At 64.1% G+C, this 43,263-nt stretch carries 39 protein-coding genes and 1 other RNA gene; 18 read left to right on the forward strand and 22 right to left on the reverse strand.

Annotated elements, in window-relative coordinates; all coding sequences use genetic code 11:
• Positions 1-342: 342 nt before the first annotated feature.
• The 5 genes from ACZIRK_RS38230 to ACZIRK_RS38250 form a co-directional block, all read right to left on the reverse strand.
• Entirely contained in the window at positions 343-669 is a 327-nt protein-coding gene (locus ACZIRK_RS38230; RefSeq protein ID WP_130228554.1) for an HPr family phosphocarrier protein, read from the reverse strand.
• Entirely contained in the window at positions 666-1,067 is a 402-nt protein-coding gene (locus ACZIRK_RS38235) for a PTS sugar transporter subunit IIA (protein ID WP_027579987.1), read from the reverse strand. The genes ACZIRK_RS38230 and ACZIRK_RS38235 overlap by 4 nt, the downstream gene beginning before the upstream one ends.
• A gap of 133 nt (positions 1,068-1,200) precedes the next feature.
• Entirely contained in the window at positions 1,201-1,716 is a 516-nt protein-coding gene (locus tag ACZIRK_RS38240; protein ID WP_130228553.1) for an HPr kinase/phosphorylase, read from the reverse strand.
• Complete coding sequence (locus tag ACZIRK_RS38245) at positions 1,713-3,518, reverse strand: stimulus-sensing domain-containing protein (protein WP_474419283.1); 1,806 nt, start codon at positions 3,516-3,518, stop codon at positions 1,713-1,715. The genes ACZIRK_RS38240 and ACZIRK_RS38245 overlap by 4 nt, the downstream gene beginning before the upstream one ends.
• Positions 3,519-3,632: 114 nt before the next feature.
• Positions 3,633-4,334, reverse strand: a complete 702-nt coding sequence (locus ACZIRK_RS38250; protein ID WP_027579989.1) for a response regulator transcription factor — start codon at positions 4,332-4,334, stop codon at positions 3,633-3,635.
• Positions 4,335-4,563: 229 nt separating this feature from the next.
• On the opposite strand from ACZIRK_RS38250, the gene ACZIRK_RS38255 reads away from it, so the two are divergent.
• Positions 4,564-5,298 (forward strand): HugZ family pyridoxamine 5'-phosphate oxidase, encoded by a 735-nt coding sequence (locus ACZIRK_RS38255; protein ID WP_474419276.1) that lies wholly within the window; start codon positions 4,564-4,566, stop codon positions 5,296-5,298.
• Positions 5,299-5,884: 586 nt separating this feature from the next.
• Positions 5,885-7,501, forward strand: coding sequence for a phosphoenolpyruvate carboxykinase (locus tag ACZIRK_RS38260; RefSeq protein ID WP_028168028.1), 1,617 nt, complete (start codon positions 5,885-5,887; stop codon positions 7,499-7,501).
• A 96-nt stretch (positions 7,502-7,597) separates the two neighbouring features.
• On the opposite strand, the gene rocF is transcribed toward ACZIRK_RS38260, so the two are convergent.
• From rocF to ACZIRK_RS38275, 3 genes are all read right to left on the reverse strand, one after another.
• Positions 7,598-8,566, reverse strand: coding sequence for an arginase (gene rocF / locus ACZIRK_RS38265; RefSeq protein ID WP_130228550.1), 969 nt, complete (start codon positions 8,564-8,566; stop codon positions 7,598-7,600).
• Positions 8,567-8,631: 65 nt separating this feature from the next.
• On the reverse strand, positions 8,632-9,447 hold the full coding sequence (locus tag ACZIRK_RS38270) for an acyl-CoA thioesterase (protein WP_130228549.1): 816 nt from the start codon (positions 9,445-9,447) through the stop codon (positions 8,632-8,634).
• Between the two features lie 228 nt (positions 9,448-9,675).
• Entirely contained in the window at positions 9,676-12,201 is a 2,526-nt protein-coding gene (locus ACZIRK_RS38275; protein WP_474419277.1) for a glycogen/starch/alpha-glucan phosphorylase, read from the reverse strand.
• A 281-nt stretch (positions 12,202-12,482) separates the two neighbouring features.
• On the opposite strand from ACZIRK_RS38275, the gene ACZIRK_RS38280 reads away from it, so the two are divergent.
• Positions 12,483-12,713, forward strand: coding sequence for a hypothetical protein (locus ACZIRK_RS38280; protein WP_028168032.1), 231 nt, complete (start codon positions 12,483-12,485; stop codon positions 12,711-12,713).
• 48 nt (positions 12,714-12,761) lie between these two features.
• On the opposite strand, the gene ACZIRK_RS38285 is transcribed toward ACZIRK_RS38280, so the two are convergent.
• The gene (locus ACZIRK_RS38285; protein ID WP_130228556.1) at positions 12,762-13,040 is read right to left on the reverse strand and encodes a GIY-YIG nuclease family protein; all 279 of its coding nucleotides are present in this window, start codon (positions 13,038-13,040) and stop codon (positions 12,762-12,764) included.
• 194 nt (positions 13,041-13,234) lie between these two features.
• On the opposite strand from ACZIRK_RS38285, the gene ACZIRK_RS38290 reads away from it, so the two are divergent.
• Entirely contained in the window at positions 13,235-13,666 is a 432-nt protein-coding gene (locus ACZIRK_RS38290) for a hypothetical protein (protein WP_028168034.1), read from the forward strand.
• Positions 13,667-13,747: 81 nt separating this feature from the next.
• On the opposite strand, the gene ACZIRK_RS38295 is transcribed toward ACZIRK_RS38290, so the two are convergent.
• Together ACZIRK_RS38295 and pyrE are read right to left on the reverse strand one after the other, a co-directional pair.
• On the reverse strand, positions 13,748-14,551 hold the full coding sequence (locus tag ACZIRK_RS38295) for a DUF2865 domain-containing protein (protein ID WP_474419278.1): 804 nt from the start codon (positions 14,549-14,551) through the stop codon (positions 13,748-13,750).
• 263 nt (positions 14,552-14,814) lie between these two features.
• Positions 14,815-15,378 carry an orotate phosphoribosyltransferase gene (gene pyrE / locus ACZIRK_RS38300; protein WP_028168036.1) on the reverse strand — a complete coding sequence of 188 codons (564 nt, stop codon included), beginning with the start codon at positions 15,376-15,378 and terminating at the stop codon, positions 14,815-14,817.
• 189 nt (positions 15,379-15,567) lie between these two features.
• Here pyrE and ACZIRK_RS38305 point away from each other — a divergent pair, with 189 nt between their 5' ends.
• The gene (locus tag ACZIRK_RS38305) at positions 15,568-16,194 is read left to right on the forward strand and encodes a glutathione S-transferase family protein (RefSeq protein ID WP_130228548.1); all 627 of its coding nucleotides are present in this window, start codon (positions 15,568-15,570) and stop codon (positions 16,192-16,194) included.
• A gap of 166 nt (positions 16,195-16,360) precedes the next feature.
• On the opposite strand, the gene ACZIRK_RS38310 is transcribed toward ACZIRK_RS38305, so the two are convergent.
• The 3 genes from ACZIRK_RS38310 to ACZIRK_RS38320 all read right to left on the reverse strand — a co-directional run bounded on the left by ACZIRK_RS38310 (position 16,361) and on the right by ACZIRK_RS38320 (position 21,323).
• Positions 16,361-16,993 carry a LysE family translocator gene (locus tag ACZIRK_RS38310; RefSeq protein WP_130228547.1) on the reverse strand — a complete coding sequence of 211 codons (633 nt, stop codon included), beginning with the start codon at positions 16,991-16,993 and terminating at the stop codon, positions 16,361-16,363.
• Positions 16,994-17,109: 116 nt separating this feature from the next.
• Entirely contained in the window at positions 17,110-20,151 is a 3,042-nt protein-coding gene (gene polA, locus ACZIRK_RS38315) for a DNA polymerase I (RefSeq protein WP_130228546.1), read from the reverse strand.
• 107 nt (positions 20,152-20,258) lie between these two features.
• A complete protein-coding gene (locus tag ACZIRK_RS38320) occupies positions 20,259-21,323 on the reverse strand; it encodes an acyltransferase family protein (protein WP_130228545.1) in 1,065 nt (354 codons plus the stop codon).
• Between the two features lie 180 nt (positions 21,324-21,503).
• Here ACZIRK_RS38320 and ACZIRK_RS38325 point away from each other — a divergent pair, with 180 nt between their 5' ends.
• The 4 genes from ACZIRK_RS38325 to ACZIRK_RS38340 all read left to right on the forward strand — a co-directional run bounded on the left by ACZIRK_RS38325 (position 21,504) and on the right by ACZIRK_RS38340 (position 27,844).
• The gene (locus tag ACZIRK_RS38325) at positions 21,504-22,820 is read left to right on the forward strand and encodes a UDP-glucose dehydrogenase family protein (RefSeq protein ID WP_130228544.1); all 1,317 of its coding nucleotides are present in this window, start codon (positions 21,504-21,506) and stop codon (positions 22,818-22,820) included.
• A gap of 120 nt (positions 22,821-22,940) precedes the next feature.
• Positions 22,941-25,415: an ATP-dependent helicase HrpB gene (hrpB, locus tag ACZIRK_RS38330; protein ID WP_130228543.1), complete on the forward strand. Its 2,475-nt coding sequence runs from the start codon at positions 22,941-22,943 to the stop codon at positions 25,413-25,415.
• A gap of 218 nt (positions 25,416-25,633) precedes the next feature.
• Complete coding sequence (locus tag ACZIRK_RS38335; protein WP_474419279.1) at positions 25,634-26,149, forward strand: TIGR02281 family clan AA aspartic protease; 516 nt, start codon at positions 25,634-25,636, stop codon at positions 26,147-26,149.
• Between the two features lie 195 nt (positions 26,150-26,344).
• Positions 26,345-27,844, forward strand: a complete 1,500-nt coding sequence (locus ACZIRK_RS38340; RefSeq protein ID WP_474419284.1) for a phosphomannomutase/phosphoglucomutase — start codon at positions 26,345-26,347, stop codon at positions 27,842-27,844.
• A 134-nt stretch (positions 27,845-27,978) separates the two neighbouring features.
• Here the strand turns inward: ACZIRK_RS38340 and ACZIRK_RS38345 are convergent, their stop codons facing one another.
• The 3 genes from ACZIRK_RS38345 to ACZIRK_RS38355 all read right to left on the reverse strand — a co-directional run bounded on the left by ACZIRK_RS38345 (position 27,979) and on the right by ACZIRK_RS38355 (position 30,001).
• Positions 27,979-28,482: an Lrp/AsnC family transcriptional regulator gene (locus tag ACZIRK_RS38345; RefSeq protein WP_028169306.1), complete on the reverse strand. Its 504-nt coding sequence runs from the start codon at positions 28,480-28,482 to the stop codon at positions 27,979-27,981.
• A 141-nt stretch (positions 28,483-28,623) separates the two neighbouring features.
• A complete protein-coding gene (gene nudC / locus ACZIRK_RS38350) occupies positions 28,624-29,574 on the reverse strand; it encodes an NAD(+) diphosphatase (protein ID WP_130229709.1) in 951 nt (316 codons plus the stop codon).
• 7 nt (positions 29,575-29,581) lie between these two features.
• Positions 29,582-30,001, reverse strand: coding sequence for an HIT domain-containing protein (locus tag ACZIRK_RS38355; protein WP_474419280.1), 420 nt, complete (start codon positions 29,999-30,001; stop codon positions 29,582-29,584).
• Positions 30,002-30,193: 192 nt separating this feature from the next.
• On the opposite strand from ACZIRK_RS38355, the gene ffs reads away from it, so the two are divergent.
• The 5 genes from ffs to ACZIRK_RS38380 all read left to right on the forward strand — a co-directional run bounded on the left by ffs (position 30,194) and on the right by ACZIRK_RS38380 (position 33,695).
• Positions 30,194-30,290: signal recognition particle sRNA small type (ffs, locus tag ACZIRK_RS38360), an RNA gene on the forward strand.
• A gap of 109 nt (positions 30,291-30,399) precedes the next feature.
• Positions 30,400-32,217: a DNA polymerase III subunit gamma/tau gene (locus ACZIRK_RS38365; protein ID WP_130229711.1), complete on the forward strand. Its 1,818-nt coding sequence runs from the start codon at positions 30,400-30,402 to the stop codon at positions 32,215-32,217.
• Between the two features lie 92 nt (positions 32,218-32,309).
• Positions 32,310-32,630 (forward strand): YbaB/EbfC family nucleoid-associated protein, encoded by a 321-nt coding sequence (locus tag ACZIRK_RS38370; protein ID WP_028169302.1) that lies wholly within the window; start codon positions 32,310-32,312, stop codon positions 32,628-32,630.
• Complete coding sequence (recR, locus tag ACZIRK_RS38375; RefSeq protein WP_474419281.1) at positions 32,631-33,236, forward strand: recombination mediator RecR; 606 nt, start codon at positions 32,631-32,633, stop codon at positions 33,234-33,236. It abuts the gene before it with no gap.
• 24 nt (positions 33,237-33,260) lie between these two features.
• Positions 33,261-33,695, forward strand: a complete 435-nt coding sequence (locus ACZIRK_RS38380) for a hypothetical protein (protein WP_130229713.1) — start codon at positions 33,261-33,263, stop codon at positions 33,693-33,695.
• Positions 33,696-33,766: 71 nt separating this feature from the next.
• On the opposite strand, the gene ACZIRK_RS38385 is transcribed toward ACZIRK_RS38380, so the two are convergent.
• Positions 33,767-35,137 carry an AmpG family muropeptide MFS transporter gene (locus ACZIRK_RS38385; RefSeq protein WP_130229714.1) on the reverse strand — a complete coding sequence of 457 codons (1,371 nt, stop codon included), beginning with the start codon at positions 35,135-35,137 and terminating at the stop codon, positions 33,767-33,769.
• Between the two features lie 143 nt (positions 35,138-35,280).
• Complete coding sequence (locus ACZIRK_RS38390) at positions 35,281-36,489, reverse strand: DNA recombination protein RmuC (RefSeq protein WP_130229715.1); 1,209 nt, start codon at positions 36,487-36,489, stop codon at positions 35,281-35,283.
• A 170-nt stretch (positions 36,490-36,659) separates the two neighbouring features.
• Here ACZIRK_RS38390 and def point away from each other — a divergent pair, with 170 nt between their 5' ends.
• The 4 genes from def (at position 36,660) to ACZIRK_RS38410 (ending at position 39,357) form a co-directional block, all read left to right on the forward strand.
• Entirely contained in the window at positions 36,660-37,187 is a 528-nt protein-coding gene (def, locus tag ACZIRK_RS38395) for a peptide deformylase (RefSeq protein ID WP_130229716.1), read from the forward strand.
• Positions 37,188-37,320: 133 nt separating this feature from the next.
• Positions 37,321-38,256 (forward strand): methionyl-tRNA formyltransferase, encoded by a 936-nt coding sequence (gene fmt, locus ACZIRK_RS38400; RefSeq protein ID WP_130229717.1) that lies wholly within the window; start codon positions 37,321-37,323, stop codon positions 38,254-38,256.
• A 6-nt stretch (positions 38,257-38,262) separates the two neighbouring features.
• On the forward strand, positions 38,263-39,000 hold the full coding sequence (gene truA / locus ACZIRK_RS38405; protein ID WP_130229718.1) for a tRNA pseudouridine(38-40) synthase TruA: 738 nt from the start codon (positions 38,263-38,265) through the stop codon (positions 38,998-39,000).
• A 21-nt stretch (positions 39,001-39,021) separates the two neighbouring features.
• Positions 39,022-39,357: a GIY-YIG nuclease family protein gene (locus ACZIRK_RS38410; protein ID WP_130229719.1), complete on the forward strand. Its 336-nt coding sequence runs from the start codon at positions 39,022-39,024 to the stop codon at positions 39,355-39,357.
• A 229-nt stretch (positions 39,358-39,586) separates the two neighbouring features.
• On the opposite strand, the gene dapE is transcribed toward ACZIRK_RS38410, so the two are convergent.
• The 3 genes from dapE to dapD all read right to left on the reverse strand — a co-directional run bounded on the left by dapE (position 39,587) and on the right by dapD (position 42,936).
• Entirely contained in the window at positions 39,587-40,741 is a 1,155-nt protein-coding gene (dapE, locus tag ACZIRK_RS38415) for a succinyl-diaminopimelate desuccinylase (protein WP_130229720.1), read from the reverse strand.
• A gap of 89 nt (positions 40,742-40,830) precedes the next feature.
• Complete coding sequence (locus ACZIRK_RS38420; RefSeq protein WP_474419282.1) at positions 40,831-42,039, reverse strand: MFS transporter; 1,209 nt, start codon at positions 42,037-42,039, stop codon at positions 40,831-40,833.
• A gap of 51 nt (positions 42,040-42,090) precedes the next feature.
• Positions 42,091-42,936 carry a 2,3,4,5-tetrahydropyridine-2,6-dicarboxylate N-succinyltransferase gene (gene dapD / locus ACZIRK_RS38425; protein WP_130229722.1) on the reverse strand — a complete coding sequence of 282 codons (846 nt, stop codon included), beginning with the start codon at positions 42,934-42,936 and terminating at the stop codon, positions 42,091-42,093.
• Positions 42,937-43,263 lie beyond the last annotated feature (327 nt).

Below are 43,263 nucleotides of genomic sequence, written 5' to 3' on the forward strand. Positions count from 1 at the left end.
ATCGCGCAGGGAAAGCCGGAATGCTTCGGTTGAACCTGTGGTCCTACCCCCGTGCTTTTTGTTGCACGGGACCCATGGGTGCAACCAGCACCCGGCTTTCCCTGCGCCCTCTGATGATTGAGAGGGTAACGAGATGCAAAGCTCGGGCAACGCATGCCGCGAGAACGCGGACTCACATCCCTCACGCTATTTGAAATTTGAATCAGAGCCATCCCCGCGTCATTGCGAGCGCAGCGAAGCAATCCATCGCGCCACTCGCGGAGGCATGGATTGCTTCGCTGCGCTCGCAATGACGGCATCGTCCTGGCCTTCGCAGGACGACAGCGGCGCGCGCAACCGCGCCTACACGCCTTCTTCGTTGAACTTGCTGGCGACGAGCTCGGCAATCGCATCGAGGGCGGCTTCGGCTTCGGGGCCGGTGGCGGAGACGATGACTGAGGTGCCGGGGCCGGCGGCGAGCATCATCAGGCCCATGATCGAGGTGCCGCCGACGGTCTCGCTGCCGCGCGTCACCCAGACCTCGGCCTCGAAGCGCTCGACCATCTGCACGAACTTGGCGGAAGCGCGCGCGTGCAGGCCGCGCTTGTTGACGATCAGAAGTTCACGGGAGATCGCGCCCGCAGGAACCGTCGGGCCGACTTCGTTTTCGCCCGAGCCCTCGGCGCTCATTTGCCGGCAAGGACGCGGCTGGCGATGGTGACGTATTTGCGGCCCGCTTCCTGGGCCATCGCGATCGCGTCCGGCAGCGACCGTTCCTCGCGAACCTTCGCGAGCTTCACCAGCATCGGAAGGTTGATGCCTGCGAGCACTTCGACCTTGGGCCGGCTCATGCAGGAGATCGCGAGGTTCGACGGCGTGCCGCCGAACATGTCGGTGAGGATCGCAACGCCGTCGCCACTATCGACGCGGTTGACCGCCTCGATGATGTCGCTGCGACATAGATCGGCGTCGTCTTCGGCTCCGATCGTAATTGCTTCAATTTGTTTCTGTGGGCCCATTACGTGTTCGAGCGCTGCCTTGAACTCGTCGGCAAGGCGCCCGTGGGTCACAAGCACTAGACCAATCATCGGAAACTCCTCGCGGGTGCTTCTTGGTGCACCGCACGAACGCGCCACTTTGACCATCCAGAGGCCCCGCGCAAGAGGGCATCTTGGCAATCTCCCGGAATTTGGGGGCGGAGAAATACGGGTCTGCACCGGTCTATTCAGTGGCCATATTGCGGCTGATATGGTTACCAATCCGCCCCAAGCAATCATCCGCTAGATTACGGGAACATGAACTTTCAGTTGTCGTCAACGCTGCGACAACCAGTAGCAGGGGTGAAATGCCCTCACCGACGGGGATTCGCGGTAAAAAAACACCATTTATCTCGGTCTGCAGCGCTTCCGGCGGCGGCAGGCGCTCGGCATCGCCGGCGGCGAGATCGACCACCAGCCCCACGATCGCCTCATGTGTGTACTCAAGGCGGCGGATGCCGAGCCCGCGAATCTCGATCAGCCCGGCCAATTCGAGGGCTGGCCGGACCAGCAATTCTTTGCCGGCTGTGTCGAGATGGACACGGTCATCGCCCACCAGAACGGCCGGCGGGAGCTGTCCAGAACGGCCGGCGAGGATCAGATCGAAGGCGAGGCGCGACTTGCCGGAGCCGGACGGGCCGCGGATCAGCACCGCGCGTTCTCCCACCAGCACCGCGGATGCATGCACGCTGGCGCTCATGGCGCCGGCAGCCTGACCACGAAGCGCGCGCCAGCGACCGTCGGCTTGCCGTCGGCATCGGCGGGACCGGATCGGTTCTCGGCCCAGATGCGTCCGTTATGCGCCTCGATGATCTGCTTGGAGATCGACAGCCCCAGTCCGGAATTCTGGCCGAAGCCCTGGTGCGGACGGTCGGTGTAGAAGCGCTCGAAGATGCGCTCCAGCGCGTCCTCGCCGATGCCGGGGCCGTCGTCGTCGACCACGATCTCGATCTCCGAGCGCACGCGGCGGCAGACGATGCGCACCTTGTCGCCCGGTTGCGAGAACGACTGTGCGTTGGAGAGCAGGTTGGAGATCACCTGTCCGAGCCGCGAATCGTGGCCGGGCACCGCGAAGGCGTCCGTCGGCCCGCGGCCCTCGAAGCGGGCTTCGACCGCGACGTCGTGGCCGAGCTTGGTCTCGTTGGCGACCGAGGTCAGCGTCGTCAGCAGGCGGCGCAGATCGACCGGCGCCATGTCCTGGCGCTGCAGCTCGGCATCGAGCCGGCTCGCATCCGAGATGTCGGAGATCAGCCGGTCGAGCCGCTTGACGTCGTGCTCGATCACGGCGAGCAGGCGGCCGCGGCTGCTTTCGGTGCGCGCCAGGGGCAGCGTCTCCACCGCCGAACGCAGCGACGTCAGCGGGTTCTTCAGCTCATGGGCGACGTCGGCGGCGAACATCTCGATCGCCTCGATCCGGCTGTAGAGCGCGTTGGTCATGTCGCGCAGCGCGCCGGAGAGATGGCCGATCTCGTCGCGGCGGCGGCTGAAATCGGGAATCTGGACGCGGGTCTGGATGCGGCGGCGGACGCTTTCAGCGCCGTCGGCAAGCCGCCGCACCGGGCCGGCAATGGTGCTCGCAAGCAGGAGCGACAGCACGATCATCACGGCAGCGGCAACGCCGCCGACCTTGAGGATCGCGAGCCGCTCGGCGGTCACCATCTGGTCGATGTCGTCGCCCTGGGTGGAGAGCATCAACGCGCCATGCACGGCGCGGAAGCGCTGCACGGGGACGGCGACCGAGACGATCACCTCGCCGCGATCGTTGACGCGCACCATGCTGCTCTTCTGACCGTTCAGGGATTGCGCGACCTCCTGGTAGCCGGTGCCGTTCTCCGGGCCGAGTTCGCGATAGAGCGGCAGATCGCCGCGGTTCAGCCAGGTGCGGATCGCGATCGTGGTCCGTTCGGCGAACCCCGGCTTCTCCGCGTTCGGCGGCGGCAGCTCGATCCTGAACACGTCGCCCTTGCCGTAGAGGCTGCGGCTGTCGAGGATCAATCCGCCCTCGCGATCGAAAATGCGGGCGCGCGTCTTGGTCGGCGAGATCAGCCGCCGCAGCACGGGCGCGACGCGTTCGGGATTGATCGGGAAGTCGGAATATTCGTCCGGCACGCCGTAGCTTTCGCCGGGCTTGAGGTCGAGCAGCCGCTCCGGATCGATAGTGATGGTGTTGGTCTCGACGGTAGCGGAAGCCGCGATGGCGCCGGCGATGATCTCGGCCTGCACCAGAAGGCTCTGGGCGCGCGCATCGATCAGGCCGGCGCGGAATTGCGACAGGTACAGGATGCTGGCGACGAGGGCGACCAGGCCCGCGAGATTCAGCGAGACGATGCGGCGGGTCAGGCTCGAGAAGGACAGCGCGAAGAAGAACTGTCCGGCGCGGCTCAGCCAGTCCAGCGGCCGCCAACGCTTCGTCGTCGCCTTGTCGGCAAACTGCTCCTGCTCGAGGAGCGCCTGGGCGTCCTCGACGGTTTGGGCCGGGTCGGGCTGCGTTCGATCAAGCACAGGCAGAACTGCCGGTTCGTTGACGAGGGGTGTTACCATGCACGCTATTGGGCCCGCACCCTACCCCATAGGTGCGGACCGTGTCAGTTAACAAAGCGGAGCTTTCGCCGCGGATCAGGCTTCCTTGAAGCGATACCCCACGCCGTACAAGGTTTCGATCATCTCGAAATCCTCGTCGACCACCTTGAACTTCTTGCGCAGCCGCTTGATGTGGCTGTCGATGGTACGATCGTCGACATAGACCTGGTCGTCATAGGCGGCGTCCATCAGCGCATTACGGCTCTTCACCACGCCGGGCCGCGTCGCCAGTGCCTGAAGGATCAAGAATTCGGTGACCGTCAGCGTCACCGGCTCGTTCTTCCAGGTGCAGGTGTGGCGCTCCGGATCCATCCTGAGCAGGCCGCGATCGAGCGCGCGCGTATCCGGCTCCTTCGGGGCTGCGGTCGGATCCTTGGGCTGGCCGCGGCGGAGCACGGCTTTCACGCGCTCGACCAAAAGGCGCTGCGAGAACGGCTTGCGGATGAAATCGTCGGCGCCCATTTTGAGGCCGAACAATTCGTCGATCTCTTCATCCTTGGAGGTCAGGAAGATCACCGGCAGATCGGATTTTTGTCTGAGCCGCCGCAGCGTTTCCATGCCGTCCATGCGCGGCATCTTGATATCGAGGATCGCCAGATCCGGTGGCGAGGTGCGGAAGCCATCGAGCGCCGACGCACCATCCGTGTATGTCATGATGCGGTAGCCTTCGGCTTCCAACGCTATCGAGACAGAGGTGAGAATGTTGCGGTCGTCGTCGACCAGGGCGATTGTGGGCATGAGCCTGCTTTCAGTTTTCCAGTTGGCTGAAACGGCGAGCATTCCGGTGATGCGCCGCATAATTGGGCTTCGGACTCGGTCAGCGAGCAACGCAAGGTGGGCTGAAGTGTGACCGAGTTCCGCCAAACGCCTCGCCCCCCGCGAACGCGTCCGACCCGTCTAGTGCCCGTTTACCCGAAAAAAGCCCCGAAGTGCAACCACATGGCTAGGCAATTACTAGGTAATTTCGATGCAACCGACCGCTGATTTTGACCCCGCCAGGCTGGCCCGTTCCCTGCTCCGGAGGAGCCGGCAAGGGGCTTTGGCGACGCTGATGCCGGGAACCGGCGATCCCTATTGTTCCCTGGTCAATGTCGCCAGCCACCCTGACGGTTCCCCGATACTGCTGCTCTCCCATCTGGCGGTCCATACCAGGAACCTGCTCGCCGACGTCAGGGTATCGCTGATGCTGGACGAGCGGGCCGAAGGCGACCCGCTGGAAGGGTCCCGGATCATGCTGGCCGGTCGGGCGGAACAGGCGGAAGGCGACGCCGCGAGCCTCCTGCGCCGCCGCTACCTCGCCGCCCAACCGTCCGCGGAAGCCTTTGTGGAATTTAAGGATTTCTCCTTCTTCCGGATCATCCCCTCCGCCACCCACCTCGTCGCCGGCTTCGGCCGGATCGTCGATCTGAGGCCAGAACAGTTCCTGACCGACCTGGCTGGGACGGACGGGTGGCTGGAGGCTGAAGCGGAGGCCGTCGAGCACATGAACGAGGCTCACCGCGACGCCATGGACCTTTATGCGACCCGGCTGCTCGGAGCCGAAAGCGCCGATTGGCGCTGCATTGGCTGCGACCCCGAGGGCATGGACATGCAGGCGGGCAAGCGGACGCTGCGGCTGGAATTTCCAGAGCGCGTGCGCAACGCTGCGGAGCTGCGCAAGATGTTGGTTCGACTCGCCAGTGAGGCGCGCGCAACGGGATAGGTGCGAACGGTGCGGTGTCGCATATCGTATGCATATTGGGGAGAATGCGGCCGTCAACGCGCTTCGCATCATGCATCTTATGCGCAACGGTGCGGAACGTTTACGCGCGCTGCGCATTCTTAACGGCCCTCGAATTCGATGGTGGCTTGCTGACGTCGAGCGAGGCTGTGCAATCAACTCTCATTGCCGATTGGATCGTGCAATCCAAGTGCAACGGCATTGCCGGCGACAAAGCCGATGTCTCCTCGCCCAAACTGCATATCGGGTAGTCTGTGCGTTGATTGAGAACGACGCCGCGCGTCCGATGGCACCAATTGTGCATCGCAAAGACGTCGGCCCCGGCATTGATCGCGCGATCCACGGGCAGAAAAGCCGCCTTGCGCTGCAGCAAGTGCTTGAACCACGTGGAAGGGATGCCTTGGAATAAACCAAAATTCGGGGACTAGCTTGGCAAGCTCGGATTGCCCCATTATGAGGTCGCTGGACGGGGGCCTTCGGGCTATATTTGTTGTTGGAAAGGTCACCGCGACTGAGCGCGTTTAGCGACATTCGCGCAATGGGAAACGCGGGTTCGAGGAGGTTCTTCGTGCAAAACACGGGCGTGTACAACGGTGCCTTTGGCGCCGACAAATTCGGCTTAAAAAATCTCAAACGCGTGCATTGGAATCTCCACGCGCCGCAGCTCTATCAATATTCGCTTGCGGCAGGCGAGGCCGTGCTCTCAGCCGATGGTGCGCTTTGCGCGGACACCGGCGAATTCACCGGCCGCAGCCCGAAGGACAAGTTCACAGTTCGCGACGCGACCACCGACAAGAGCATGTGGTGGGCGGGCAACCAGTCGATCACATCAGAGCAGTTCGAAGCGCTCTATCAGGATTTCCTCAAGCATGCCGAAGGCAAGGCACTGTTCGCGCAGGATCTCTATGGCGGCGCCGATCCGACCTATCGGATCAAGACGCGCGTGTTCACCGAGCTCGCCTGGCATTCGCTGTTCATCCGCACGCTGCTGATCCGGCCCGAGGCGATCGAGCTTTCGAGCTTCGTGCCCGAACTCACCATCATCGACATGCCGAGCTTCCGCGCCGATCCCAAACGTCACGGCGTGCGCTCGGAGAATGTCGTCGCGATCGATTTCGCCCGCAAGATCGTCCTGATCGGCGGGTCTTATTATGCCGGCGAGATGAAGAAGTCGGTCTTCACCACGCTCAACTATTATCTGCCCGCGCGCGACGTGATGCCGATGCACTGCTCGGCCAATGTCGGGTCGAAGGGCGACAGCGCGATTTTCTTCGGCCTCTCCGGCACCGGCAAGACGACGCTGTCGGCCGATCCCAACCGCACGCTGATCGGCGACGACGAGCACGGCTGGGGCCCGAACGGCATCTTCAATTTCGAAGGCGGGTGCTACGCCAAGTGCATCAAGCTCTCGCAGGAAGCCGAGCCTCAGATCTATGCTGCGAGCACACGTTTTGGCGCCGTGCTCGAGAACTGCGTGCTTGACGAGGATACCCGCGTCGTCGACTTCGACGATGGCTCCAAGACCGAGAACACCCGTTCCGCCTATCCGCTCGACTTCATTCCCAACGCCTCGCGCAGTGGCCGCGCGCCGCATCCGAAGAATGTGGTGATGCTGGCGGCCGATGCCTTCGGCGTGCTGCCGCCGATCGCGAAGCTTTCGCCGGCGCAGGCGATGTATCACTTCCTGTCCGGCTACACCGCGAAGGTCGCCGGCACCGAGCGCGGCCTCGGCTCCGAGCCGCAGCCGGAATTCTCCACCTGCTTCGGCTCGCCGTTCCTGCCGCTCGATCCTTCGGTCTATGGCAACATGCTGCGCGACCTGATCGCCCAGCACAATGTCGATTGCTGGCTGGTCAACACCGGCTGGACCGGCGGCAAGTATGGCGTCGGCTCGCGCATGCCGATCAAGGTCACGCGCGCGCTGCTCACCGCGGCGCTCGATGGCAGCTTGCGCAATGTCGAATTCCGCACCGACGAATATTTCGGCTTTGCGGTGCCGACCGCGCTGCCCGGCGTGCCGAGCGAGATCCTTAATCCGGTGAACACCTGGAAGGACAAGGCCGAGTTCGACAAGACCGCCCGCGCATTGGTCGGCATGTTCCAGAAGAACTTCGCCAAGTTCGAGAGCAAGGTCGACGCCGAAGTCCGCGCCGCCGCGCCGGACGTGAAGCTCGCGGCCGAATAGCCTCGCATATTTCCGCGAATGAAAAGGGCGACCCCGCGGTCGCCCTTTTCTACTCCGGAACATGTCTGCGGCGCAGCCTATTCGCTATTCGCCATGTCAATCCGGCAGCACCGCATTGGTCGGTGTCGGGCGGTCGGTGATCTGCAGGCCGAACAGGCTGCCGATCAGTTCGACCACGACCCGTGCGGTACGGCCGCGCTCGTCGAGGAAGGGGTTGAGCTCGACGATGTCGACCGAGCGCACCAGTCCGGAATCGTGCAACAGCTCCATGATCAGGTGCGCTTCGCGGTAGGTCGCGCCGCCCGGCACCGTGGTGCCGACGCCGGGCGCAACCGAAGGATCGAGGAAGTCGACGTCGAACGAGACATGCAGCACGCCGTTCCTCGCCTTGACGCGATCGATCACGCGGCGGATCAGCACGGCGACGCCGAATTCGTCGATGGCGCGCATGTCGGCTATGGCGACGCTCCGCTCGCGCAATAGCTTGCGCTCCAGCGGGTCGACAGAGCGGGTGCCGATCAGGTCGAGCTGATCAGGTGTAATCGAGGCGCGCGGCAGGCCGCCGAGCAGGTTGTCGAGCCCGGGCTCGCCGCAGAGGAAAGCGGCCGACATGCCGTGCATGTTGCCGGTGATCGTCGTGTCGGGCGTGTTGTAGTCGGCATGCGCGTCGACCCACAGCGCGAACAGCGGCCGGCCCTTCTCCTGCCAGAAGCGCGCAACCCCATTGATCGATCCCATCGAGAGCGAATGATCGCCGCCCATGAAGATCGGCACCGCGCCGGATTTCGCCAGCCAGTAGGCGCGCTCGGATGTCTGGCGAATCCAGGTTTTCACCTCATCATAGAATTTCGTATTCGCCGGCACCGGCCCGTCCGAGACCACCGCGGGGATTGAGAGATCACCGTGGTCGTCGACGCGAAGCTCCAATTGCTCCAGCACGCGCGCGATCCCGGCGGTGCGCAGTGCCGCTGGACCCATCAGCGTGCCGGCCTGCGCGGCGCCGATCTCGATGGGCACTCCGAGGAGCGCGATGTGCGATGGCTTTGAATTGTCAGCTTCGGGCATGCGGCGGCGCTCTCTCAAATCGTGGGGTGGGCGAAGCGAAGCGTGCCCACCCTACGCCTTCCCGATCACGCCTTGAAATAGGCGATCTGCGTCGTGGTTGCGAGCAGGCGGCCGGAGGGTGACCACAACTCGCCATTCTGGTCGCCATAGCTCTTGTGGAAGATCTTGGCATCGGCAGCCGCCAGCACGCGGGTGATGTTCTCGGCGGCAAGATCGGCGGCGTCGATGTGGAAATAGGTCGTCAGCGACACCGTACCGAACGGCACCAGTTCCCGCTTGGCGTGGAAAACGCGGCCAAAGAATGCGTCCGACATCGCGATCAGCGAGAGCGCATCGATCTTGCGCGGCGCGCGGTCACCGATCCAGAGCTTGGAATAGGTTTCGGGCGCCGCGCTCGATGGCGTGCCGAATTTCGGCTCGCCTTCGACGAAGCGGAAGTCATATTGCTTGACCCACGCTGCCGCGGTCTTGGGATAGGGCAGGGTCTGTTCGAACGGTGTTGCGTCCGGAAACTTCACCTGCTGGTGCGACCAGGACGGGCGGCGTTCGGCGAACACGGCGGTTGCGAGCGTCGCGACCTCGCCGCCGTCCTGCGTCATCTCCACGGACCAGTGCTGGCTCGAACGATTGGCCTTCACCAGGCGGACATCGAGGTCAAAGGCGCCTTGCGCAACCGGCGCGCAATAATTGACGGTGAGCGCAAGCGGATCGCCGGCACGTTGCGGATGGTCGATCAGTGCCCGCAGGATGGTTGCAGCGGTGGCCCCGCCGAACGGGCCGACAAATGCCCAGTAGTCGTCGCTGGTCCTGCCCTGCCAGCGGCTGTCGCCGGCAGTAACCGCGGTGGCATCGTCGAACAAATGCGGGGTCTTGGTGAGCATATGATTCCTCGGTTGCAGCCCAAGCGACATCGTCATTGGGAGGAGCGATAGCGACGAAGCAATCCATCTCTCCACGCGGGTGGAGGGATGGATTGCTTCCGCCTTCGCTCGCTGAGCTACGGCGGACAAGTCGCTTCGCTCGCAATGACGGCGCGCGTTATCTGCAGTATCCCGGCATTTCCGCCGAATTCAATGATGTCGGAGGTAATCGATTTCCGCCGCGTGGGATTAGCGCTTGGCTCCCCACTGCGCCTGCTCCTTCAGCAGGCGCGGCGTCGGCGGCTTCACGGGCACGTTCCAGATCTCTTCGGCGTATTCGCGGATGGTGCGGTCGGAGGAGAACCACGGCATCCGCGCCACGTTGAGGATCGAGGCCCGGGTCCACGCCGGCACCACCTGCCAGCGCGCATCGATGGCGCGCTGGGTGTCGTAGTAGGAATCGAAGTCGGCGCTGACCATGTAATGGTCGAGATAGCGCAGCGCATGGCCGATCGAGGCGAAGCGGGCGGGATCGCCGGGCGAGAACGCGCCGCTCTCGATTGCGGTGATCGCACGCGCCAGCCGCGGCGAACTGCCGATCAGGTCGCTGGCATCGAGCCCTTGCTTGCGGCGGACCATGACGTCGCCGGCTTCCATGCCGAAGATCGCGATATTCTCGGCCCCGACATGGTCGCGAATCTCGATATTGGCACCGTCGAGCGTGCCGACGGTCAGCGCGCCGTTGAGCGCGAGCTTCATGTTGCCGGTGCCGGAGGCTTCCATGCCGGCGGTCGAGATCTGCTCGGACAGGTCGGCGGCCGGGATGATCACCTCGGCCAGGCTGACGTTGTAGTCGGCGAGGAAGGCGATCTTCAGCCGGCCATCGATCGCGGGATCGTTGTTGACGACTTCGGCGACGTCGTTGATCAGCTTGATGATCAGCTTGGCGTAGCGGTAGCTCGCCGCCGCCTTGCCGGCGAAGATTTTTACGCGCGGCACCCAGTCGCGCTGCGGCTCATCCTTGATCGCCTGGTACAGCGCGACCGCTTCCAGGATGTTCAGGAGTTGCCGCTTGTATTCATGGATGCGCTTGATCTGAACATCGAACAGCGCCGATGGGTCGACCTTGATGTGGTTGCGCTCGGCCATCAGCCGCGCCAGCAGCACCTTGTTGTGGCGCTTGACCTCGCGGAACTGTTGCTGGAACGCGTTGTCGCTGGCATGGGACTCGAGCCGCTCGAACAGCGAGAAATCGTCGAGCACGGCTTCGCCGCAGACGTCGCGGATCAGGCCCGTGAGTCTCGGATTGGCCAGCATCAGCCAGCGGCGGAACGTGATGCCGTTGGTCTTGTTCGTGATGCGCGTGGGATAGAGATGGTGGAGATCGTGGAACACGGTCTCCTTCATCAGATCGGAATGCATCGCCGAGACGCCGTTGATGCGGTGCGAGCCGACAAAGGCGAGCTGTCCCATTCGCACCCGGCGGCCCGATTTCTCGTCGATCAGCGACACCGAGGCGCGGAATTCGATGTCGCCTGGGCAGCGCTCTTCGGCGAGCGCCAGATGCTGCACATTGATGCGATAGATGATCTCCAGATGCCGCGGCAATAGCCGCTCGAACAGCTCGACCGGCCAGGTCTCCAGCGCCTCCGGCAGCAGCGTGTGGTTGGTGTAGGACAGCGTCGCGACAGTGATCTTCCACGCCTCGTCCCAGCGGAAATGGTGCAGGTCGACCAGGATCCGCATCAGCTCGGTGACGGCGAGGCTCGGATGGGTGTCGTTGAGCTGCACGGCCGCCTTCATCGCAAGGCTGCGGAGCTGGCCGTCGGCCGAAAGGTGCCGCTTGACCAGGTCCTGCAGCGAGGCCGAGACGAAGAAATATTCCTGGCGCAGGCGCAGTTCGCGCCCCGCGGCGCTTTCGTCGTTCGGATAAAGGAATTTGCAGATCGCCTCGGCGCGCGCCTGCTCGGCGCTGGCTGAGACATAGTCGCCGGTGTTGAACATGTCGAGCTTCAGCGGATCCGGCGCGCGCGCGGACCACAGTCGCAGCGCGTTGACGCGCTGGCCGCGCCAGCCGACGATCGGGGTGTCGTAGGCCATCGCCTCCACGGTTTCCGCCGGGTGCCAGATGGCGCGGTCACGGCCGCCTTCGTCGACATGCTCGACGGTGCCGCCGAAATGGATGTTGTAGACGACTTCCGGACGCTGGAATTCCCAGGGATTGCCGAAGCCCAGCCACTCATCCGGATATTCCTGCTGCCAGCCGTGATTGATGATTTGGCGGAACAGGCCGAAATCGTAGCGGATGCCGTAGCCGATGGCGGGGATCGACAGCGTCGCCATGCTCTCCATGAAGCAGGCGGCGAGCCGCCCGAGGCCGCCATTGCCGAGCGCTGCGTCAGGCTCGCATCTGCGCAGTTCGTCGAGGCCGACGCCGAGATCGCCGAGTGCTCCCTCGAACACGGGCAAGAGGCCCATATTGTTGAGCGCGTCGGTGAACAGGCGGCCGATCAGAAATTCCAGCGAAAGATAATAGACCCGCTTGGCGCCGGCGTCGTAGCTCTCTTTTTCCGCCGTGAGCCAGCGATGGGTGATGCGGTCGCGCAGCGCAAGCGCCGCCGCCTTGTACCAATCGCGCTTGGTCGCCACGCTGGCGTCCTTGCCGATCTCCAGCCTCAGCTTGGCGAGGATCGCGCCCTTGATCTCTGCCAGCGCCAATTCATCGATCGGCTGATTGAGCGCCGGATAGCTTCCTGAGAAAGACTGTTCTTGCAATGCGGCAATCCTGAACTTTGGGGACTCGATCATGATCCGATGAGACGAAATCGGATCATGATCTAATCTCTTTGTTTGAGCATGATCTTTTCGGATCATGCTCCGGACAACGGATGATACGCGTCTTGCACTTCAATCGGAACCGCCCAGCCGGTTGTTGTGCACCGCGCTGGTATGATTTTATGCAAGGACCGGGCCGATTTTGCGACCTCAAGGCGACGCGCTTCGGTGGTATGGTTACATATTAGGCGGCACAACCACCGTCATCGAGAGGGACACCCATGAGACTGCTGATCGAGATCGCAGCCGCTGTGCTGTTCATCGTCTGCATCACCGTCACCAGTGCCGCTTTCGCCGCCGGCAGGCCCGGGCGCAGCGCCGACGGCTTGACCTGCGGCTTCAGCATGCCACCAAACGCAACTCCAGCCGCCCGTTGCGTCGCCATCAAGCGGCAATGCGGCGGCAGCTTTTACGCGAACTATTGTGGCGACAAGATGCTGTCGGCGATGTGAGACTGTCTTCGTCGTCTCGGCGAAGGCCGGGACCCATAACCACAGGGCTCAGATCAGGTGCGATAGATCAGCCCAATCGAGATTGTTTTCTTCAATCAACCGAATCTTCCAATCACGCCGCCAAGTCTTCAACTGCTTTTCGCGCGTGATCGCTTCCTGCGGTGAAGCGTAGGTTTCCATGTAGACGAGGCGCGTTACGTCGTACTTCTTGACGAACTCCGATCCCCGTCCGGCACGATGCAGCGTGAGACGACCGTGCAGGTTGTTGCAAACGCCGATATAAAGCGTCCCATGGCGGCGGCTGGCGAGAATGTAAACGTAATAGATCCTGACAGCGGTCATGTATCGGCTCGACCTACCCACATCGAACACTGGTGGCTATGGGTCCCGGCCTTCGCCGGGACGACGACGGAGGAGCGTCAGAACAAATTAAGAACATTTTAGCAAGTATTTGATATCATTCTGATTCGGCGGCATCGCCGACACAACATCTATGGCCTGTCCGTTCCCGCGAGGACTACATGTCCACTATTGCTTTCGATCAATTCGCGCTCACCCGCATCGCCGACTTTGCGCGCTCGCTGTCGCGCCTGCATCAGGCGTCCCGCCGCCAATGGGTCGATGACGACCAGATCGACCGCGAGTTCAACGCGGTCTGCATGTCGATCTGGGGCTACACCATCGACGACATCAGCGACGACTTGTTCTCACCTGCGGATCACGCCTGGCTCGATTCGCTCGATGAAGCGCATGCGCGCATCTTCGCCGCCGAGCAGGGCTATGACCTTGTCGAGGACCAGGGCATGCTGACGGACTGGTGGGGCTATTGCTGGATGATCCTCGCCGAAAAGCGCGGATTGCTGACGCCGGAAAACCGTGCCGCAGCGCGTGCGACAATCGAGGAGAAATATCTCGCCGCGCCGAATGTGATCGGGGTGATTGTCGGGCGGTAAAGTTTGCCTTCTTTGCTAAGTATCCACGCTGTCATTCCGGGTTCGATGCTTCGCATCGCCCCGGAATGACAGCTTAAGTCGCTAATTGACCTCCGCCCGCTTCGCCTTCGGCGCGGCCGATTTCGGCACGACGGAGACCGGTGCCGCGGGGTCATGGCTCGTGTCCGGCTGCGGCGCTTCGCCGACCGTCTCGGCCGCGACCGGCGCGACCTTCATCTCGCCGAGCCGGGCACGGAGTTCGGCGGTGAGACCGGGGTAGGATGCGACCGGCGTGAAGTCGGCGCTCTGGTTGTTGCCGACCCGGACGCCGGTATAAGCAACCAGGCCATCGGTGGTGGCGACCACGTCGCCGGCGCGAAGCGAGCTATCGAGGGTGAGGTCAACGGGCGCGAGGCCGGCGGGATCGCGGCCGTTGCAGGTGCAGTCCGCGCGCAGCGACTTGCGGTAGGCGAAGGCGTTCTCGCTGTCGGCATAGCGTTCGCCGGTTGACGAGGTCGCGTAGTCGATGCTGCCGCCGTAGAAAACCTTGGTGGCTGTCGCTGGACAGAACGCCTGGCAGAGCTGAACCGGCGTCGCGCTGCCGCGCAAGGTCAGCGGGAAATATTTGCCATCGCAGCTTCTGACACAAAAGGCAGGGCCGGAACCGGCAACGCGGGCCGCCGGTGCGGCTTGCTGCGGCTGCTGCTGGTTGAGGCCGAACGGATCGAACAAACCGGGTTGCGACTGGCCCTGATGGGCCTGCTGCCTCTGCAAGCCGCCAAAGAGGAAATCGAGCAGGTTTTCCGCCGAGACATGCGCCGGCGCGAGCGTCATCGCGCCCGCAAGGGCGGCGGCAACTAGCGTCAGATGGCGCCGCACGCGCCGATCAGTAAACCCTCTACGCAACGCCAACTCCACCCGACAGAGCCAACAGTGCCGAGACGTCGTCTCCGCGCGATTCACCCTAATGTCGGATGGTAAACGAGCAGTTGATTGCGGAAGAACTAAGGAGATGGGCGTAATCTGGCGCGGTGTGCCGATGAGGCAACACTCGATTATGATCCGTTAACGGATCATCATCTCGTCTCTTTGTTTGAGCATGCTCTTCCGCGCAAACGCTTCGCGTTTGTCGTGAGGGAAAACCGGTTCCCACTTTTCCGGATCATGCTCTAGCTCTTGAGGAACTCGCCCGCTTTGTACAACGAGCGGAACGGAAGGCCGGCTTCCGCGAACGTTTCTGTTGCGCCTTCCTCGCGGTCGACCATGGTGAAGACCAGCGCGACCTCGCCGCCGGCCTCGCGCACGGCTTCCACCGCCTTCATCGCCGAGCCGCCGGTGGTGGTGACGTCCTCGACGATCACGATGCGCTTGCCCTGCAGCGTCTCACCTTTGGCAAGTCCCTCGACCGCTAGCTTCGCACCGTGCTCCTTGGGCTTCTTGCGCACGAAGAAGGCCGCGATCGGATGTCCCTTGATCCAGGAGAGCTGCGCGATCGCGCCCGCGAGCGGCACGGCACCCATCTCGAGGCCGCCGACGAAATCAAGATTGTCGTCTTTCAGCGCTTCATAAGTGAGTTCGGCAAGCAATGCGGCGCCCTCGGGATCCAGCATCGTCGGCTTGAGGTTGAAATAGAAATCGCTCTTGCGGCCCGAGGCCAGCGTGATCTCGCCGCGCCCGAAAGAGCGCTTACGGATGATCTCGGCGAGGCGGGCGCGGGCGGCTGATTTGGACAAAGGCGGCTTTCCGGGTCGTTTACGGTGGCGCGCAATCTATCGGCGGTCGTGGCGAGATTCCAGCGCCGAAAGCTCCCCGTCAACAACGCCCGCGTCACACGGGGCGCGGATCGATATTCGTAAAGGGCCGTTGTAACCGCGTCCGGTTCCGCGCTAGGGAAGCGTCAAACGATTGTGGGGGAAGCGAAAATGACCATCGAGCTGCACACCTGGAACACGCCGAATGGCCGCAAAATCTCGGTTGCGCTGGAGGAGATGGGGCTGCCCTACCAAGTGTTCCCGGTGAACATCACCAAGGGCGAGCAGATGGCGCCAAGCTTCCTCGAAATCGGCCCGAACAACAAGATTCCCGCAATCGTCGACCCGGACGGCCCCGGCGGCAAGCGGGTCAGCGTATTCGAATCGGGCGCGATCCTGCTCTATCTCGGCGAGAAGAGCGGAAAGTTCCTGCCCAAGCCTTTGATCGAGCGCATCCCGGTCTATGAATGGCTGATGTGGCAGATGGGCGGTTTTGGTCCGATGCCGGGCCAGGTGCACCATTTCATCGCGCTCGAGAACGAGCAGGACCGCGCCTATGGCCTGAAGCGCTTCATGACCGAGACACTCCGCCTCTACGGCGTGCTGAACCGCCGGCTCGAAGGCCGCGACTTCGTCGCCGGCGATCTGTCGGTCGCCGATTTCGCCATCCTCGGCTGGGCCTGGCGCCACCCGCGGCACAAGGTCAATCTCGGCGATTTCCCCAATGTCGAGCGCTGGTACAACAAGCTGATGGCCCGTCCCGGCGTGAAGCGCGGCATGGAAGCGAAGCTGGATTGATGCTCTTTTCTGCTCCCTCGCCCCGCTCTTGCGGGGAGAGGGTTGGGGTGAGGGGCCTTCTCCGCAAACACGGTGAGAGATGAGCCTGCGGCGGCTCCCCCTCACCCGGAATTCAAGCTGCGCTTGAATTCCGACCTCTCCCCGCAAGCGGGGTGAGGTGAAGAAGTCACGCTCTCCTCGCCTCGAACGCCATCTTCATCGCAAGCCCCGCCAGCACCGTGCCCATCAGCCAGCGCTGCAGCAGCAGCCAGGCCGGCCGCGTGCCGAGGAACAGCGCGATCGAACCGGCAGCGAGCGCGATTATCGCGTTGACGCTGACGCTGATCGCGATCTGGGTCACGCCGAGCGCGAGCGACTGCGTCAGCACGCTGCCCGTGGGATCGATGAACTGCGGCAGCAGCGCCAGATAGAGCATCGCGATCTTGGGATTCAGCAGGTTGGTGACAAATCCCATCGCGAACAGCTTCCGGGGGCTGTCGACCTGGAGCTTCTTCACCTGGAACGGCGAACGTCCGCCGGGTTTCAGCGCCTGCCACGCCAGCCACAACAGATAGGCCGCGCCGGCAAAGCGCAGCGCGTCATAGGCGTAGGGGATTGCGAACAACAGCGCGGTGATGCCGAATGCCGCTGATAGCATGTAGAACACGAAGCCGAGCGCCACCCCGCCGAGCGACACGATCCCGGCTGCCGGCCCCTGCGTGATCGAGCGCGAGATCAGGTAGATCATGTTCGGCCCCGGCGTTAGCACCATGCCGAGCGAGAGCAGCGCAAAACCGAGCAAGGCGGAGGTGTGAGGCATCAGGAACTCGCGGGAGGATGCACGTTTCTAACGCGCGTCGTGCCGCGATTCCATTGCGCAATTGCTCCGAGTGCATTTTTGCTGTCGTCGTCCGTCTGGGCGACGACAGAGAGAGCTCAATGCGCCTCGTCCCAATTGTTGGCGGCGCGGGCGTCGACCTGCAGCGGCAGCGACAGGATCACGGCCGGGAAGGGCGCGTCCTGCATCACATGCTGCACGACCGGCAGGGTTGCCGCGACTTCCTCGTCGGGGACCTCGAAGATCAGTTCGTCATGCACCTGCAACAGCATCTGCGCGGATAGCTTCTTCTCGGCGAGCGCGCCCTCGATGCGGGTCATAGCGCGGCGGATGATGTCGGCGGCCGAACCCTGCAGGCGGGCGTTGATCGCGGCGCGCTCGTTGAAGGCGCGGACCGAGGCGTTGCTGGCCTTGATGTCGGGGTAGTAGCATTTGCGGCCGAACAGCGTGGTGACATAGCCGTTGCGGCGGCAGAAATCCTTGGTCTCGTCCATATAGGCGCGGATGCCCGGGAAGCGCTCGAAATACTTCCTGATGTAGGCGGAAGCCTCTTCACGCGCGATGCCGAGCTGGTTGGCGAGGCCGAACGCCGAGATGCCGTAGATGATGCCGAAATTGATCGCCTTGGCGCGGCGGCGCACTTCGCTCGGCATGTCCTTGATCGGCACGCCGAACATCTCGGACGCCGTCATGGCATGAATGTCGAGGCCGTCGCGGAACGCCTGCTTCAGCACGGGGATGTCGGCAATCTCCGCGAGCAGCCGCAGCTCGATCTGCGAATAATCCGCCGATACCAGCTTGTGCCCGGGCGTCGCGACAAAGGCGCGGCGGATCTTCCTGCCGTCCTCGGTGCGCACGGGGATGTTCTGCAGGTTCGGCTCGTTCGACGACAGCCGCCCCGTGGTGGTCGCAGCCAGCGCGTAGGTGGTGTGGACGCGATGGGTCTGCGGATTGACGTAGGTCGGCAGCGCGTCGGTATAGGTCGATTTCAGCTTCGAGACCTGCCGCCATTCCAGGATCTTCTTCGGGAATTCGTGGCCCTGCTCGGCGAGGTCGTCCAGCACCTGCGCGGTCGTCGACCACGCGCCGGTCTTGGTCTTCGTGCCGCCGGGCAATCCCATCTTGCCGAACAGGATGTCGCCGATCTGCTTGGGGCTGCCGACATTGATCGGCTCCCCCGCGATCTCCTGGACCTCGGCCTCGACGCGCGCCGCGGTCTGGGCGAAATCGCCTGACAGCCGCGACAGCACCTGGCGGTCGATCGAGATGCCGCGCCGCTCCATCCGCGCCAGCACGGAGACCAGCGGCCGCTCCAGTGTCTCGTAGACGCTCGCCATCCGCTCCGCGACCAGGCGGGGCTTCAATACGCGCCACAGCCGCAGGATCACGTCGGCGCCCTCGGCGCAGTGCTCGGTCGCCTTGTCGATCGCAACCTGGTCGAACGTCAGTCTGTTCTTGCCGCTACCGGTCAGCCCGTTCTCGGCGAGCACCGCATGCCCGAGCCAACGCTCGGCCAGCGATTCCAGCGCATGAGAGCCGCGGCCGGCGTCGAGCACGTAGGAGATCAACTGCGCATCGTCATAGTTGCGCAGCGTGATGCCGGCTTGCGCCAGCATCACCGCGTTGAACTTGACGTCGAAGCCGATCTTCAGGATGCCCTGCGATTCCAGGATCGGCCGCAAGGCTTCGATCGCCTGCTCGAACTTGATTTGGTCCGGCGCCAATCCCGCGTCGAACAGCCCGCTGCCTCCGCCCGCCTGCTTGTGGGCGAGCGGGATATAGGCGGCGTCGTCGGGGCCGAGTGCGAGCGCAATGCCGGAAATCTCCGCCTGCATTGGATCGATCGAATTCGCCTTCGCCTGGACCGCGACATGGCCGGTATCATGGATCCGCGCGATGAAGGCGCCCAGCTGATCGAGGCTCTTGATCGTCAGGTATTTGCTGCGATCGATTTTCGTCCTGCGCGCCGCCTCCGCGCGCGCTTCGGCGAGCGCGATCGGCGTGCCCTTGAGGCTTGAGGCCTTGTCTTCCTTGCCCGCAGGCTTGTTACGCTCTTTGGCGGCAGGCGCGCCCTGCGTGGGCCCGCCGGGACCCGGCGCGGGCTCGACGTCGGAAGGAGGCAACGGCGAGAACACGCTCGCGCCGCTCTTGTTGCCGGGATCGGGCTCGATATCGGATGGGTCGATCTGCGAATATTCGGCGACGCGGCGGGTCAGAGTCGAAAACTCCATCGCCTTCAGGAACGCGATCAGCCGGCGCGGATCCGGCTCATGCACGGCGAGGTCGTCGAGCGGCACCTCGAGCTCGACCTTGTCGTCGAGCAGCACAAGCTGGCGCGAGATGCGCGCCTTCTCGGCATTTTCGACCAGCGCCTCGCGACGCTTCGGCTGCTTGATCTCGCCGGCGTGGCTCAGCAGGGATTCGAGATCGCCATATTCGGTGATGAGCTGCGCCGCGGTCTTGACGCCGATGCCGGGCACGCCGGGCACGTTATCAGTGGAATCGCCGGCCAAGGCCTGTACCTCGACCACCTTTTCCGGCGGCACGCCGAACTTCTCGATCACTTCGGGAATGCCGATGCGGCGATCCTTCATGGTGTCGTACATGCTGACGCAGTCGGTGACGAGCTGCATCAGGTCCTTGTCGGAGGACACGATCGTCGCGCTCGCGCCGCGCTCGCAGGCGAGCCGGACATAGGTCGCGATGAGGTCGTCGGCCTCATAGCCGACCTGCTCCAGGCAGGGCAGGTCGAAGGCCCGGACCGCCTCGCGGATCAGCGCGAATTGCGGGATCAGGTCATCGGGCGCCGGCGGCCGGTGCGCCTTGTAGTCGGGATAGATCTTGTTGCGGAAGGTGATCTCGGACTTGTCGAAGACGATGGCGAGATGGGTCGGCCGGTTGTCCTCGGGCATCTCGCGCAGGAGCTTCCACAGCATGTTGCAGAAGCCGAGCACGGCATTGACCTGCAGTCCGTCGGACTTGCGGTTCAGCGGTGGCAGGGCGTGGTAGGCGCGGAAGATGTAGGAGGAACCGTCGACCAGGAACACATGGTGGCCCTTGGCCGGAGCCTTGGCGGCAACGGGCTTGGGGGCGGCTTTGGGTTCTGTCTTGGCTGAGGTCTTGGAGGCTGATTTCGGCATGGCCGAAATTTAGGGATTTTTGCAGCAAATGACAGCCTTCAGGTGCCGAATTTTGGCGAACCGCACACCTTCGTCGTCCCGGGGTTAAGCCTGGGACGACGACCAAATTATTCGGCCGCCTGCAATACTGCCGCTTTCTTCGGCGCGATCCAGAACGCGGCGGGGCGCTCGAACAGGAAGTTGGCGCGGACGGCGAGCGCGATGCGCCAGATCACCAGTGCGCCGACGAGACCGGTGATGGTGACGAGCAGCGAGATCAGACCGATGTCGTGGATCACGCCGCTGCGCAACAGGCCGACGCGTGCGATCACCATCGGCAGGAAGAAGGCGAGATAGATCACGATCGAATGCTCGCCGCAAAAGCGCAAGGCCGTGAGCCACTTCATCCGTGCCAGCAGCGTCCCGGTGACGACGATGGCAAAGGCGCCCGCAAATCCCAGTACCAGCGAGACGAGCGGCCATTCGCTCACCCCCGCGATCACCAGGGCGCCATTGACCAGCACCCACAGCGCGAGCCCGATCAGCGCCAATGTCGGCGCGGAGCGTGCACGGTTCGACAGCTTGAAGACGGTGGGCGCAAAGAGATAGCCGGCATAGAAATAGACGAAGCGCGCGCAGAATTCGTCGATCACGGTCCAGCCGGTCACCACATGCGCCATCTCGAGTCCGGCGGCCAGCGCCAGAATCGCGAGCGGCGGCAGATTGCGTGTCAGTTTTGTGACGACGAAGAAGATCGGCAGCAGATAGATGAACCACAGCGTGCCGAAAGGTTCGATGAAGGATTCGAGATAGAGGTAGCCGGTATGGCTCCAGCTCGTTTCGGCGGCAAAGGCCGGCGCCTTGAACGCAAACTGGATCGTCACCCAGAGCACGTAGAAATAGGCGAAGTGGACGACCTTGCGGTCGAGATAGGTGCGCCAGTCACGGTCGATCACGAGCGAGAGGAAGAGGCCCGAAATCAGGAAAAAATCCGGCATCCGGAACGGTTTGGCGAACATGACAAACGCGTGCATGAAACCGGTCTCGCCGGCGGCGGCTTCCACGCCCAGGACCGAGTGCATCATCACGACCATGACGATGCAGATGCCCTTGGCGTAGTCCACCCAATCGATGCGCCCGTCCGGCGAGGTGGCGGAACGCAGGCTCGCGGAGGTTGTCCCGTTTGCGGTCATGACTGTCCTGTTTCGGCGCGCATTTGGCGCATCTTCGGCCGGATCGGTTGCTATCGCCTTTATTCATACAAATGACATGCCGCTCGTGCCTGCTTTTTGCCGTTTCCTCCGGGCCGGCAAATGTTCTAAGACGCTGGCCGGGAGTTGCGGAATCGTTAACGATAGCAAGCGGGTGGTTTCATGCGCATCGCCATGATTGGCACGGGTTATGTGGGACTGGTCTCTGGCGCGTGTTTTGCGGATTTCGGACACCACGTCACCTGCGTGGACAAGGACGTCGAGAAGATCAACGCCCTGCGCCGCGGCGAAATCCCGATCTTCGAGCCGGGGCTGGACGCTCTGGTCGCCGCCAATGTGAAGGCGAGGCGGCTCGACTTCACCACCGATCTGAAGGACCCGGTCGCCGACGCTGACGCGGTCTTCATCGCCGTCGGTACGCCGTCGCGCCGCGGCGACGGCCATGCCGACCTCTCTTACGTCTATGCCGCCGCCCGCGAGATCGCCGGTGCGCTCAAAGGCTTCACGGTGGTGGTGACCAAATCGACCGTGCCGGTCGGCACCGGCGACGAGGTCGAGCGCCTGATCCGCGAAGCCAACCCGGCCGCCGACGTCGCGGTCGCCTCGAATCCGGAATTCCTGCGCGAGGGCGCCGCGATCCGCGACTTCAAATTCCCGGACCGCATCGTGGTCGGCACATCAGATGAGCGCGCGCGGAAAGTGCTCGGCGATGTCTACCGGCCGCTGTCGCTCAACCAGGCGCCGCTGATGTATACGGCGCGGCGCACGGCGGAGCTGATCAAATACGCCGCCAACGCATTCCTGGCGACCAAGATCACCTTCATCAACGAGATCGCCGATCTCTCCGAAAAGGTCGGCGCCGACGTCCAGGAAGTCGCGCGCGGCATCGGGCTCGACAACCGCATCGGCTCCAAGTTCCTGCATGCCGGCCCCGGTTTCGGCGGCTCCTGCTTCCCCAAGGACACCCGCGCGCTGATCAAGATCGCGCAGGACCATGACGTGAATTTGCGCATCGTGGAGGCCGTGCTCGGCGTCAACGACAACCGCAAGCGCGCGATGGCGCGCAAGGTTGCGGGCCTCGCCGGCAATTTGCGCGGCAAGACGGTGGCCGTGCTCGGTCTCACCTTCAAGCCGGAGACCGACGACATGCGGGAAGCACCCTCCATCCCGATCGTCACCGGCCTGTTGGACATGGGCGCAAAAGTGCGGGCGCATGATCCTGTCGGCATTGAGCAGGCGCGCAAGGAGCTGCCGGATATCGAGTATTGCGATGATCCCTATGAATGCGTGACCGGCGCCGACGCCATGGTCGTCGTCACCGAGTGGGTACAATACCGCACGCTTGACCTTGAGCGGTTGAAGAACCTGTTGCGGCAGCCGGTCGTGGTCGATCTCCGCAACATCTACCGCCCCGAGGATATGGCCGCGCACGGCTTCAGCTATGAGAGCGTTGGCCGCGCAGCCGAACCGCCGGTTTGACGATTATTACTTTTCGTCATGGCCGGGCTTGTCCCGGCCATCCACGTTCTGTTTTCTCCTTTTCGGCAAGAGAGACGTGGATGCCCGGGACAAGCCCGGGCATGACGACGTGGTGAGGCCGTGCCCCGTCATTTCGACACTCCACTTCCCATTGACGCAGCGCTCGGCGAGCTCGCGGCGACGCTTGCGGCGAAGAATACGGCCGTGCTCGTCGCGCCGCCCGGCGCCGGCAAGACCACGCGGGTGCCGCTGGCGCTGCTCGACGAGCCCTGGACCAACGGCAAGAAGATCATCGTGTTGGAGCCGCGGCGGATCGCGGCGCGCGCCAGCGCCGAGCGTATGGCGCGGACGCTTGGCGAGCGGGTTGGCGAAACCGTCGGGTATCGCGTTCGCTTCGGCTCGAAAGTGTCGCGCGCCACCCGCATCGAGGTCGTCACCGAAGGCATCTTCTCGCGCCAGATCCTCGGCGATCCCGAACTCACAGGCATTGCCGCAGTCCTGTTCGACGAATTTCATGAGCGCTCGCTCGATGCCGATCTGGGACTCGCGCTGGCGCGCGACGCGCAGCAGGGCTTGCGCGAGGATCTTCGCCTGCTCGTGATGTCGGCAACGCTCGACGGCGCACGTGTCGCCAAGCTGCTGGGCGATGCACCTGTTGTTGAGAGTGAAGGCCGCGCCTTTCCAGTGGAGACGCGTTATCTGGGTCGCAAGATGGACGTTCCGCTGGAGCGGCAGATGGCGGAGGCGATCTCAATAGCGCTTCGCGCCGACCCCGGCTCGGTGCTCGCGTTCCTGCCGGGCGCTGCCGAAATCCGACGCACGCAGAATTTTCTCGAAGAACGCATCCGCGACGCTGCGATCGAGATCGTGCCGCTGTTCGGCGCGCTCGATGCCAGCGTTCAGGACCGCGCCATCGCGCCGGCACCCAAGGGTCACCGCAAGGTGGTGCTGGCGACCTCGATCGCCGAGACCTCGCTGACCATCGAGGGTGTGCGCATTGTCGTGGATTCCGGCATGTCGCGCGTTCCGCGCTACGAGCCCGACATCGCCTTGACGCGCCTCGAGACCGTGCGCGCTTCGCGTGCCGCGGTCGATCAGCGCCGCGGCCGCGCCGGCCGTACCGAGCCCGGTGTCTGCTACCGGCTGTGGGACGAGCCGCAGACCGCCTCGCTCGCGCCCTACACCCAGCCCGAGATCCTGTCCGCCGACCTGTCCTCGCTGGTGCTCGACCTCGCGCAATGGGGTGTCAGCGATGCGTCCGGCCTTGCGTTCCTCGATCCGCCGCCGCTGCCGGCCTGGAACGAAGCAAGCGTGCTCCTGCGCGAACTCGGCGCGCTCGATGTCGACGGCCGGATCACGGCGGAAGGCAACAGCCTGCGTGCGCTGGCGCTGCCGCCGCGGCTCGCCCGCATGATCGTGGATTCGACGCGGTTTGGCGCGGCGGCAGGAGCCGCGGAGATCGCAGCGGTGCTCACCGAGCGCGGGCTCGGCGGCGACAGTGTCGATCTTGATGTCAGGCTCGATCAGTTCCGTCGCGATCGCTCGCAGCGGGCCTCGAGCGCGCGCAGCCTCGCGCAGCGCTGGGCTTCGCAGGTGACGTCGTCGAAAGCGTCCGAGGCCATAGGCGAGCTCTCCACCGGCACGATGCTGGCCTTCGCCTTTCCCGATCGCGTCGCGCGCAACCGCGGCAATGGCAGCTTTGTGCTCGCCAACGGCCGCGGCGCCAGCGTCGAGCAGACGTCCCCACTTGCGCGTTCATCCTATATCGCAGTCGGAGAGTTGACCGGCACCGCGGCGAGCGGCCGGATCCTGCTGGCGGCGCCGATCACTCTGGAAGAGATCGAGCTGCGTTTCGCAGGTGAGATCGAGACTACGGAAGATATTTCGTTCGACCGAAGTGCGATGGCGCTGCGCGCGCGGCGCAGGCGCACGCTGCATGCGATCACGCTGTCGGAAGCGCCGGTGGCGCTGTCCCCGTCGGCGGAGACTGCACGCGTGCTTGCAGATGGCTTGATCGCTGCGGGCCTCGACAAGTTGCCGTGGTCAAAGCACGCCAAGCAATGGCGCGACCGCGTGATGTTCCTGCGCAAGGCCGAAGGCGATAGCTGGCCGGATCTGTCGGATGAGGCGCTGGCGCGGGAGCGCGAGACCTGGCTGGTGCCTGCGCTTTACGACAAGACCTCGCTCAAGGAGTTGTCGGCCGGCGATCTCTCGGATGCGCTGATGGCGCTGTTGCCCTGGAATCTACGTGCCCGGCTGGAGCAGGAGGCGCCGACCCATTTCGAGGCGCCGACGGGCAGCCAGCTTGCGATCGACTACGAGGCCGAGCAGGGCCCGACCATCGCGGTCCGGCTGCAGGAACTGTTCGGGCTCAACATCCATCCATCGATCGCGAAGGGCGCTGTGCCGCTGGTGCTGGAATTGCTGTCACCGGCGCAGCGCCCGGTGCAGGTGACGCGGGATCTGCCAGGCTTCTGGCGCGGCAGCTACAGTGCCGTGCGTGCCGATCTACGCGGGCGCTACCCGAAGCACCCATGGCCGGAGGACCCTGCCAATGCCGTGCCGACGCGTCGGGCCAAGCCGCGCGGGACGTAGTCCTCGCTTCGTCATTGCCGGGCTTGACCCGGCAATCCATCCCAAGAAGCTTTTCTGAAGATCGTTGGATACGCGGGTCAAGCCCGCGTATGACGGCGTTGCCGTTAACGCTTCACTCATCATTTTCGCGAAAATGGCAGGCTCCATCGCCGCTGCCGGTCGCGAGACGGCGGATGGCGTGGTGAAATCGGCCAGTTCCTGGAAATCTGCGTGGCGTCATGCGTAACATAATGATCCTTGCCGCCATCCTGGTCGGCCTCGGCAGCTTCATGGCGCAGATGGCGGACAAGATGACGCCGGCCTCCGCGTCCGCCACGACCGCTTCGAAGAGTATCCCCGTTCAGACCGTGGCGCAGGGCGGCGGCCGCACGCTGAGCATTCCTCGCGACCCCCGCGGACACTTTGCGACGGACGGCCGCATCGACGGCCAGCGCATCGACTTCATGGTCGACACCGGCGCCTCGCTTGTTGCGCTGAATGAGAAATCCGCCGCGCGCTTCGGCCTGCGCCCGTCGCGCGGCGACTACACCGCCACCGTCACCACCGCCAACGGCACCATCAAGGCCGCGCGCGCCCGCCTTGCCATGATCGATCTCGGCGGCCTCATCGTCCGCAACGTCGACGCCATGGTGCTGCCCGACGAAGCGCTTTCCGAAAACCTGCTCGGCCTGTCCTTCCTGTCCAAGCTGAAGCGCTTCGAATATGCCAACGGCAGGCTCGTGCTGGAGCAGTAAGATAGCTTGCTTGCTACCGCGATCGAAATCGCCAGTGATCGCTGACGCGATTTATGCCTTCTGAGTGGGCATTTCCCGGCCAACAAATCCGCCGCAATTGTCGGCCAATAGCAGCCGATCCCACCTTTCGCCGCAGTCCGCCTTTGGCTATTGGCTGCAGCATTGACCATCACGCTCTCGCGAGGCTGCTACAAGATGTTTCCAAAGCCCAAGCCCGTTCTGGTTCCGAACACCTATGCCTTCGAATCCGAGCCGATGGTGAAGCCGACCGGGTTTCGCGAATATGACGCGCGCTGGCTGTTCGGCAAGGAAATCAATCTGATGGGCGTGCAGGCGCTGGGCATGGGGCTCGGCGCGCTGATTGCGGAACTCGGGGTCAAGCAGGAGATCGTGACCGGCCACGATTTCCGCGGCTATTCCGCCGCGATCAAATATGCGTTGATCTCCGGCCTGATGGCCGCGGGCTGCAAGGTGCACGACATCGGGCTCGCGGTGACGCCGATGGCCTATTTCGCGCAGTTCGACCTCGACGTGCCCTGCGTCGCGATGGTCACCGCCTCCCACAACGACAATGGCTGGACCGGCGTCAAGATGGGCGCGAGCCGCCCGCTGACCTTCGGGCCCGACGAGATGACGCGGCTGAAGGAGATCGTGCTCGGCGCGAGCTTCACCAGCAAGGCCGGCGGCGGCTACCAGTTCCACGAGAATTTCCCGGCGCGCTACATCGCCGACCTCACCAGCCGGCCGAAGCTTAAGCGCAAGCTCAAGGTGGTGGCGGCCTGCGGCAACGGCACCGCCGGCGCGTTCGCGCCGCAGGTCTTGGAGGCGATCGGCTGCGAGGTGATCCCGCTCGACACCGAGCTCGACCACACCTTTCCGAAATACAATCCGAACCCGGAAGACATGGAGATGCTGCACGCGATCCGCGACGCGGTCTTGCAGCACAAGGCCGATGTCGGACTCGGTTTCGACGGCGACGGCGACCGCTGCGGCGTGGTCGACAACACCGGCGAGGAGATCTTCGCCGACAAGGTCGGCGTGATGCTGGCGCGCGACATGTCGGCGATCCACAAGGACGCGCAGTTCGTGGTCGACGTGAAGTCGACCGGGCTGTTCATCACCGATCCGGTGCTGCAGCAGCAAGGCGCCAAGACCGCGTATTGGAAGACCGGCCACTCCTACATGAAGCGCCGCACCAACGAGCTCGGCGCGCTCGCCGGCTTCGAGAAGTCCGGCCACTTCTTCTTCAACACACCGTTCGGCCGCGGCTATGACGACGGCCTGGTCTCGGCGATCGCGATCTGCGAGATGCTCGACCGCGCGCCCGGCAAGTCGATGGCCGACCTGAAGGACGCGCTGCCCAAGACCTGGTCGTCGCCGACGATGTCACCGCATTGCGCCGATGAGGCCAAATACGGCGTGGTCGACGCCGTGGTGAAGCACTTCGAGGGTCTGCAACAGCAGGGCGCCAAGATCGGCGGCCAGGCGATCCGCGATCTCGTCACCGTCAACGGCGTGCGCGTCACGGTGGAGGACGGCAGCTGGGGTCTGGTGCGCGCCTCCTCCAACAAGCCGGAGCTCGTGGTGGTGGTCGAAAGCCCGGTCAGCGAGCAGCGCATGCGCGACATGTTCGAGACCGTGGATGGCGTGCTGCGCACGCATCCAGAGGTCGGCGAGTACAATCAGAAGATTTGAGTCCTCAACGCGTCATTGCCGGGCTTGACCCGGCAATCCATCCTGAAACGAACTCTTTGCGAAGATCGATGGATGTGCGGGTCAAGCCCGCGTATGACGGCTTTTAGCCACGGCTTGAGTGAGGCAATCCTCTTCTACGCGGCCGCCGGCACCGGCAGCGCGGTCACCGACTTGATCTTCTCCATCGCAAAGCGCGAGGTGACGTTCTTCAGCGGCACCGCGCTGATCAGCTTCTTGTAGAAGATGTCATAGCTCGACATGTCCGCGACCACGACGCGCAGCATGTAGTCGACGTCGCCGGCCATCCGGTAGAACTCCATCACTTCAGGCATAGCGCTCACCGCGTCGGCGAATTTGCGCAGCCAGGCCTCGGAATGGTCGGAGCTCTCGACCGACACGAACACGGTGATGCCGAGCCCGATCTTGTTCTGGTCGACCAGCGCAACCCGGCGCAGGATCACGCCATCGGCCTCGAGCCGCTGGATGCGCTTCCAGCAGGGGGTGGAGGACAGGCCGACCCGATCGCCGATCTCGGCGACCGACAGGGAGGCATCCTCCTGCAGCACGGTCAGGATTTTGCGGTCGATGGCGTCAAGCCGGCGATTGGCGTCATGCAGCGGAACGGCGAGGTCGGTCATGAGAAAAAAGTTCCATATGAAGGGGCTAAGTCCCTCATATAGAGAAAAATCTTCTAAAGCAAGCCTATTGGCTGTTCTCGGCCGGGCGGCCGCTCTCGTCCTGTCCCAAAAACTCTTCAACTTCAGTACGTTGCGGAGCCACTATGCGCCCGCTGCGTCTTTCCCATGCAGCCAACGTCCGACCAAATGATGGGCAATGGCGAAGGGATGTGGACCGGCCAGGCCATCCGGATGCTGCCGCTTGAGCATCAAGGTCGCCTCCGCGCGATCGAACCAGCGCGCATCCTCGAGTTCGGTGCGGTCGACGATGATTTCTTCGTTGGTTGCACGCGCGGTGCATCCGATCATCAGGGATGACGGATAGGGCCACGGCTGCGTCATGTAGTAATTGACCTCGGTGCAGCGGATTCCCGACTCCTCGAAGATCTCGCGCCGGACCGCATCCTCGATGGTCTCGGCGGCTTCGACAAACCCCGCGAGGCAGGAATACATCCCCGGAGGGAATTGCTTCTGGCGGCCCAGCAGGCATCTGTCGCCATGGGTCACGAGCATGATGACGACAGGGTCGGTGCGCGGAAAATGCTCGGCCTTGCAGCTCGGGCATACGCGCTTCCAGCCGCCCTCCTTCATCGCGGTGCGCGCACCGCAATTGGCGCAAAAGCCGTGGCGCTGGTGCCAGGTCACCATGGATTTCGCCATCGCGATCGCCGAGAGCTGGTCGGGCGGGGCGGTGCCCTGCATCGCCATGCCGCGCAGCTCGGCGACGGCGACGTCGCTGCGGCCGACCAACTTTTCCGCTGCTTGCGGCGCAATGCCCATGCCGAATACCGGCGCGCCATCGCGCAGGCCCAGAAACACCGTGCCCGGATTGGCGCCGAATTTCAGCGCCTCCTCAACCGAAAGCAGTGCCCGCGGACCGGCTTCCTCCTGCTTCACCACCAGCGAGTCGCGGTAGATCACGTAAGCGCGCGCGTCGCGGCGGCTTTCCAGCGCGAACAGCTTCTCTTCATTGGTGCGCAGATGCGCGGCGCGGTCGAGAACATTGGTGACGAAGGCCGGCTGCCCCAGCGGAAAATTATCGAATGCTGACATCTATTCTTCAACCCAACCAGATCTTGCGGCGAAGCGCGCTGATGAAATTCTGCACTTCTTCGGCATCATGTGCCAGCGGCGGCACCACGCCCCATACCGGGCGCGGCCAGGCGGCGTCGCTGGTACGGCGCGCGATGATATGGACGTGAAGCTGCGGCACCGCGTTGCCGAGCGCGGCGATGTTCAGCTTGTCGCATTTGGTGATGTCCTTCAGGGCGCGCGCGACTCGGGTGATCTCGGTCATCAACTGCGCCTGCTCGACCTCCTCGAGGTCGATGATCTCCACCGCGCCCTCACGGCGCGGCACCAACAACAGCCAAGGGTAATTGGCGTCCTTGATGACCAGCACCCGGCAGAGCGGCAGATCGCCGATGTTGATCGTGTCTTCCTTGAGGCGTGCGTGCAGTGACCAGGTCGAGGCGGACATGCATATTTCCCCGTCATGGCCGGACTTGTTCCGGCCATCCACGTCTTGTCACAACGTAGAGGAAGACGTGGATGCCCGGGACAAGCCCGGGCATGACGGCACCTAAAGCCTTTCTGGCCTCCGGCACAAGCCCGGTGCGTTCCGCGCAGGCCACGCTTGCTTTCCGGCCCCATTGGCCCCAAATAGGGACCGGGAGATTGGCGGTGGACGAGCCACTCGCCAACCGGGTCAGGTCCGGAAGGAAGCAGCCCTAACGAGGTCCGGATCGGGTCGCTCGTCAGTCTCCTACCTGTTTTTCGAGCGAATCATGCAGAAGGCGGGCTGTTCCGCGGTTTTGCGCTTGATTCCGCTCCTTTCCGCAAAGCCGGCCCGAGAGACATTCAATTGCGGATCGACCAATGAACGACGCTGGCGCTCCTCCGAATCAGGCTGAAGGCGCCGGTCAGGCCGGCTTCGAAGCGGCAAAGCCCTACCGGGTGCTGGCGCGCAAATACCGCCCTTCAAGCTTTGACGATCTGATCGGCCAGGAGGCCATGGTGCGCACGGTCTCGAACGCGTTCGAGACCGGACGAATCCCTCAGGCCTGGATCCTGACCGGGGTGCGCGGGGTCGGCAAGACCACCACCGCCCGCATCCTCGCCCGCGCGCTGAACTATGAATTGTCAGACGGCTCGCTGAAGGGGCCGACCATCCAGATGCCCGTGCTTGGTCTGCACTGCCAGGCGATCATGGAAAGCCGGCACATGGACGTGCTGGAGATGGACGCCGCCTCCCATACCGGCGTCGACGATGTCCGCCAGATCAATGACAGCGTGCGCTATGCGCCGGCGAGTGCGCGCTACAAGGTCTACATCATCGACGAAGTCCACATGCTCTCGACCGCGGCCTTCAACGCGTTCCTGAAGACGCTGGAAGAGCCGCCAGAGCACGCCAAATTCGTCTTCGCCACCACTGAAATCCGTAAAGTCCCCGTCACGGTGCTCTCGCGCTGCCAGCGTTTCGACCTGCGCCGGGTCGAGGCCGACGTGCTGATGAAGCATCTCGGTAACATTGCGACCAAGGAAGGCGTCGAGGTCGAGCCCGAAGCGCTTGGCATTATCGCGCGGGCCGCGGAGGGCTCGGTGCGCGATTCGCTGTCGCTGTTCGACCAGGCGATTGCGCATGCGGCCGGAACCGTGCGCGCTGAGGAAGTGCGGCAGATGCTTGGCCTTGCCGACCGCACGCGGGTGATCGACCTCTTCGATTCGCTGGCGCGCGGCGATATCGCGGCGGCCTTCACCGAATTCCGCGCGCAATATGATGTCGGCGCCGATCCGGTGGTGGTGCTGTCCGACCTCGCCGAGTTCGTCAATTTCGTTACCCGCGTGAAGATCGTGCCTGCTACCGCCGACAACGTGGCGTTCGGCGAGACCGAGCGCGTGCGCGCCCGCGAGTTTGCAGCCAAACTGTCGATGCGGGTGCTGTCTCGGATGTGGCAGATGCTGCTCAAGGGCATCGCCGAGGTGCAGGCTGCCACCCGCCCGGCTGCTGCCGCCGAGATGGTGTTGGTGCGGATCGCCTATGTCGCCGACCTGCCGACGCCCGACGAAGCGATCAGGATGATCGAACAGAACGGCGGCGCGTCGCCGGTGGTCGCGGGCGGCGCGACAGCGTCGCGGGCTGCCCCATCGGCGCCCATTTCCTCGATTGCCTCGTCGCCGGTGCGCGCTCCCGCGGCAATGTCCCGGGCCAGCGCGGAGGCATCGCTGCGCCCGCAGGCAGCAGTGCCCGAGACGCAGTCGGCGCCGGCACTGCGCGTCACCAGTTTCATGCAGCTTGTCGCGCTTGCCGGCGAGAAGCGCGATTTGATGACCAAGGGCGCGCTTGAAGCGGATGTCCGGCTGGTACGGATCGAGGACGGGCGGCTCGAAATTGCGCTGGAGCCGCATGCCTCCCGCGGCCTCGTCACCGATCTCTCGCGCAAATTGGAACTATGGACCGGCCGTCGCTGGACCGTGATCGTCTCCAACGAAGCCGGGCAGCCGACCATTCGCTCGCAAAATCTCGCCGAAAAGAGCCAGCGCGAGCGCGCGGCCGAAGCCGATCCGCGGGTGAAGGAGGTTCTGGCGCGCTTTCCCGGCGCCAAGGTCGTCGAGGTGCGCAGGCTTGCCGCTGAGCCGGCGGAGACCGATATTGTCGGCGAAGACCCCATCGAGAGCGGCGACAGCGACGACTAACATGATCCGCGAAGGTGGGACCGGTTTTCCTTCGCGACAAACGCGCAGCGTTGGCGCGAAGATCATGCGCGAACAGATTGAAGGGACCACCGATGGCTGATTTTCTCGGCATGATGAAGCAGGCAGCGCAGCTCCAGTCCAAGATGCAGGCGATGCAGGAAGAACTCGGCAATGTCGAGGTCGAGGGCATTTCCGGCGGCGGCCTCGTCGCCGTGCGCATGAGCGCGAAGATGGAAGTGAAGGGCGTCAGGATCGATCCATCCCTGATCAAGCCGGAGGAACGCGAGATCCTCGAGGACCTCCTGGTCACCGCGCATAACGACGCGCGCCGCAAGGCGGAACTCGCGGTGCAGGAGAAGATGCAGGCGCTCACCGGCGGGCTCGGCCTGCCGCCCGGACTTGGTCTCACCTGAATGGCCGCAAGCGTCGCCGGACCTGAAATCGAGCGCCTGATTCAGCTTCTTGCGCGGCTGCCGGGTCTGGGTCCACGTTCGGCCCGGCGCGCGGCGCTGCACCTGATCAAGAAGCGCGAAGCCCTGATGACGCCGCTCGCCGCGGCGCTGCAGGTGGCGATCGACAAGATCCAGGTCTGCAAGACCTGCGGCAACATCGACACGCAGAATCCCTGCACGGTCTGCACCGATCCACGTCGCGATCCTTCCATCATCGTTGTCGTTGCCGACGTCGCCGATCTCTGGGCGCTGGAACGGGCGAACGCGACCAATGGCCGCTATCACGTCCTCGGCGCGACGCTGTCGCCGCTCGACGGCGTCGGCCCGCAGGATCTCACCATCGATCAGCTCGTGGCGCGCGCGCATGATTCGCAGGTGAGCGAGATTATCCTGGCACTGAATGCAACCGTGGATGGCCAGACCACGGCGCATTACATCACCGATATGCTTCAAGAGGCCAATGTGCGGGTGACGCGGCTGGCGCATGGCGTGCCGGTCGGCGGCGAGCTTGATTACCTCGATGAAGGTACGCTATCCGCAGCCATGCGGCAGCGAACGCTCTTCTAGCTGAACACAACGGAACTGAACGAGATGACGAACCACCGATTCGGCATTCGCCTGTGCTTTGCGGTCATTCTGGGGGCGGTGCTGACCGCGCCCGCCGCGCTGGCCCAAGAGGCGCAGGCTTCGCCGAAGCCGGGCAAGCCGATCCACGCTGGCGATGTGCTGTCGGGCGAGCTCAACACGCTGCGCGTCCGCGACATCAAGAAAGCCGGCAAGCGCACCGCGACCTATCAGTTGACCAGCGAACCGCGCCGCCTGCCGCCGCCGAACGGGCTGTGCAATCTCGAGACCGGTCCTGAGACGTTCCAGCTTGTCCCCGCCAATGACGCGCAGGCCGCGCAACTGAGGCCTTTTGTCGGCAAGGAAATCTCGGTGAAAGTCGACGAAGTCGCCTGCGCGGAAGAAGCGGGGCAGATGAGCGAGGCGGTCGTCACCAAGTGGAGCGTGGTGACGAAGCATTGAGGTTTGGCCTCGTAGCCCGGATGAAGCGAAGCGCAATCCGGGATCTTTACGAAACAACCTCGGGCTACGTTCTAAACCTTCACCGGCCCGAGTTCATCGAAATGCCCGCGGCGCTGCAGCCAGGCGAGCAGGATCAGGCTCGGGATCGCGACCAGCACGCAGATCGCGAAGAACAAGGGCCATCCTGTCGCCTTGGCGACGAAACCCGCGCCTGACGAGAGATAGGTGCGCCCCACCGCGGCAAGCGCCGTCAGCAGGGCATATTGCGTCGCCGTGTGCAGGGGATTGCGGCACAGCGCCGAGAGATAGGCGACGAAGATCACGGTGCCGATTGCGCTGGTGAAGTTCTCGCAGGTGATTGCGAGCGCCAGCGCCCACTGGTTGACGCCGACCAGCGCCAGCCAGGAGAAGGAGAGGTTGGCGAGCGCCTGCACGATCCCGCCGATCCACAGGCTGGTTGCCAGCGAATAGCGCCGCGCCACGAAGCCGCCCGCAAAGCCGCCGATCAGGGTGGCGGCCAATCCCACGCCTTTGACGATCGCGGCGTAGTCGACCTTGCTGAAGCCGATGTCGATCACGAACGGCGCCGTCATCGTGCCCGAGAACGCGTCGGTGAACTTGAACAGCACGACGAAGGCAAGCGCCGCAATGGCATCGCGCCGGCTCAGGAACTCGGAGAAGGCGCCGACCGCCGCATGGATCACGCGCGAGAACGCCGTTTGCGCGGCTGTGGCCGCTTCGGCGTCCTTTGACTGCGCCGGCTCGGTCGCAACCAAAGCGGTGATCATCCCGATCACGACGAGGGCGGCCATCGCGACATAGCCCCACATCCATGCCGCCGAGCGCACCACGCCCGCGCCCTCGAACCCGCTGACCATGAACAGCGCGCCGGCGGTCGAGACCAGCATGCCGATGCGATAGGCCGCGACATAAGAGGCCATGCCGGCGGCCTGCTCGCTCTCGGGCAGGCTCTCGACACGAAAAGCATCGACGACGATGTCCTGCGTCGAGGAGGTGGTGGCGACCAGCAGCGCGGCGAAGGCGGCGAACCAGGGCGAGCGCGCGGGATCGGCGATCGCGAGCAGCAGGATCGTGGTGATCAGCAGCAGTTGCGAGAACAAGAGCCAGCCGCGGCGCCGCCCGAAATGTCGCGTGAAGAACGGCACGTGCAGCGCATCGACCAGCGGCGCCCAGAGGAATTTCAGCGTGTAGGGCGTGCCGACCAGCGCCAGTAGGCCGATGGTGCCGAGATCGACGCCGACCTCGCGCATCCACACCTGCAGCGTCGACCCCGACAGCGCCAGCGGCAGGCCGGAGGAGAAGCCCAGCACCAGCACGATCAGGACGCGCGGCTGCAGATAGACGGCAAGGCTGTCGCGCCAGGAGGTGGCGGCAGGCTCGGCTTTCTCGGTCGCGGCGGCTGTCGCTTCAGGCGCGGTCATGGAGCCCTGTTAGCAGATTCGACAGGAAAATCCGCCCCGCAAGCGTGGCAATTGTAGGATGGGTAGAGCGCAGCGAAACCCATCGCGTCCCCGCGGCGGTGGTATTGATGGGTTTCGCTGCGCTCTACCCATCTTACGGCGGGCTACTCCCCCGCCTGCAGCTTGGGCGGGGCGGGGAACAATTCGGGTCTTCCGCTGGTCACGATCCGCGGCAGTTCCACCGGGGCGTCTGACTTGCTGAAATCGAGTTCCTCGATCCGGCCGGCGCGCTTTTCGATCTTGTCGGCGGAGATCAGGATCTGGCGTACGTCCTCGTTCACCTGCGAGAAATGGTTCTGCAGCTTGAGCACGCGGTCGCGCAGCCGCGACAGATCGTCGCCGAGCTTGATCACCTCGGTGCGGATCTGGTCGGCTGCATCGCGCATCCGTGCGTCCTTCATGATCTGCTGCATCACCTGGATCGCGAGCATCAATAGCGACGGCGACACCAGCACTACGCGGGCGCGGTAGGCCTTCTGGATCACATCGTCGAAGCCGTCATGGATCTCGGCATAGACCGACTCGGACGGCACGAACATCAGCGCGGTGTCCTGGGTCTCGCCGGCGATCAGGTATTTCTCCGCGATGTCGCTGACATGCTTCATCACGTCATTGCGTAGGCGTTGGCTGGCAATCTTGCGTTCCTCATCGCTGCGTGCGTCGTGCAGCGCGGTCATCGCCTCCAGCGGGAATTTCGCGTCGATGCAGAGCGGGCGCTGGTCCGGCAGGAACACCACGCAGTCCGGCCGCTTGCCGCTCGAGAGCGTGAACTGGAATTCGAAGGAGCCCTTCGGCAGTCCGTCCTGGACGATCGCCTCCATCCGCGCCTGGCCGAAGGCACCGCGCGACTGCTTGTTGGCGAGCACGTCGCGCAGCGTCGTCACCTGCGTCGTCAGGTCGGTGAGGTTTTTGTGCGCGTTGTCGATGATGCCGAGCCGTTCATGCAGATGGCGCAGGCTGTCCATCGTGTGGCGCGTGGTCTGTTCCATGGATTGGCCGACGCGGTGGGTGACCGAATCCAGCCGCTCGTTGACGGCGCGTGCCATCTCGGCCTGGCGGCCGGCGAGCGCCTGCGTCATCGCATCGACCCGGCCGCTCGCCTCGCTCTGGGCGCGCAGCACCTCGCTCAGCCGCTCTTCCAGCTCATCGGCGCGGATGGTCTGCGCGACAGCCAGTTCCGCGCCGCGCCGGGAGGACCGCGCGATCACGATGGCGATCGTCAGCAGCAGGACGAGCGCGAGCACGCCGAACGCAACCAAGGCGTCCGCGACGCGGACCGGCCAGTCGCCGACCATGAAGAGAATCTCGCTCATGCAAGCGCTATAGCCGATTCGCAGGCGACTGCGAACGAAAGTGGAACATTTATGGTTAACAAGCCGTGAAGATTCGTGGTTAAGAAAAGCAGAAGAATCATGGTTAAGGCCGTCTTAACCGGTTCCGGATCGCATTGACCGCGGCATATCAAGCGCTTAAATCGCCCGCCATGGCCTTGAGAGAAATCATCATCCTGCCGGACAAGCAATTGCGGCTGGTTTCCAAACGCGTCGAAAAGATCACGCCTGAGATCCGCAAGCTGATCGACGACATGTTCGAAACCATGTACGAGGCGCCCGGCATCGGGCTGGCCGCGATCCAGGTCGCGCAGCCGCTACGGCTGGTCACCATGGATCTCGCGAAAAAGGACGAGAACGGCGAGACCACGCCGAAGCCGCGCGTGTTCATCAACCCGGAGATCATCTCGGCGTCCGAGGAGAAGTCGGTCTACGAAGAAGGCTGTCTGTCGATCCCCGAATATTACGAGGAGGTCGAGCGGCCGGCGCGGGTGCGCGTGCGCTTCACCGACATCGACGGCAAGGTGCATGAAGAGGACGCCGAGGGCCTCTACGCCACCTGCATCCAGCATGAGATCGACCATTTGAACGGCATCCTGTTCGTGGACTATCTGTCGAAGCTGAAACGCGACCGCGTGCTGAAGAAGTTCGCCAAGGCCGCCAAGCGCGCGGTGGAGTAGGTTACAATCTCTCCGCCGTCATGGCCGGGCTTGTCCCGGCCATCCACGTCCTTGGTCGGCGACAGGCAAGACGTGGATGCCCGGGACAAGCCCGGGCATGACGGAGAAAACTGAACCATTTGAAGTGTGACCAATGCCGCTCCGCCTGATCTTCATGGGCACGCCCGATTTCGCCGTGCCGACGCTGCTCGAGCTGGCCGGCCACGGCCACGAGATCGCTGCCGTCTATACCCGTGCGCCGAAGCCGGGCGGGCGCCGCGGCCTGCAACTGCAACCGACGCCGGTTGAGCAGGAGGCGCGGCGGCTCGGCATTCCCGTGCTGACGCCGAAGACGTTGAAGACACCGGAAGCGCTGGAGGAATTTCGCGCGCATCAGGCGGATGCGGCCGTCGTGGTTGCCTATGGCATGATCCTGCCGCAGGCGATCCTCGATGCACCAAGGCTTGGCTGCTACAACCTGCACGCTTCGCTGCTGCCGCGCTGGCGCGGCGCCGCGCCGATCAACCGCGCCATCATGGCCGGCGATGCCGAGACCGGCGTGATGGTGATGAAGATGGATGTCGGCCTCGACACCGGCGATGTCGCGATGGCCGAGCGGCTTGCGATCACCGACCGGATGACGGCGGCCGATCTGCACGATGCGCTGGCGCCGCTCGGTGCCGACCTGATGGTGCGGGCGATGGCCGCGCTGGAACGCGGCGCGCTGCAACTGACCAGGCAGAGCGAGGACGGCGTCACCTATGCCGCCAAGATCGAGAAGGCGGAAGCGCGGATCGACTGGAACAGGCCTGCGCACGCCGTGCTGCGGCACATCCACGGCCTCTCCCCATTCCCCGGCGCCTGGGCCGAGTTGTCAGCCGATAGCGAACCGGTCCGCATCAAGATTCTTCGCTGCGAACTGGCGAGCGGCTCGGGCACATCCGGCACGGTGCTCGACGATAATCTCGCGATCGCCTGTGGCGAGGGCGCCATCCGCATTCTCGAGCTGCAGCGCGAAGGCAAGGCACGGATGAAGTCGGTCGACTTCCTGCGCGGCACGCCGCTGAAGGCCGGCGCGCGGTTCACTTAAGCCGTCATGCCCCGCTACAAGCTCACCATCGAATATGACGGCACACCGTTCTCCGGCTGGCAAATCCAGGAGACGGCGCCGACAGTGCAGGGCGCGCTGGAGGCCGCGGTGAAGGCGATGTGCGGTGAGGACGTGCGCGTCCATGGCTCCGGCCGCACCGATGCCGGCGTGCATGCGCTCGGACAGGTCGCCCATTGCGACATCGCAAAGCCGTTTCCGCCGGACCGCCTGCGCGACGGCCTGAACGCGCATCTGCGCCCAAATCCGATCGCGGTGCTCGCGGCCGAGATCGTGGCGGATGATTTCGAGGCGCGCTTCTCCGCGAAGAAGCGTCATTATCTTTATCGTATCCGGAGCACGCGCGCGAACCTCGCGCTCGACATCGGCCGCGTCTGGCGCGTGCCGCGCCGTCTCGATACGGACGCGATGCATGAAGCCGCGCAGCGCCTGATCGGCAAGCACGATTTCACGACCTTCCGCGACACCGAATGCCAGGCCAAATCGCCGCTGAAAACGCTCAACCAGCTTGACGTTACGCGCAGCGGCGATGCGGTCAGCATCGTCACCTCGGCGCGCTCGTTCCTGCACAGCCAGGTGCGCTCGATGGTCGGCTCGCTGGTCTGGGTCGGCGAAGGCCGCTGGACCGCCGACGATCTCGCCGCAGCACTCGCCGCCCGCAACCGCGCCGCCTGCGGCCCGGTGGCACCGCCGGAGGGGCTCTATCTGGTGCGGGTGGAGTATTAGGGCCGACGCTACTCCGCCGTCATGGCCGGGCTTGTCCCGGCCATCCACGTGCGTCAACATGCGACCATGCGTGGGGGCTACGTCTACATTCTGGCAAGTGCACCGAACGGCATCCTGTGTGTCGGCGTGACGAACGATCTCGTTCGCCGCATCTACGAGCACCGAAACGGCTTGGTCCTTGGGTTCACCAAGAAATATTCGGTGAAGCGCTTGGTGTATTTCGAACGGTACGAAGACATCCAAACTGCCATCCAACGCGAGCACAATATGAAGCACTGGCCGCGCAAGTGGAAGGTTAGGCTGATCCTGGCCGGCAATCCCGAGTGGAATGATCTGTACGAGACGATCACCCAGTAGCGGGGCTTGTTGCTTCCCATTGTTGGTGAACTGCTTCCACCCGCGTCATGGCCGGGCTTGTCCCGGCCATCCACGTCTTTCTTTGTGGGAGGCTGGAGAAGGGCGTGGATGCCCGGCACAAGGCCGGGCATGACGATGGAGAGGTTACCAGGCGGAGAGGCGTGGATGGCCGGGACAAGCCCGGCCATGACGGCGGACTAGGGAGCTAAGGCCGAGGAAAGCCCCAGCGCTACCCAAAATACCTGTCCAGCACGCCGCGATAGACTTGCGTCAGTTTTTCCAGATCGGCGACCGGCGTGCGTTCGTTGATCTGGTGCATGGTCTGGCCGACCAGGCCGAATTCGATCACCGGGCAATAGCTCGAGATGAAGCGGGCATCCGACGTGCCGCCTGAGGTCGAAAGCTCCGGCTTGTGTCCCGTCACTGCTTCGATCGCTGCCACCGCAAGGTCGGTGAACGGGCCGGGCTTGGTGACGAACACGTTCGAGTTCGATGGCTCCCACACGATGCGGGCGCGGATCCGGTTGCCGCAGGCTTTGACGAGGCGTTCCTCCACCAGCTTGCGCAGGCTCTCCTGGGTGTGATTGTCGTTATAGCGGATGTTGAATTTCGCCCGCGCCTGGCCGGGGATGACGTTGCTCGCGGCATTGCCGACGTCGACGGAGGTGAATTCGAGGTTGGAGGCCTGGAATTGTGCGCTGCCGTTATCAAGCGGCTCGTCGCTCAGCGCCACGATCAACCTCGAGATGTCCGGCACCGGATTGGAGGCGCGGTGCGGATAGGCGACATGGCCCTGCACGCCCTCGACGTGGAGCGTGCCGGATTGCGAGCCACGGCGGCCGACCTTGATGGTGTCTCCGAGCACCTCGACATTGGATGGCTCGCCGAGCACGCAATGATCGAACTTTTCGCCGCGCTCGGCCGCCCACTTCAACAGCTTGATCGTGCCGTTGATGGAAACGTCCTCCTCGTCGCCTGTGATCAGGAATGAGATTGAACCCCTTGGCCTGCCGCCATTGTCCCTGAGATATTCGAGCGCCGCGGCGACGCTGCAGGCGATGCCGCCCTTCATGTCGACGGCGCCGCGGCCATAGAGGAAGCCGTCCTTCACCTCGCCGGAGAACGGGCCATGCGTCCAGGCAGACTCGTCGCCCGGCGGCACCACATCGGTATGGCCGGCAAAGGTAATGTGCGGCGCCTGATCGCCGATACGTGCATAGAGATTGTCGATGTCGGCGGTGCCGGGCTCGCTGAAGGTGACGCGGTGCACCTCGAAGCCGGCGGCGTTCAGGATGTTCTCGAGCACGCCGAGCGCACCGGCGTCGGCGGGCGTGACGGAAGGGCAGCGGACAAGGTCGCGCGTGATGGAGATGGCATCGGTCATGCTTCCGGACTTAACACGTCACCGCGGCGGCGGGCCAGCCTTGCGCGCCATGCTCCCGACTTCGTGTTGCGGCTCTGCGACGCAGCCGATCAGCCTGCCGCGACCTTGGCGCGGCCCCGCACGCCGAGCAGACCTGCCAGTGCAAGCAGCGCAAAGCCGGCACCCGCGAAGAAGGTGCCTTGCGGTCCGGCACTGTCCCACAATGCGCCTGCGATCACGCTGGCCACGAGCATTGCGATCCCGCAGAGCAGGTTGAAAAAGCCGTAAGCCGCGCCCCGCAGCTCGGCGGGCGAGGTATCCGCGACGAGCGCCGCCAGCAGTCCTTGCGTGAAGCCCATGTGCAGTCCCCACAGCGCGATGCCCAGCGCCACACCGGTCATGCTGGGCAGCAGCGCGAGCGCAAGATCGGCGACGATCAAAAGCACGATGCCGAACGCCAGCACGGTTGTGCGGTTCACGCGATCGGACACCACGCCGGCCGGATATGCCGCGCCGGCATAAACGACATTCATTAGGACCAGCACGGCCGGCGCGAGCGTAACCGGCAGGCCAACATTCTGCGCGCGGAGGATCAGAAACGCCTCGCTGAAGCGGGCCAGCGTGAACACGCTCGCAATCGCCACCACCCACCAATAGGCCGCGCCCAGATTTCTGATTTCGCCGAGGCTGATTGGATTGCGCACCTCGCGCAACCCTTTCGCCCGCGCGGGTTCACGCACGGCAAACGCGATAAGTGCGAACGACAGCAAGCCAGGAATCACTGCAAACCAGAACACGGCCTTGAAATGGTCTGAAGTCAGCCACATCAAGCCGATGGCGATCAATGGCCCGACGAAGGCGCCGACCGTATCCAGCGACTGCCGCAGGCCAATGCTGGCGCCACGCAGATGCGCCGGAGCAATGTCCGCCACCAGCGCGTCGCGCGGGGCGCCGCGAATGCCTTTTCCGATCCGGTCGATGAGGCGCGCGGCCATCAGCCAGCCGACTGTCGGCGCCAGTGGAAAGATTGGCTTGGTCAGCGCCGCAAGGCCATAGCCGAGCGCCGCCAGCCATTTTCGCTGGCCGAGCCAATCGGACAGCGCGCCGGAAAATATCCTGGTGATCGACGCCGTCGCTTCGGCGATGCCTTCGATGACGCCGACGGTGACCATCGAGGTGCCGAGCACTGTCACCAGATAGACCGGCAACAATGCATGGATCATCTCCGAAGAGATATCCATCAGCATCGAGACGAAACCGAGCGCCCAGATACCCGGCGGGATGTCGCGAAGGGCTGGTCGGGGGCTCGCCTCAGCCATAGGGATGACCTTTCGAGCGATCATACCCCATGAGCGACCTTGGCTGCGTCTTCAGTCCCGCAGCAATTCGTTGATGCTGGTCTTGGCGCGGGTGCGCTCGTCGACGCGCTTGACGATGACGGCGCAGGCGGTGGCCGGGCCCGGCTGTCCATTCTTCATCGGCTTGGGCGGCAAGGTGCCGGGCACGACCACGGCATATTCCGGCACTTCGCCGACAAAGGTCTCGCCGGTCTCGCGATCGACGATCTTGGTGGACGCGCCGAGGAACACGCCCATCGAGAGCACCGCGCCCTTGCGCACGATCACGCCTTCGGCGACCTCGCTGCGGGCACCGATGAAGCAATCGTCCTCGATGATCACGGGCTCGGCCTGCAGCGGCTCGAGCACGCCGCCGATGCCGACACCGCCGGAGATGTGCACGCGCTTGCCGATCTGCGCGCAGGAGCCGACGGTCGACCAGGTGTCGACCATGGTCGCTTCATCGACATAGGCGCCGAGATTGACGAAGGAGGGCATCAGCACGACGTTGCGGGCGATGAAGGCGGAACGGCGCACGATCGCGCCCGGCACCGCGCGAAAGCCAGCGTCACGAAAGCGGTTCTCACCCCAGCCATCGAATTTCGAGGGCACCTTGTCCCACCACGACGCCTTGCCGGGACCGCCGGGAATCTGTCCCATGTCGTTGAGGCGGAACGACAGCAGCACCGCCTTCTTCAGCCATTGGTTGACCTTCCATTTGCCGCTCGTCTCACGCTCGGCGACGCGCGTCTCGCCCTTGTCGAGCAGTTCGAGCGCGTAATCCACGGCCTCGCGCACCTCGCCCGTGGTCGATGTCGAAATGCCGTCGCGGGCTTCGAACGCGGCGTTGACGATGGACTCGAGGGCGGACAGCGACATCGGGCGATTCCTTGAGGCGGGCGGGGAGGGTATTTGGAGCTTTTTCGGGATTTGGGCCGGCGGAGTCAAGGCTAACTCGCTGTCGTCCCGGGCTTGCGCGCCGCGGCGAAGCCTCTTGGCGTAGCCGGGACCCGGGACCCATAACCACAGGGCTTAGTAATATGCGAAGCTGTAACTGCTTGCTCGCGCCACAACACTTCCCTGTGGTTGATGGGGTGGACGGCCCCCTACGGCATCAGTTGTGCCAGAATGAGGTTGTCGAAATCTCAAACGAGGGAGCCGTTCGTGACGCAGATTATCCGCATTGGAATGGATACGTCGAAGCAT

It is taken from the genome of Bradyrhizobium sp. Leo114, assembly GCF_055229415.2.

What these genes read in the sequence shown, in the direction of transcription:
- ACZIRK_RS38230 (WP_130228554.1), bottom strand. Translation starts at nt 669, where the DNA reads ATGAGCGCCGAGGGCTCGGGCGAAAACGAAGTCGGCCCGACGGTTCCT.
- ACZIRK_RS38235 (WP_027579987.1), bottom strand. Translation starts at nt 1,067, where the DNA reads ATGATTGGTCTAGTGCTTGTGACCCACGGGCGCCTTGCCGACGAGTTC.
- ACZIRK_RS38240 (WP_130228553.1), bottom strand. Translation starts at nt 1,716, where the DNA reads ATGAGCGCCAGCGTGCATGCATCCGCGGTGCTGGTGGGAGAACGCGCG.
- ACZIRK_RS38250 (WP_027579989.1), bottom strand. Translation starts at nt 4,334, where the DNA reads ATGCCCACAATCGCCCTGGTCGACGACGACCGCAACATTCTCACCTCT.
- ACZIRK_RS38255 (WP_474419276.1), top strand. Translation starts at nt 4,564, where the DNA reads ATGCAACCGACCGCTGATTTTGACCCCGCCAGGCTGGCCCGTTCCCTG.
- rocF (WP_130228550.1), bottom strand. Translation starts at nt 8,566, where the DNA reads ATGCCCGAAGCTGACAATTCAAAGCCATCGCACATCGCGCTCCTCGGA.
- ACZIRK_RS38270 (WP_130228549.1), bottom strand. Translation starts at nt 9,447, where the DNA reads ATGCTCACCAAGACCCCGCATTTGTTCGACGATGCCACCGCGGTTACT.
- ACZIRK_RS38280 (WP_028168032.1), top strand. Translation starts at nt 12,483, where the DNA reads ATGAGACTGCTGATCGAGATCGCAGCCGCTGTGCTGTTCATCGTCTGC.
- ACZIRK_RS38290 (WP_028168034.1), top strand. Translation starts at nt 13,235, where the DNA reads ATGTCCACTATTGCTTTCGATCAATTCGCGCTCACCCGCATCGCCGAC.
- ACZIRK_RS38305 (WP_130228548.1), top strand. Translation starts at nt 15,568, where the DNA reads ATGACCATCGAGCTGCACACCTGGAACACGCCGAATGGCCGCAAAATC.
- ACZIRK_RS38310 (WP_130228547.1), bottom strand. Translation starts at nt 16,993, where the DNA reads ATGCCTCACACCTCCGCCTTGCTCGGTTTTGCGCTGCTCTCGCTCGGC.
- polA (WP_130228546.1), bottom strand. Translation starts at nt 20,151, where the DNA reads ATGCCGAAATCAGCCTCCAAGACCTCAGCCAAGACAGAACCCAAAGCC.
- ACZIRK_RS38320 (WP_130228545.1), bottom strand. Translation starts at nt 21,323, where the DNA reads ATGACCGCAAACGGGACAACCTCCGCGAGCCTGCGTTCCGCCACCTCG.
- ACZIRK_RS38325 (WP_130228544.1), top strand. Translation starts at nt 21,504, where the DNA reads ATGCGCATCGCCATGATTGGCACGGGTTATGTGGGACTGGTCTCTGGC.
- ACZIRK_RS38335 (WP_474419279.1), top strand. Translation starts at nt 25,634, where the DNA reads ATGCGTAACATAATGATCCTTGCCGCCATCCTGGTCGGCCTCGGCAGC.
- ACZIRK_RS38340 (WP_474419284.1), top strand. Translation starts at nt 26,345, where the DNA reads ATGTTTCCAAAGCCCAAGCCCGTTCTGGTTCCGAACACCTATGCCTTC.
- ACZIRK_RS38345 (WP_028169306.1), bottom strand. Translation starts at nt 28,482, where the DNA reads ATGACCGACCTCGCCGTTCCGCTGCATGACGCCAATCGCCGGCTTGAC.
- nudC (WP_130229709.1), bottom strand. Translation starts at nt 29,574, where the DNA reads ATGTCAGCATTCGATAATTTTCCGCTGGGGCAGCCGGCCTTCGTCACC.
- ACZIRK_RS38355 (WP_474419280.1), bottom strand. Translation starts at nt 30,001, where the DNA reads ATGTCCGCCTCGACCTGGTCACTGCACGCACGCCTCAAGGAAGACACG.
- ACZIRK_RS38365 (WP_130229711.1), top strand. Translation starts at nt 30,400, where the DNA reads ATGAACGACGCTGGCGCTCCTCCGAATCAGGCTGAAGGCGCCGGTCAG.
- ACZIRK_RS38370 (WP_028169302.1), top strand. Translation starts at nt 32,310, where the DNA reads ATGGCTGATTTTCTCGGCATGATGAAGCAGGCAGCGCAGCTCCAGTCC.
- recR (WP_474419281.1), top strand. Translation starts at nt 32,631, where the DNA reads ATGGCCGCAAGCGTCGCCGGACCTGAAATCGAGCGCCTGATTCAGCTT.
- ACZIRK_RS38380 (WP_130229713.1), top strand. Translation starts at nt 33,261, where the DNA reads ATGACGAACCACCGATTCGGCATTCGCCTGTGCTTTGCGGTCATTCTG.
- ACZIRK_RS38385 (WP_130229714.1), bottom strand. Translation starts at nt 35,137, where the DNA reads ATGACCGCGCCTGAAGCGACAGCCGCCGCGACCGAGAAAGCCGAGCCT.
- ACZIRK_RS38390 (WP_130229715.1), bottom strand. Translation starts at nt 36,489, where the DNA reads ATGAGCGAGATTCTCTTCATGGTCGGCGACTGGCCGGTCCGCGTCGCG.
- def (WP_130229716.1), top strand. Translation starts at nt 36,660, where the DNA reads ATGGCCTTGAGAGAAATCATCATCCTGCCGGACAAGCAATTGCGGCTG.
- fmt (WP_130229717.1), top strand. Translation starts at nt 37,321, where the DNA reads ATGCCGCTCCGCCTGATCTTCATGGGCACGCCCGATTTCGCCGTGCCG.
- truA (WP_130229718.1), top strand. Translation starts at nt 38,263, where the DNA reads ATGCCCCGCTACAAGCTCACCATCGAATATGACGGCACACCGTTCTCC.
- ACZIRK_RS38410 (WP_130229719.1), top strand. Translation starts at nt 39,022, where the DNA reads ATGGCCGGGCTTGTCCCGGCCATCCACGTGCGTCAACATGCGACCATG.
- dapE (WP_130229720.1), bottom strand. Translation starts at nt 40,741, where the DNA reads ATGACCGATGCCATCTCCATCACGCGCGACCTTGTCCGCTGCCCTTCC.
- ACZIRK_RS38420 (WP_474419282.1), bottom strand. Translation starts at nt 42,039, where the DNA reads ATGGCTGAGGCGAGCCCCCGACCAGCCCTTCGCGACATCCCGCCGGGT.
- dapD (WP_130229722.1), bottom strand. Translation starts at nt 42,936, where the DNA reads ATGTCGCTGTCCGCCCTCGAGTCCATCGTCAACGCCGCGTTCGAAGCC.